Below are 55,357 nucleotides of genomic sequence, written 5' to 3'. Positions count from 1 at the left end.
AAGATCCGGCTGCGCGGCCGCGGGCGTCCCTCGCCCGACGGTGGCGAATCGGGCGACATCGTGGTCTCGGTGACGGTTCGTCCGCACCCGGTGTTCACCCGCGAGGGGCTCAACCTGCGCGTCGTGGTTCCGATCACGTTCACCGAGGCGGCCCTCGGCGCGACGATCGAGGTGCCCACCCTGGGTGGCGACCCCGTCAAGCTGCGCGTCGCCCCCGGCACCCCGTCGGGCCGGGTGCTCCGCGTCAAGGGGCGAGGCGTCAGCACCGCCAAGGGCACCGGCGACCTGCTCGCCGAGGTCCAGGTCGCCGTCCCCGCACACCTCGACGAAGACGCCCGGGCCGCGCTCGAGCGCTTCGCCGAGCTCGAGCCCAAGGAGAACCCCCGCGCCGACCTCATGGGCAAGGCGCGAAGCTGACCCCCCACCGGCCGGCAGGCGGCATCCGGTCCACGGAGCCCCGCCCGCCGGCCGGCAGGATCGACCCACCCGGAGGTGAGCCCAGATGTCCGACGACGACGACATCGACGAGGAGGCGCCGATCTTCGCGATCGCCGCTGCCGCCGAACTCGCCGGCATGCACGCGCAGACCCTGCGCCAGTACGACCGGCTCGGGCTCGTGGTCCCCGGCCGCACGCAGGGCGGTTCGCGACGGTATTCGCTGCGACACATCCGACAGCTGCGCGAAGTCGCTCGGATGTCTGCCGACGGCATCAGCCTGCCGGCCATCACCCGCATCCTCGAGCTCGAGAACGAGGTCGCGTCGCTGCGGCGCGAGGTGCGCGAGCTCGATCAGCGGTTGCGGGACGAGCGGCAGCAGCGCCCCGGAGCGCGGGTCTTCGCGGCGGGGGCGACCGGCGCGGTCGTCACGCTGCGACACGGCGCCCGCGTCCGCCGCGCCACCGAGATCGTGCTCTACACCCGTCCCCCCACTGCCTGACCCCGCGCTGCGGGGCGCGCGTGAGCGACGTGTGCTCCGGATCAGGCCGGCGGGAGGCGGAGCGTGGTGGCCGCCTCGCCGACGGTGAGGTCATCGACGATGCGGAGCGACCGGGCGAGGTGATCGAGCTCGTCGAGCACGGTGCCCACACGTTCGCGGTCGCTGCAGACGGCCGAGAGGGTCACGATGTGGCTGCCGGTGTCCCACGTGTACGAGACGAAGGGCGGAGTGCGCGGGTCGGGCGGCAGCGTCATCACGAGCTTCTCGCCCATGCCCAGGTACGGCGAACGGAAGTCCTCGGTGTCGTCGTACTCCATCGGCATCATCGCCCGCGCGGTGCGCAGCTGCGCCGTCGCCTCCTGCAGCTGCGCCAGGACCACCAGCAGTTCGGGGTCGGCACGCCACATCCACGCGCGCACCCGACCGCCCGCGCGGCGCATGAGCGCCGGGACCGCCTGACTCGCCGCCCAGGCGGCGAACCGGCCGCCGGGACGGGGCGCCCCGCCCAGGGCGGAGTTCGCCTGACCCAGCAGCATCCCGATGGCGCGCTTGCGGGCGCGTCGTCCCGAGAACCCGAAGGATTCGGTCACAGCCACCCAGCGGGCGGGATCGGCATCGGCATCGAGTCGGGCCATGACCCCAGCCTAGGGATGCCGGAGGCCGGTTTCCCCAACCTCGCGGCGCCTCCAGGAACGGGATGGACCGCTCGGGTAAGCTCGGGGCCGCCGCGTCGGCGCCAGCCGGCGGCGCACCGCCGTACAGATTGGGCCTGACCCGTGACCGAATCCACGACGACCGAGGGTGTTCCCGCCGCCAGCTCGCGCGCACCCCTGACCATCGTGATGGGTGCCGACACGTTCGCGCCCGACGTCAACGGGGCCGCCCGCTTCGCCGAGCGGCTGTCGGCCGGCCTCGCCGCCCGAGGGCACGACGTCCACGTCGTCACCCCCAGCGTCAAGCACTCTCGGGCGGGCGTCTTCACCGAGAACATCGAAGGCGCCGACCTCACCGTGCACCGCCTTCCCGGATGGCGGTGGTACCCGCACGACTGGCTGCGGTTCGTGCTGCCCTGGCGGTCGAAGCACTACGCGCGGCGGGTGCTCGACTCGGTCAAGCCCGACGTGGTGCACAGCCAGTCGCACATCGTCATCGGGCGCGGACTGACCCGCGAGGCGAGGAAGCGCGGGATCCCGGTCATCGCGACCAATCACGTGATGGCCGAGAACGTCATCGACTTCACCACCCTGCCGCCGTTCCTCGACAAGATCATCATCAAGCTCTGCTGGGACGACGCCAAGCGCACGTTCGACATGTCGCGCGCGGTCACGACACCGACGCGCAAGGCCGCCGAGTTCCTGCAGGACACCATCGACATCTCGGGTGTCATCCCGATCAGCTGCGGCATCGACAAGCGCAACTACACCCCCGACCTGACCCCGCGCGAGCACCGCCGCATCCTGTTCGTGGGGCGCCTGACGACCGAGAAGCACGTCGAGGTCACCCTCGGCGCCGTCGCCAAGCTCGCTCCCGAGCTCGACGTGCACTTCGACATCGTGGGCGGCGGCGACCAGCGCCGCAACCTCGAGCAGGCCGCGCAGCAGCTCGGCATCATCGACCGGGTGACCTTCTACGGCCGCACCGACGAGGCGCAGCTGCGTGCTGCCTACACGCGCGCCGACGTGTTCGCGATCGCCTCGATCGCCGAGCTGCAGTCGATCGCGACGATGGAGGCCATGGCCTCGGGGTTGCCGGTCGTGGCCGCGAACGCGGTCGCGCTGCCGCACCTGGTGCAGTCCGGTGTCAACGGCTACCTCTTCGAGCCGGGTGACGTCGACGACCTCGCCGACAAGCTGCGCCGGGTGCTGACGGCCTCGCCCGAGGAGTACCTGAGGATGCAGCAGGCCTCGCTCGACGGCGTCGAGATCCACGACATCGAGCGCACGCTCGACACCTTCGAGAAGCTCTACCGCGGCGAGCCGCTCGGCGCGTGACGATGCGCCTCTTCTTCGATGCCCGGTACATCCGGACGGACTTCCACGACGGCATCAGTCGGTTCTCGCACGAGCTCGCCCACGCGGTGTTCGCCGCAGCGCCCGATGCCGGTGTCGAGGTGACCTTCATCGTGCACGACCCCGGTCAGGTCGCGCTGCTGCCCGCGGGCGCCCCGACCGTGTCGCTGCACGCGCCGACCTCCGTGCTCGAGCCGCTCGCCGCGTTGCGGTTGAACCGGTACCGGCCGGATGTCGTGTACTCGCCGATGCAGACCATCGGCGCGCTCGGACGCCGCTTCGGACTCATCCTCACGCTGCACGACACCATCTACTACCGCCACCGCACGCCGCCGCGCGATCTGCCGTGGTTCGTGCGGCTGGGATGGCGGCTGTTCCACCTGACCTACGCGCCGCAGCGGGCCACCTTGAACGCCGCCGACGCCGTGGCCACGGTGAGCGAGACCAGCAAGCGTCAGTTCGCCGCGGTGCGGCTGACCAAGCGCGAGGTCGTCGTGCTGCCCAACGCGCCGCAGCGGTTGGCGGAGCTCGCTCCGGCGGGCGCGATGCCGGGGGCTGCCGCTGCGCTGAACATCGTCTACATGGGCTCGTTCATGCCCTACAAGAACGTCGAGACCCTCGTGCGCGCGATGGCCCACCTGCCCGGGCGCACCCTGCACCTCCTCAGCCGCATCTCGCCCGCCCGCCAGGAGGAGCTCGAGAAGCTCGCTCCCGCCGATGCCCGCATCGTGTTCCACGGCGGGGTCACCGACACCGAGTACGCAGCGCTCCTCTCGGACGCTGCGCTGCTGGCGACCCTCAGCCTCGACGAGGGCTACGGCCTCCCGATCGCCGAAGCGCTCGAGCTCGGCGTTCCCGCCGTCGTGAGCGACATGGAGATCTTCCACGAGGTCGGTGGGCCCGGCGCCCGTTACGTACCGGCTCGCGACGCCCGGGCCTTCGCGGACGCGGTGATCGGCCTCGACGACGAGGGCGCCCGCGCGGCGCTGGTCGCCGCGGGGCGCGAGCACATCGCCCGCTTCACGTGGCCCGAGTCCGCGGCGCGCCTGCTGGCGGCATCCCGTCGCGTCGTCGCGCAGCGCGCTCGCTGACCGCCGCACCGGGCGAGCCCGGCACGCCGGCCACCCGAGTGGTGCGTGCGCCGGGTATCGCGTCGGCCTTCCCGCCGCCTGCGCCGCCGTCGCCCCGCCCCGGGTGCGGGCGCGTGGGGACGGCGCGATAGCCGTCGCGCGAGACCAGCACGAGCGTCCCCAGGATGCCGGTGACGGCCAGTGCCGAGAGGAGCAGAAAGAGCAGTGTCGTACCCATGGCAGAAACGCTACGATGAGAGCATTCCTGCCCGCGATGGCAGGACAGTCACTACTCGGAGGAAAACTGCCATGCACTCCGTCGCCTGCATCGTCCAGCCGGGTTTCGCCCCGTTCGAGTTCGGACTCGCGTGCGAGGCCTTCGGTCTCGACCGATCCGACGACGGCATCCCGAACTTCGACTTCCGCATCGTCGCTCCGGACCCGGGGGTTGTGCCGGCCAACATGGGCTTCTCGATCAACGTCGAGAGCGATCTCGGGTTCGCCGACGAGGCCGATCTCGTCGTGATCACCCCGATCCCGCGGAGTGCGTGGAACCACGTCGACGAACGGGTGAGCGCGGTCGTCCGCCGTGCGGTCGAGCGCGGCGCCTGGGTGCTGACGGTCTGCAGCGGATCGTTCGTCGTCGCGGCCGCGGGCGTGCTCGACGGCAAGCGCGCGACGACCCACTGGCGCTACGCCGAGACGATGGCGCAGATGTATCCGCAGATCGAAGTCGACCCGGCGGTCCTCTATGTCCAATCGGATCGCATCATCACGAGTGCCGGCACGGCTGCGGGCCTCGACGCGTGCCTGCACCTGCTGCGCATCGAACTCGGCGCCGAGGCTGCCAACACGATCGCGCGGCGCATGGTCGTCGCACCGCAGCGCGACGGTGGGCAGGCCCAGTTCATCGCCAAGCCGCTGCCCGACGCGTCCTCGCTCTCGCTCACCCCGATCGCCGACTGGATGGTGGAGAACCTCGACCTCGACCTCTCCGTCGACCTGCTCGCCGCCCGGGCGCACATGTCGCCGCGCACGTTCGCGCGGCGGTTCAAGGCGGACTACGGAACGACGCCCGCGGCCTGGCTCGGGCGTCAGCGCATCCTCCGGGCTCAGCGTCTGCTCGAGCAGACCGATCTCGCGCTCGACCAGGTCGCCGCCGACAGCGGCTTCGGTTCGGCATCGGTGCTGCGCCAGAACTTCGCCCGAGCCCTGGGTCTCAGCCCGTCGGCGTATCGGGCGCGATTCGCCTGCACCGACGAGGCGGTCGCGGCGTCCGGCGGCGGAGACCATCGTCTGGCCGAGCTGCACGCGGCACCCGTGGCATCCTGATCCGCGCGATGCTAAACTTGAGTCATTCAGGCTCAAGTTTGAGCCGAGAGAATTCAGGAGACTCATGAACGCGACGCAGCAGCCGGGGCAGGAGGACGCGCGCAGCGCCCTCGAGCAGTTCGGCATCAACCTCACCGACCGTGCCCGCCAGGGCAAGCTCGACCCCGTCATCGGGCGCGACGGCGAGATCCGCCGGGTCAGCCAGGTGCTCACCCGCCGAACCAAGAACAACCCCGTCCTCATCGGCGAGCCCGGCGTCGGCAAGACCGCCGTCGTCGAGGGCCTCGCCCAGCGCATCGTCGCCGGCGACGTCGCCGAGAGCCTGAAGAACAAGGAGCTCGTCTCGCTCGACATCTCCGCCCTCGTCGCCGGTGCCATGTACCGCGGCCAGTTCGAGGAGCGCCTGAAGAGCGTGCTCAAGGAGATCACCGAGTCGGACGGCCGGATCATCACCTTCATCGACGAGCTGCACGTGCTCATGGGTGCCGGGGGCGGTGAGGGGTCCGTCGCGGCGTCGAACATGCTCAAGCCCATGCTCGCCCGCGGCGAGCTGCGCCTCATCGGCGCGACGACCCTCGACGAGTACCGCGAGTTCATCGAGAAGGATGCCGCTCTCGAGCGGCGCTTCCAGCAGGTCTACGTCGGCGAACCGAGCGTCGAGGACACGATCGCGATCCTCCGCGGGCTCAAGGAGCGCTACGAGGCGCACCACAAGGTGGCGATCGCCGACGGCGCGCTCGTGGCCGCGGCATCCCTCTCGAACCGGTACATCCCGGCCCGGCAGCTGCCCGACAAGGCGATCGACCTCATCGACGAGGCCGCGTCGCGGCTGCGCATGGAGATCGACTCGGCGCCACTCGAGATCGATGAGCTGCGCCGTCACGTCGATCGGCTGAAGCTCGAGGAGCTCGCGCTGAAGAAGGAGAAGGATGCCGCGTCGCGCGAGCGTCTGGAGACCCTGCGTGCGTCGCTGAAGGACGAACAGCACAAGCTCGACGACCTGCAGGCGCGATGGGAGCGCGAGCGTGCGTCGCTCAACCGCGTCGGCGATCTGAAGACCCGCCTGGATGCCGCACGCGTCGAGGCCGAGCGCGCGCAGCGCGAGGGGAACCTCGAGATGGCCTCGCGGCTGCTGTACGCCGAGATCCCGGCGCTCGAGCGCGAGGTGGTCGAGGCCGAACGTGCCGAGACGGCCGTCGACGGTCCGGAGCGGATGGTGAACGACCAGGTCACCGATGAGGACATCGCCTCGGTCATCGCGGCGTGGACGGGCATCCCCGTCGGCCGGTTGCTGCAGGGCGAGACCGAGAAGCTCGTGCGGCTGGAGTCGGAGCTCGGCAAGCGCCTCATCGGGCAGAAGGTCGCCGTGAAGGCCGTCGCGGACGCCGTGCGGCGCTCGCGCGCGGGGATCAGCGACCCGAACCGGCCGACCGGATCGTTCCTGTTCCTGGGCCCCACCGGCGTCGGCAAGACCGAACTGGCCAAGGCGCTGGCGGAGTTCCTGTTCGACGACGAGCACGCGATGATCCGGATCGACATGTCGGAGTACGGCGAGAAGCACTCCGTGTCGCGGCTCGTCGGCGCCCCTCCCGGGTACATCGGGTACGAGCAGGGCGGTCAGCTGACCGAGGCGGTCCGGCGACGCCCGTACTCGGTCGTGCTGCTCGACGAGGTCGAGAAGGCCCATCCCGAGGTCTTCGACGTGCTGCTGCAGGTCATGGACGACGGCCGGCTCACCGATGGCCAGGGCCGGACGGTCGACTTCCGCAACGTCATCCTGATTCTCACCTCCAACCTCGGATCGCCGATCCTCATCGACCCGACGCTGAGCCTGGAGCAGAAGCGGGAACAGGTGCAGATCCTGCTGCGCCAGGCGTTCCGGCCGGAGTTCCTCAACCGGCTCGACGACACCGTCATGTTCGAGGCGCTCAGCCAGGACGACCTCGCGCAGATCGTCGAGCTCTCGGTCGATGTCCTCCAGCGCCGCCTCAAGGACCGCCGTCTCGCGTTGGCGGTGACCCCCGACGCTCGTGCCTGGCTCGCCGAGCGGGGCTACGACCCGGTGTACGGGGCCCGCCCGCTGCGCCGGCTCATCCAGTCCGAGATCCAGGATCGCCTCGCCATGGCGATCCTCTCGGGTGGTGTGCACGACGGCGACGTCGTGCGGGTGGATGTCGCGGCCGACGGCTCGTCGCTCGTGCTGACGAGTGCGGGCGCGCCCGCCGGCGGGAGCCGCGGCGACGACCCCGACGACGATGTGATCGAGGCCGAGCTGCTCGACGACTGACCCGTCGGTCACCGGGCGGGTACGGGCGCAAGCCCCGCGGGCTGCTTGCGCACGGCGTGAGAGCATCGGGGCATGCGTACCGTGCGGGCCCTGTGGGGCGCCTCCCATCCCGGGCCCGCCCTCGTCGTCACGGCGCTGTCGCTCGCGCTCGGCCTCGCCGCGGGGCTCGAGTTCTGGCGGGTCGCCGTGCTCGTGGCATCCGTCTTCTTCGGGCAGCTCTCCATCGGCATCTCCAACGACACCATCGACCGCGAGCGCGACCGGGCGGTCGGGCGTCGCGACAAGCCGCTCGTGCGAGGCGAGGTGTCGAATCGCACGGCGTGGTTCGCTGCGATCGGCTCCGTCGTGATCGCTCTGGCGCTGTCGTCGGTGCTCGGCTGGGGGATGCTGCTCGCCCACGCCGTCACCATCGTGTCGGCGTGGGCGTACAACCTCGGTCTCAAGGCGACCGCGGTGTCGGTGGTCCCGTTCCTCGTCAGCTTCGGACTCTTCCCCTCGCTCGCCACGCTGTCGGCTCCGGAGCCCGTGCTCGCCGCGCCGTTCGCGGCGGTCGCCGGTGCCGCCCTCGGCGCCGCCGTGCACCTCACGAACGTGCTGCCCGATCTCGACGACGACCGCCGCACCGGCGTCCGCGGCCTGCCGCACCGCCTCGGCGCCACCGCCTCGGTCTTCGCCGCCGTCGCCGGGATCGTCGTCGCAGCCGTCTCCGTCATGGTCGGCGGTGGTGCCGGAGGCCCGCTGGCCTGGATCTTCTTCGTCGCGGTGCTGCTGCTGGCCGCGGCGGTGATCGTGCGGATGCGGCGGCGCGGGCCCGATCGGACGGGATTCCGCCTCGTCATGGCCTCGGCCCTGCTGCTGGCCGCGCAACTGGTCGCAACCGCGGGAGCCCTCGCCGCGTAGCCCGCGCGCGGACACCCGGCGGCGGGGTCAGCGCGCGGCGGTGTCGAGCCCCATGGCGTAGGCGCGGGGGACGAGCGAGCCGGTGGCTGCGAGAGCCGCGCCCAGCGTGCGCGTTCGCAGCGCGTGTGTCGCGGCGCTCACCGGTCGTCCGAGCCGCATGTTGACCGCCGCCATGCGACCGGCGATGCGGGCCGAGCGGAGGCGGTCGCGCTCCCACCGCGCGAGGGCCGCCGCGGGCTCCCGCCCCGTCCGGACCCAGGCGGCGAGCAGGGGAGCGAGCGTCGCGGCATCCAGGAGGCCCAGGTTCATGCCCTGCCCGCCGATCGGGCTGATCTCGTGGGCGCTGTCGCCGATGACGGCGAGCCGGCCCCGCCGCATCGCGGGCGCCAGCACCCGCCGGACGCGGAAGCCGGTCGCCGCCGTCACCGTGTCGGCCGCCGCGGCTTCGCCCCGTTCCCGGAGCGCCGCACGCAGGCGCTCGAGCCGCGCCGCGGGCTCGTCGATCCCCGTCGCGCCGCCCGCGCCGCCGGCGGCGGTGGTGCGCGGGTCGCCGGCGTCCCAGGCCACGAACCTCCGGCGTCCGCCCGGCAGCGGGAACGACTCCAGCACGCCCCCCGCGGCCAGGTGCACCACGGCGGTCTCGGCGTCCTCGCGAGGCGCGACGTCGGTGTCGCTCATCAGGTAGCGGTCGGGGTAGCTCGTGCGTCCGAGCGCGTCCGGACGGAAGACCAGGTCGCGCGCGCCGACGCCTGCGGCGACGACCACGATGGGGGCGGAGAGCTCGCGCTCGCCGCGGGGATCGGACGCGTCGAGGCGCACCGCGTCCATGCCCACACGCACCCGACTCACCGTCGTGCCGCGCTGGGGTTCGGGAGCTCCGACGGCGAGAGCCGACTCGGTGAGCGCCTGCGGCAGCGTCGCGACGTAGGGATGCCGCACCGACAGGCGGTCGAACCGCACGACGCCGAGCAGGCGGCCGTCGCTGCGAGCCTCGCCGCGCGACACCCGCACCGCCCGCGCGAGGATGCGGTCGGTCGCGCCGCCCTCCTCGAGCGCCGCGAGGACGGGGGCGTGAAGACCGATCGCCCGCGATCCGCCGCCGCCCTGCGCGCGGCGCTCGACCACCTCCACGTCCACGTCGCGGCGTGCCAGCTCGGCGGCCAGCAGCATTCCCACGGGTCCCGCTCCGACGACGATGACCTCAGGCACGACCCGACCCCACCGCGAGCACGCGAAACGGTGCCGGACGCAGCACATGCCACGGGCCCTGGGAGGCCAGCTCAGCCCGCAGCTCGGGAGCCCGATAGCTGCGGCGGATCGAGCGCAGTCCGTCGGTGCGGAGGAACGTCCCGTGTTGCAGGGGCAGGATGCCCGCCGCGTACAGCGCGTACGCCGTCCGACTCCGCTCGATGTCGGCGTGCAGCACGATGCCGTCGGTGAGGGCCCGCGAGTCGTCGAGGAAGCTCGGCAGCTCGGTATCGCCGAGGTGGTGGAGCACGTGGTTGGAGATCACGGCGTCGAAGCGCTCTCCGCTCGCCCGCAGCGTCGTGGAGTCGGCGCTGCGGAACTCCAGACCGGGTCGGCTGCGCGCGTTCGCGACCGCCAGCGCCCGCGGGTCGGGGTCGATGCCGACCCAGTCCACGCGGAGACCGTCGCGGTCGGCCGCGCGCGCCAGCCGCGCCGTCACGTCACCGCCGCCGGAGCCGATGTCGAGCACGCGGGCGGGGCGGTCGAGCCGCGCGAGCGCGGGACGCAGGTGGCGCCGCCACACCGCGCCCCAGCCGCTCACGACCCGATTGACGGCGTCGAAGCGGCGCAGGGTCCGGGCCAGGGCCTCCGCGTCGCAGTCGGGGTCGTCCATCAGCTCCCGCAGCTCGGTGTCGCGGCGCCTCAGGTCCACGAGGCGACGGGCTCGGCGAGGCGGGCGGCGGGCTCGGCGGCATCCTGTTCCTCGGCGGAGCCGGCCCCGGGCGTGACGCCGGTCGAGACTCCGGCGGTCAGCAGGGCCGCCTCCAGGGTCAGGCCCGGACCGAACGCGAGGGTCGCGATCGTCTCACCGTCGCGCAGACCCTCGCCGGCCAGCAGCGATCGCAGGATGAACAGGATCGTCGCGCTCGACATGTTGCCGTGATCGCGCAGGACCGCGCGCGAGGCGGACAGGGCATCGGGGGCGAGCCCGAGCCCGGCCTCGACACGGTCGACGACGCTGCGGCCGCCGGGATGGACGGCCCAGGTGTCGACCGAGGCGTCACCGACGAACCCGTCGACGGCGTCGCGGATCTCGCGTCCGATGATGCGGGGGACCTCGGCCGAGAGCACCATCTCGAAACCGGCGTCACCGACGGTCCAGGTCATGTCGCGCTCGCCCTCGTCGGTGACGACGGTGGCGAAGCGGTCGAGGTCGAGCCAGCGCTCGCCGCGTCGTGCCGGGTCGGCGCTCACGACGGCCGCCGCGGCGCCGTCGGCGAACAACGAGGCCGCGAGGATCTGGTCGGGGTCGTCGGCGACCCGGAAGTGGAGCGTGCACAGCTCGGCGCAGACGACGAGGACGACGGCATCCGGATCGGCCGCACACATCCGCGCCGCGGCGCGCAGCGCCGGAACGGCCGCGGCGCACCCGATGAAGCCCAGGTGGTAGCGCTCCACCCCGGTGGAAAGGCCGAGGTCGCGGACGAGTCGATAATCCGGTCCCGGCGCGAACATGCCCGTGCACGAGACCGTGACGACGTGCGTCACCTGGGACGGGGCGACGGATGCTGCGGCGAGCGCTTCCCGCGCCGCCCGGGCGAACAGGTCCGGGGCCAGCGCGATGTAGGCGTCATTGCGGGCGCCGGTCGTGGGCGACAGCAGCGCACCCGCATCCGAGAGCACCGGCAGCGACTCGGGCGCGGTCTCGTCGCCGTTCGCCGCATCGCCGGTCGCCGCATCGGCCGTGGCGGCGTCGCGGGAGCGCCGGTCGAGAGCGTCCGCCAGCTCCGTCAGCACGGTGTGGCGTGTCTCGATGGCCGAGGCGTCGAACACCGCGCGGACGAGGCGCTGCGACAGGCGGCCGATCCCGGGCTGTGAGCCGAAGAGATCGCGCACGGCGTCTTGGCGGAGCACGGCCGGCGGCACGGCGGTGCCGATCGACAGGATTCGAGCGGTCATGCTTGACGATAACCGTCGCGGGAGGTCGACGGCGCGGGGGTGTCGCACCACGCGGGCCTCGTCTATGGTGCCCTTCGCCGAAACGACGCAGCGCCCCGGCCACGGGGGCGAGGCGCTGCGTGTCGGACGCGACGGCGACGGTCAGTCGTCGACGACGACCGATTCGGTCACCGGGCGGCGGGTGCGCGGCGAGAGCTCGCGTTCGCGCACGGCGGCGGGGGCGCCGTCGACGTCGCCGAGGTCGCCGACGGCCATGACGGTCAGCGGCACGAGCGGCGATTCGATGCCGAGCACGTCGGCGAGGGCCGACGCGTCGAAGCCTGTCATCTGGTGCGTGTAGAGGCCGTCGGCGTGAGCCTGCACGGTGAAGTGCGCGGCGGCCTGGCCGAGGTCGTACAGAGCGGTGGGCACGGGCTTGCCGTCGTTCTCGGTCTGCGCGACGAACACGATGAGGGCGCCGGCGGGACCGGCCCAGGCCTTGTTGAAGTCGACGAGCGTCGAGACGACCTTCTCGTGCGTCGCGGAGCCGCGGCGGGCGACGACGAAGCGCCAGGGCTGGAGGTTGAACGCCGACGGCGCCCACCGGGCGGCCTCGAGGGCACTGGCGAGGGCGGCCTCGTCGATGGGGGCGACATCGTCGTACAGGCGCGTGCTCCAGCGGGCGGCGAGGACGTCGAGGACGGGGGCATCCGTGTCGGCGACGCGGTCTTCGATGAGGGACATGGGATTCTCCCGGGGTGGTGGACGGACAACGACGGACTCCATCGTCCCGACAACATCGAACCGCGCCGAGCGCCCCGTCATTCCCACGTGCTCCTCTTGCGCACGCGGTCCGGCGGGGCGACCCTGGGGGAATGACCGCTTTCGGAGTCGACGGGGCCTTCAGCGGGTTCAGCGTCGACGACATCGACGCCGCCCGCGCCTTCTACGCCGACACGCTCGGTCTCGACGTCGAGACCAACGCCATGGGCTTCCTCGAGATCCGCCTCGCATCGGGAGGCGGCATCCTCGTGTACGCCAAACCCGACCACGTTCCGGCCGGTTTCACGATCCTGAACTTCCCCGTCGACGACATCGACGCCGCCGTCGACGACCTTCGCGGGCGGGGCGTCGAGACCAAGATCTACTCCGACGACGAGTTCCCCTCCGACGAGCGCGGGATCGTGCGCGGGGAGGGCCGCGGCCCCGACATCGCCTGGTTCCGCGATCCCGCCGGCAACGTCATCGCCGTGCTCGAGGCCTGATCCGCGCAGACGTCGGCGCCCGGCGAGGTCATCCGCGAGGGATGCCGCACCGGGCGCCGTCGTTGCAGCGGCGGTGTCGCTCAGCGCTTGAGCGCCTCGCCGAGCTTGACTCTGGCGCCCATGCGCAGCAGCGAGTTCTCGTAGATCTTCGCGCCCACCAGGATCGCGCCGACGCAGGTCACGAGCAGGATCGCCAGCGAGAGCAACGGCTCCCACCACATCGCATCGCCGAGGAACAGGCGCATCGGCATCCCGACCGGGGCCGAGAACGGCACGTACGACATGATCGCGAGGATCAGCGGATTGTTCCACGCGAAGATGACCAGGAAGTACGGCGCCATCACGAGCAGGATGAGCGGCGTCGTCGTGGCGCCGATGTCCTCCTGACGCGAGACCATCGCGGCCGCTGCGGCGAACAGCGCCGCCAGCAGGATGAACCCGAAGAGGAAGAACACCGCGAACCAGGCGATCGGGGCGCCGATGCCCGTCAGCAGCGCGGTCTGGTCGGTGACCGTGAGCCCGATCACCGCCACCGCCGCCAGGATGAGGATCTGCCCCATCGCCAGCACGGTGTTGCCGATCACCTTGCCGGCCAGCAACGCGCGCACCGGCACGGCGGAGATGAGCAGCTCGACGACGCGGGTCTGCTTCTCCTCGACGACGGACTGGGCGATCGTCGCACCGAACGTCTGGGCCGAGATGAAGAAGATCGCGCCGAAGCCGATCGCGACGATGTAGCCGAGGAAGCCGGCGTCGCCGGTCGGATCGAGCAGCTCGACCTTCGGCAGCTGGGCCAGCGCCATCAGGATGGTGTTCGACACCGACGAGTCGCCGATCACGACGAAGCCCGTCGGCGACGTGGTGTCGGCCACGATCGCCGCCTCGACGTCGCCATCGCGGACCGCCGTCTCGGCAGCGCTGCGGTCGGCCACATCCCGCACCTCGAGACCGGCGGCGTTCTGCACGTACGAGGTGGCGTCGGGGGTGACGGCGACGGGGGATCCGCTGTCGTCACCCGCCGAGAAGCCGCCCCACACGATGAGCGCGAGCGCCCCGAGGAAGAGGATGAGGAAGGAGATGACGAACGACTTGCTGCGCAGCTTCGAGCCGATCTCGCGCTCGGCGACGAGCCACGTGCTCTGGGCGAACGAAGGGGATGCGGTGCTCACGGTGCGACCTCCGGGGTGCGCTCTTCTTGGATGACTTCGGTGAAGATCTGGGCGAGCGAGGGATGCCGCGGCGTGAAGCTCGCGACATCGCCCTGGGCGACGGCACGACGCAGGACGCGCTGAGCGGTCTCGTCGGCGTCGACGTCGAAGAGGGCGTAGCCGCCGTCGAACTCGACGACCTCCACGCCCGGCTCGGCGCGCAGCCACCCGGCGTCGCCCGTGGAGACGAGCTCGAACCGGTGGCCCTGGTGCTGCCGTCGCAGTCCCTCGCGGGTGCCGGCGGCGCGGATGGTGCCTCCGGCGATGATCACGAGGTCGTCGCACAGGCGCTCGACGACGTCGAGCTGGTGCGACGAGAAGAGCACGCCCACCCCCTGCGCCGCGCGGGACTGCAGCACCTCGGCGACGACGTCGACGGCGAGCGGGTCGAGGCCGGAGAACGGCTCGTCGAGGATCAGCACCTGGGGGTCGTGAACGAGCGCTGCGGCGATCTGAGCGCGCTGCTGGTTGCCGAGCGAGAGCGTCTCGATGTTGTCGTTCAGGCGCTCGCCGAGTCCGAGCTCCTCGAGCAGCGACTGCGCCCGCGTCGCGGCGTCGGCCTTCGAGAAGCCGTGCAGCCGCGCGAGGTAGACGATCTGCTCGAGGACCTTCATCTTCGGGTAGAGGCCGCGCTCCTCAGGCATGTAGCCGAAGCGGCGGCGGTCGGCGGCCGTCAGCGGCGTGCCGTCGATCGTGACCTCGCCCCGGTCGCGCGACAGCACGCCCAGCATGATGCGCATGGTCGTGGTCTTGCCCGCGCCGTTGCCCCCGACGAAGCCCGTCAGGCGTCCGTCGGGAACCCGGAACCCCACGTCGTCGAGCACGCGGTGCGTGCCGTAGCTCTTGGTGATGCCGCTCAGTTCGAGCATTCCGCCTCCTTGTCCGATGACTCCACGCTAGGGAGCGCACCGGGGGTCGCGGATCCCCCGTACGGCGGATCGTGAGCCGGCGGCGCCCGCCGGGAGGCGGAGCTGCGCAGGAGAGGCGCGGGGCGCCGAGGGCGGGCTCAGCGCGCCGGCCACCCCGCCGGTGACGAGACACCGGCCGGGTACTCGTCCATCGGGACGGCGCCGGCGTGCCAGGCGTCGAGCACGGGCTGCACGATGCGCCAGCAGTCGACCGCGGCATCGCCGCGGACAGAGAGCATGGCGTCGCCGTCGAGGATGCCCGAGAGCACCTCGGCGTACGCCTTCAGCGCCCCTTCGCCGAGCTCGGCCAGCAGCGTGGCCCGCTCGAGTTCGAGCGGGTCGGCGCCGCTGTTGACGTTGAGCTCGAGAGCCATCGTGTCGGGCCCGAGCGCGAAGCGCAGCACCGAGGGGTGCGGGTCGCCGGTGAAACCCGCAGGCAGGTGCCGCACCGGGTGGAACCGCACGACGACCTCGGCATCGACGTGTCCGAGGGCCTTGCCCGAGCGCAGCGTGATCGGCACCCCTTGCCACCGGGCGTTGCGCACCTCGACGACGACCTCGGCGAGCGTCTCGGTTTCGCGTGCGGGATCGACGCCGGGCTCGTCGGCGTACGAGGGATAGTGCCGGCCCGCCACGGTGCCGGCGGTGTAGCGGGCGCGGCGCGAGGAACCCGCGGGGTCGTCGTTCCAGATCGCCGTGGCTCGCAGCACCGCGCCGGTGGCGTCGCGCAGATCCCGCTCGTCGAGGGATGCCGGCGGCTCCATCGTCACGAACGCCATGACCTGCAGCAGGTGGCTCTGGATCATGTCGGTGAGGGCGCCGGCGCGGTCGTAGTAGCCCGCCCGTCCCTCCAGGCCCAAGGACTCGTCGTATCGGATCTCGATCGAGGCGATGTCGTCGGCCGACCAGACCGGCTCGATGATGCGGTTCGCGAAGCGCACGCCCAGCAGATTCAGCACCGTCGAGCGCCCCAGGAAGTGGTCCACACGGAAGATCTGCTCCTCGGGGACGAGGCCCGCCAGGATGTCGTTGAGCCGGCGTGCGCCATCGGCGTCCGAACCGAACGGCTTCTCGAGGGCGAGCACGGTGCCTGTGGGCAGGCGCACGTCGGCGAGGGCGGCGCAGGCCGCGGCGGCGACCGCCGGCGGGACGGCGAAGTACAGTGCCGCGCGACCCTCGGCGGCATCCAGGATCGCCTGCAGCTCGTCGGCGCGGGTGATGTCGGCCTGCGTGTAGGTGGTGTCTGCGATGCACGAGAACGCCGCATCGGCGTCGGTCTCGCGGAACGACGCCCGCACCGTGTCGCGCCACTGATCGTCGGACCAGTCGTCCATGCCGGCGCCGTGGAGCCGCACGCGGCGCTCGGGCTCGCGGGCGAGCAGCTGCCCGAGCGCGGGCAGCAGGAGCCGCGAGGTCAGATCTCCCGAGGCGCCGAGGATGATGAGCGTCGTTTCGGCGGTCATGGCCGTCAGGCTACCGAGCGTCGGCGCAGCGCGCCTGCCGCGGACCCGCGCTTGCCCGCGCGCGTCGCGACAGCAACAATGTCGTCGGTGCCCGTGCCGATCGAGAGCTACGCCCTGCTGAGCAACTGCCGCAGCGCGGCCCTGGTGTCGGACGAGGGCAGTATCGACTGGCTCTGCCTGCCGCGTTACGACTCGGGTTCGATCTTCGCCGCCCTGCTCGGCGACCGGACGCACGGTCGCTGGAGCCTGCGACCGACCGACCCGGCCGCGACGGCCACGCGGCGATACGACGGCGACACCTTCGTCCTCGTCACCCGGTGGGAGTGCGCGACCGGCGTCGCCGAGGTGCACGAGTTCATGCCGGTCGACGACGGCGTCGAAGCGGTCGTGCGCCGCGTGGTGGGGGTCTCGGGAGAGGTCGGGTTCGCGAGCGAACTCCGGCTGCGGTTCGACTACGCGCGGGCGGTGCCGTGGGTGCGCCAGCTCGCTCCGCTCGCGACCGCCTCCGACGGGGAGCTGCCGACCGGCGTGCTGCTGGCGGTGGCCGGTCCCGACGCGGTGACCATCCGCGGCCCGCGGATGACGGCCGCCGACACGCGGCATCGCGCCGAGTGGAGCGTGACCGCGGGCCGCATCGTGGACTCGGTGCTCCGGTGGGAGCCGTCGTACCGCGACATCCCCCGGCCGTTCGACGTCGACGTCGCGATCGAGCGTGCGCGGACGTGGTGGTCGTCGTGGGCGCGGCGCATCGATCGCGCGGGTCGTTGGGGTGATCGCGTGCTGCGCTCCCTGCTCGTGCTGCGGGCGCTCACCCACGCCGAGACCGGCGGCATCGTCGCGGCCGCGACGACGTCGCTTCCCGAGGAGCTGGGGGGCACGCGCAACTGGGACTACCGGTACGTCTGGCTCCGCGACGCAGCTCTCACGCTCGAGGCCTACATCGCGCACGGCTATCTCGAGGCGGCCGTTCGCTGGCGCGACTGGCTGCTGCGTGCCGTCGCCGGAGACCCGGCCGACGTGCAGATCATGTACGGGATCGCCGGCGAGCGCGACCTGCCCGAACGCGAGCTGGCGAACCTTCCCGGGTATGCCGGATCGGCGCCGGTGCGCATCGGCAACGGCGCGGTCGACCAGTACCAGGCGGACGTGATCGGCGAGGTCATGGTCGCCCTCGAGGCGGCCCGCCTGGGCGGGGTCGCCGAGACCGGCTTCTCGTGGGCGTTGCAGCGCGCCCTCCTCGATCAGGTGGTCGCCGAGATCGACCGGCCCGACCACGGCATCTGGGAGATGCGCGGCGAGCCGCAGCGCTTCACGCACTCGCGCGTCATGGTGTGGGCGGCCCTCGATCGCGGGGTCCGAGCGGTCGAGGAGCACGGGCTCGACGGCGACGTCGAGACGTGGCGGCGTCTCCGCGAGGGCGTGCGGGCCGAGATCGACGAGCACGGGGTGGATGCCGCCGGCGGCCACTTCACGCAGTACGCCGGCACCGACGAGGTCGACGCCTCGCTGCTGCTGCTGCCCGCCGTGGGATTCTGCCGGGCCGACGACCCGCGCATGCTCGCGACCGTCGCGCGCATCGAGCAGACGCTGCTCCGGGACGGCCTCGTGCTGCGATACCGCACCGAGGCGGGCGCGGACGGACTCCCCGGCGGCGAGCATCCCTTCCTGGCCTGCTCGTTCTGGCTCGTCGAGCAGTACGCCGCGACCGGCCGCACCGCTGACGCGACCGACCTCATGGACCGCCTCTGCGCCATCGCGAACGACGTCGGGCTGCTGTCGGAGGAGTACGACGTCACGGCCGGGAGCCATCGGGGGAACACCCCGCAGGCGCTGTCGCACCTCGCACTCGTCGGGGCGGCCGACGCCCTCGCCGGTCACGCCGGACGTGCCGCACACCGCCACTGAGACCGGCCGGAATCGCGATTCATCGGGCCGCTATGTCGGAGGCCTATGATGCGCGGGTGACCTCTCACCCGGGTGCCCCTTTCCCCGCCACGCGCCGGCGACGTCTGGTGGCATTCGGCCACACGCGACGCGGCCTGGTGACGGGGTTCGCCGCCTTCCACATCGCTTACATCCTGGCTCTGTCGCCGCTGATCATCGCCGGCGGCACCGAGGGCGATCTGCCGCTGTACCGGCAGTGGGCGCAGGATGCGGTGCAGGGCACGTGGCCGATCATCGACTTCACCTGGGTGTATCCCGCCGGCGCGCTCCTGCCGGTCGTCGCCCCCATCGCGTTCGGCCCCTACCTCTACCAGCTCGTGTGGCTGCTGATGTTGACCGCGGCGAACTGGCTCGCGATCGTCTCGATCGCGGGGGGCAGGCTGCAGCGCATCTCGGCCTATCCGGCGGCCTGGTACTGGCTGCTCAGCGTGCTCCTGCTCGCGCCGGTGTCGATGCTGCGTCTCGAGGGGGTGGCGGCACCGCTGGCGATCGCCGGGCTCGTGTGGGTGGCGCGCCGACCCGTCGTCGCGGGGGCGCTGATCGCGCTCGCCACCTGGATCAAGGTGTGGCCCGCCGCGATCGCCGCCGCCGTCGTCGCGGTGTGCCGTGGACGCCGGCGGGTCGCGCTCGGCGGCTTGGGCGCCAGTGCCGTGATCGTGGCCGGGATCGTCGCCGCGGGCGGCGCGTCGAACCTGCTCAGCTTCCTGACGATCCAGGGCCAGCGCGCGCCGCAGCTCGAGGCGCCGATCGCCACGCCGTGGGTGTGGGCGACCATCTGGAACATGCCGGGAGCCCGCATCCGGCAGAACTACGAGCTCGCCACGCGCGAGGTCATCGGCCACGGCGCGACGGCAGCGGGCGAGGTCGTCGGATGGTTGATGATCGCCGCGTTCGTCGCCATCGCCGTGCTGCTCCTGCGGGCGCGCGCGACCTGGGTGGCGCGCGCGGTGCGCACCGATCTGGCCGAGAGCCGCCTCGTCGTGCTCGGCGCGTTCGCGATGACGGCCGCTCTCATCGTCTTCAACAAGGTCGGCTCGCCGCAGTACATGCTGTGGCTCGCCCCGATCGTCGTGGTGGGCCTCCTCGTCGAGCCCGAGCGCTGGCGCACCCCCGCCCGGTGGATGGCGGTGACGAGCCTGCTGACCACCCTCGTCTTCCCGATCTTCTACATGCCGCTCGTGGGCGGCGACGCGTTCGCGGCGAGCCTGCTGCTGGCACGCAACGTGCTGCTCGTGGCGCTGTTCGTCTGGAGCGTGCAGGCGCTGTGGCGGGTGGCGATGACGCGGCCCGCGACTGCGGTCCTCGCGCGTCCCGCGCCCCATCCCGCCCTCTCGCCGGTGTCCGACCCCGCGTGACCCCCCCGGCCCGGGGCGGCGCCTCGGCTCAGACCAGACCGTTGCGGTGAGCGAACACGACGGCCGCAACGCGGTCACGTGCGCCCAGCTTGATGAGGATGTTCGACACGTGCGTCTTCACCGTCGCGTCGCCGATGAAGAGCTCGCGCGCGATCTCGGCGTTGCTCAGCGCCCGCGCCAGCAGGCGCAGCACCTCGGCCTCGCGGTCGGTGAGACCGTGATCGGCCGCCGTCGCCGGGCGCGGCGCCGACGCGGGCGATGGGGCCGGTGAGTCGACGGCTTCCGCGCCCGCTGTCGCGAAGCGCTCGATGACCCGCCGGGTCACCTCCGGCGCGAGCAGCGCGTCGCCGGCCGCAGCGACGCGCACGGCGGATGTCAGCTCCTCGGGGCCGGCGTTCTTCAGCAGGAACCCGCTCGCCCCGGCCTGAAGGGCTTGGAACAGGTAGTCGTCGCGATCGAACGTCGTCACCACGACGACGGCGGCGGTGTTCTCGGGCTCGGCGACGATGCGCCGGGTGGCCTCGAGACCGTCGAGCACGGGCATCTGCACGTCCATGAACACCACGTCGGGGCGGAGCCGAGCGACGGTCTCGATCGCCTGCGCGCCGTCGCCGGCCTCGCCGACCACGGCGATGTCGCCCGCCGCCTCGAGGATCATCCGGAAGCCCGCCCGCATCACGGCGTGGTCGTCCACCAGCACGACGGTGGTGGGCGACGGGCCCGGGGCGGCCGCGGTGCCGGTCACGCGAGGACTCCGTGTTCGCTGCCGTCGGCGACCGTCTCGGCGGTCCCGGCGGCACGGCTCGCCCCGGCGGGCACGCGGGCACGGACGAGGAAGCCGCCGCGCGGCCGCGGCGCGGCCTCGAGCCATCCGCCCGATGCCGCCGCGCGTTCGCGCATCCCGACCAGCCCGAGCCCCGGCGTGCCGCCGTAACGCACCCGCCCGTCGTTGGCCACGTCGAGTTCGATCTCGTCGCCGTCGAAGCGCAGCCGGACGTCGGCGCGCGCGTCGGGGCCGCCGTGTCGCCGAGCGTTGGTGAGCGCCTCCTGTGCGATCCGGTAGAGGTTCACCTGCGCCACCTCGGATGCGGCCACCGGAGCCCCGACCACACTGAACGTCGTGGGCATCCCGTTCTCGGTCGCGTAACGGACGAGCTCGCCGATCGCCTCGAGCCGGAGCGTCGAGTCACCGGGCGAGACCGCATCGGGTGTCCGCAGCGTCTCCAGCAGCTGCCGCAACTCCACCAGCGAGGCGCGCGCCGACTCCTCGACGACGGTCAGCGCCCGACGGGCGGCGTCCGGGTCGTGCTCGAGCACCGTGCGTGCGGCGCCCGCCTGGACCCCCATCGCCGAGACGTGGTGGGCGACGACGTCGTGCAGCTCGCGCGCGATGCGCACCCGGTCCAGGGCCACGGCCTGTGCCGCGGTGATCTCGCGCTCGCGCTCGAGCTCGCGCGTGCGCTGCTCGAGCGTCTCGCGGCTGAGGGCCTCGGCATAGGCGCGCTCGCCGAAGGCGAAGGCGCCGGCGAAGAAGACGACGTTGAACAGGAACTGCAGCATCATCAGCGCGGCGACGGGAGAGAAGAGCGAGAACTCCGCCGCCGTCTCGCCGCCCGGATCACTGGCCGCCTGGAACATCGCCGCTATGAGCCAGAAGAACATCCCGACGATCACGACGACCCGCACGATCATCGCGCGGCGGCGATCGATGACCCACGCCCCCACGGAGTACATCGCGATGAACAGCGCGATGCTGCCGACGTACATCTCCGGGATGTGCACCGACATCCCGACGAAGTAGACGGCCGCGACGACGATCAACGCCGCCTCGGGCACGCGGCGACGCAACGCGAGCGGGGCGGTCAGCGCGAGGCAGTAGAGCAGACCCCAGCCCAGGTGGGGCGGATCGGCGCCCCACACCTGGGCGACGTGACCGAGCCAGGTGCTGAGGATGGCGCTGACCAGCATCGCTCCCGCGAGCCAGAGGTCGTTGCGCAGCTGCTCGCGGGTCGGCGCCCGGCGCTCGGTGGGAACGGTGGAGGCCACGGACATGCCTCCCACGCTACGGGTGGGTCCACCGGCGGGCATCCCCCGTGTGGGGGACGCGAGCGGCATCCGGCGTCAGAAGATCATCGGGCGATCGTCGTCCTCCCCGGCGTCGAGGTCGAGGTCGACCACGACGGGGACGTGATCGCTCGGCGCCTCGCCCTTGCGCTGGTCGCGGTGGATGGCGGCGCCCGTGACGGCGTCGGCGAAGGCCGACGAACCCAGGATGAAGTCGATCCGCAGCCCCTCGTTGCGCGGGAAGCGGAGCTGCTTGTAGTCCCAGTAGGTGTAGCCGGTCGGCACGAGCGGGCGCACGGTGTCGGACAGCCCCGCGTCCAGGAGCGCCCGGAACGCGGCCCGTTCGGGCGGCGACACGTGGGTCGTGACGCCTTCGACGAGGGTGGGATCGCCCACATCCTCGGGCGTCGGGCAGATGTTGAAGTCGCCGGTGAGCGCGAGCGGAAGAGCGGGGTCGGAGGCCACCGTGTCACGCGTGTACTGCTCGAGCGCCTGCAGCCAGTGCAGCTTGTAGACGTAGTGGGGGTCATCGAGAGACCGCCCGTTGGGCACGTACAGGCTCCACACCCGCACGCCGCCGACCGTCGCGGCGATCGCGCGGGCTTCGAGCGGCGCGTCGGGACCCTCGTGCCCCTTGAGGAAGCCGGGCATGCCGGGGAAGCCGATCTGCACGTCGGTCATCGGCTCGCGGCTCGCGATCGCGACGCCGTTCCACTGGTTCAGCCCGTGGAGCTCGACATGGTAGCCGGCGGCCTCGAACTGCTCCATCGGGAACTGCTCGGGCTTGCACTTGATCTCCTGCATCGCGAGGACGTCGACATCCTGGTCGACGGCGAAACCGACGATGCGGTCCACGCGAGCGCGGATGGAGTTCACGTTCCAGGTGGCAAGACGCATACCGGAAGCCTATTCCGGGCCGCGGACGCCGCCGTCGCGGCATCCGTCCGGGCCGGGACCGTCCGTGCCTCGTCCGTGATCGGTAGCGTCGGAGCATGGCCACGCGACTGCTGCTCATCGCCGACACCCACATCCCGGGGCGCGCGCGGGCCGTGCCCGATGCCGTGCTCGCGGCAGCCGACGCCGCCGACCTCATCGTGCACGCCGGCGACTGGGTCTCGACGGGCGTGCTCGACGAGCTCGAGCAGCACGGCGAGGTGGTGGGCGTCTGGGGCAACAACGACGGCGACGACCTCCGCGCGCGACTGCCCGAGGTGGCGCGCCGCAGCATCGAGGGCGTGCGGCTGGCGGTCGTGCACGAGACCGGACCGGCGACCGGACGCGAGAAGCGGATGGATGCCGCCTACCCGGACGACGACGTCCTGGTGTTCGGTCACAGCCACATCCCGTGGGACACCACCACGCCCCGCGGGCTGCGCCTGCTCAATCCCGGATCGCCGACCGATCGGCGCCGCCAGCCGCACAAGACCTTCGTGACCCTCACGATCGACGCCGGCGACCTGCGCGACGTCGACCTCGTCGTGGTCTGAGCGGCACGGCCCGGCACCGAGGCGCTCGTAGAATCGGGGCATGACCGTCGCAGGCACGCCCGAGCTCGAAGCCGACCGCCAGGATCTCATCCGGCTCATCCAGGACGAGGCGGTGTTCCACGGGGACTTCACCCTCTCGAGCGGCAAGAAGGCGACGTACTACGTCGACATGCGGCGCCTGACCCTCGACCACCGCGCGGCTCCCGCGATCGGTCGCATCATGCTCGACCTCATCGCGGATGTCGACGGCGTCGTGGCCGTCGGCGGTCTGACCCTCGGCGCCGACCCCATCGCCAACGCCGTGATGCACGAGTCGGTGCACGCCGGACGGCCCCTCGACGCCTTCGTGGTGCGCAAAGAGCCGAAGGACCACGGTCGTGGCCGTCAGGTCGAGGGTGCGGATCTCGCGGGCAAGCGCGTCGTCGTCGTCGAAGACACCTCGACCACCGGCCAGTCGGCTCTGAAGGCCGTCGAAGCGCTGCGGCGCGAGGGCGCCGAGCCGGTCGCCGTCGCGGTGATCGTCGACCGCAAGACCGGCGCCCAGGCGGCGGTCGAGGAGGCCGGCCTGCAGTGGCTGGCCGCGATCGACCTCGACGACCTCGGCCTCGCTCCGCAGTAGTCCGCGCCGCCGTGCGCGGGCCGGCCCCGCCGCGCCTGGGTTGGCAGCATCCGCCGCATCCGCATGAGGGAACGGGCATGAACTGCCAGGCGAACCGCCTCGCAAGGAATAGTGCGTCGTGCGCGGGCTGTTGCGCTGAGGTATGAGCCTGTACGAGCCCGCCGTCTTCGGCACCCTGAACCTCTCGAACCGCGTCGTCATGGCGCCGCTGACCCGCACCCGTGCGGGAGAGGACGGCGTTCCCACCGACGTCATGGTCGAGTACTACCGCCAGCGCGCGGGGCAGGGGCTCATCATCACCGAGGGCACGTGGCCCGTGGTCGAGGGCAAGTCGTACCCGGGGCAGCCCGGCATCGAGACCGACGCGCAGATCGCGGGCTGGCGCCGCATCGCCGACGCGGTCCACGAGGCCGGCGGCACGATCGTCATGCAGCTGATGCACGGCGGGCGCGTCTCGCACCCCGACATCACCGGCGCGGACCGCGTCGTCGGGCCGAGCGCGCTCGCCGCCCCCGGACAGACCCGCACCCCGAAGGGCAAGGCCGATCTGCCCGTGGCACACGCGCTGACCGCAGACGAGATCCCGGTTGTCGCCCTGCAGTTCGCGCAGGCGGCACGCAACGCCATCGCCGCCGGCCTCGACGGCGTCGAGGTGCACGGCGCGAACGGCTACCTCGTGCACGAGTTCCTCTCGCCCGAGTCGAACGTCCGCGACGACGGATACGGCGCATCGCCCGAGAACCGGGCGCGCTTCGCGATCGAGGTCACGCGGGCCGTCGCCGCAGCGGTGGGCGCCGACCGCACCGGCATCCGGTTGTCGCCCCAGCACAACATCCAGGGCGTGCTCGAGACCGACGACGCCGACGCGCGAGCGACCTACACCGCCGTCGCCGAGGGACTCGCTCCGCTGGAGCTCGCCTTCGTCGACGTGCTGAGCGCCGACCCGACCGGCGAACTCGTGCAGCACATTCGACGCACGGCCGGCGCGCCCTTCATCCTGAACTCCGGCTTCGGGTCGCCGACGACGCGCGACGAGGCCGAGACGCTCGTGACGGCCGACTGGGCGGATGCCGTCGCCGTCGGGCGCCCCGTCATCGCGAACCCCGACCTCGCGGTGCGGTGGGAGCAGCGCGCCGAGCTGAACGATGCCCGCCCCGAGCTGTTCTACGGCTCGACCGCCGAGGGCTACGTCGACTACCCGTTCCTCGACGAGGTCCGCGCCGGAGTCTGACGGACGGCGGCGCGGCCGGAGCCGCGGGTTCCGGCCGCGCTCAGCCCTGGAAGACCGGCAGCTGCGAGGCGAGGCCCAGGACGAGCCCGAAGAACATCAGCAGGATGATGCCCCGGCGCGTCGAGCCGCGGTTGGACCCGTCGTCGCCGATGCGCTGATTGCGCACGAAGATCACCAGGGCGACGACGAGGACGGCCAGGCCGGTCAGGGCGAGGACGGCGGCCATCAGTCGTCGCCTCCGCGCCGGCGCCGCACCAGCTGGACCACGACGATCACCAGGCTCGTCGTGAGCATGAGCGCGACGCTGATGAGCAGCAGGTTCTGCTCGAGCTCGTTCATGCCGCGATCCGGTCGATGCGGCGGTTGCGCCGCGCCCGGTCGTTCACAGGATCCCCGGGTCTTCGGTCTCGTACGGCTCGCCGTCGAGGAGGTCGGCGACCGAGTCGAGGATCTCGTCGGGGCGGAACGGGTAGCGCTCGATCTCGGCGTCGTCGGCGATGCCCGTGCGGACGAGCACGGTGTGCAGTCCGGCTTCGATGCCGGCCACGACGTCGGTGTCCATCCGGTCGCCGATCATCCCGGTGTTCTCCGAGTGGGCGCCGATGCGGTTCATCGCCGATCGGAACATCATCGGGTTCGGCTTGCCCACGACGTAGGGCGTCTTGCCGGTGGCGTGCGAGATGAGCGCGGCGAACGACCCCGTCGCCGGTACGACACCCTCGGGCGTGGGCCCCGTGGCATCCGGGTTCGTGATGATGAAGCGCGCACCGGCGTTGATGAACCGGATGGCCTTGGTGATCGCGTCGAACGAGTAGTTGCGGGTCTCGCCGACCACGACGTAGTCGGGATCGGTCTCGGTCATGATGTAGCCGGCCTCGTGCAGCGCCGTCGTGAGCCCCGCCTCGCCGATGACGAAGGCGGAGCCGCCGGGATGCTGCGAGCGCAGGAAGTCCGCGGTCGCCAGGGCGGACGTCCAGATGCGTTCCTCGGGGACCTCGAGGCCCGAACGCGCGAGGCGCGCGCTGAGATCGCGGGGCGTGAAGAAGGGGTTGTTCGTCAGCACCAGGAAGGGGGTGCCCGTCTCGCGCCATTGCGCGAGCAGTTCGGCCGCTCCCGGGATGGGGTGGTTCTCGTGGACGAGAACGCCGTCCATGTCGGTGAGCCAGCACTCGATATCGGCGCGTGTCCGCATGGCCCCAGCCTAGCCGTGGCGATCCGGCCGTAGTCTTCACTCGTGGCCCGCGACGACTGGAATCCCCGCAAGCTCCCCGACCTGTCGGGCAAGCGGTACCTCGTCACGGGATCCAACGCCGGGCTCGGCTACTTCGCCTCGCTGCAGCTGGCGTCGGCCGGGGGACACGTCATCATGACGGGTCGCAGTCCCCAGCGCCTCGCGACCGCTCGCGCCGCGGTGCAGCGGGAGCTGCCCGAGGGGGTCGGATCCGTCGAGACGCTGCTGCTCGACACCAGCAACCTCGGCTCGGTGCGGGCCGCCGCCGCCACCGCGCGCGGCCGCAAGCCGCTCCACGGACTGTTGCTCAACGCCGGCGTCGTGCACCCGCCCCGGCAGCGCAAGACGACGTACGACGGGCACGAGGTCGTGTTCGCCACGAACGTGCTCGGCCACTACGCCCTGGCCGGTGAGCTGCTCATCGCCCTCGCGGCGGGCCGTGGCCGGATGGTGTGGGTGGGGTCGGTCTCGACCTCGATCTGGAAGTACGACCCGACCGACATCGAGCTCGAGGACGACTACTCCCCGTGGCGTGCCTACGTGCAGTCCAAGGTGGCCACGACCTCGCTCGGGCTCGAGGCCGATGACCGGCTGCGGGCGGCGAACGTGCCCGTGGCGAGCCTCGTCGCCCACCCGGGCTACTCGACGAGCGGCCGCACGCGCGGCATCGTCGGGATCAACGAGCCCTCGCGTCTCACGCGTTTCACCGACAACCTGCAGGTCGCCGTCACCCAGTCCAAGGAGCACGGCGCCTGGGCTCTCGTGCGCGCCATGACCGACCCCGAGGCATCCGGCGGCGAGTTCTACGGTCCGTCGGGCGTGCTGCGGGGAGAGCCGCGCCGCGGCACGGCAGCCGCGATCACCCGCGACCCCGAGATCGCCGCACGGCTGTGGACCCACTGCGAGCAGGCCACCCGTGCCCCGTGGCCGTACCTCAAGGCCAGCCGCACCCGCGCCAGGGCCTGACCCCGAGCGTCAGCTCGGCGTCAGGCGGTGATCCAGATCGCGCGGGTCGCCCCGGGCGGCAGCGCGATCGACCCGCCGCCGTCGAGCTGGACGCCGTCGCGGGTGTCGACGGTCAGGGTGTGGCCCACGTCGACGCCGCGCTCCTCCAGCGCTCGCAGCAGCGTCGGATCGCGATCGCTCACGCGCAGGATGCGCCCGGTGTGCCCGGGCGCCGCCTCGGCGAGCAGGACGAACGGCTCGCGGTGCACCTCTCCGGCGGCATCGGGGATGGCGTCGCCGTGCGGATCGAACCGGGGATCGCCGAGGCGCTCGGCGATGCCGGCGAGCAGCCGGTCGCTGATGGTGTGCTCGAGCACCTCGGCCTCGTCGTGGACCTCGTCCCAGGCGTAGCCGAACTCGCGCACGAGCCACGTCTCGATGAGGCGGTGCCGGCGGATGATGGATGCCGCGCGCAGCCGCCCGGCCTCGGTCAGGGCGACCGGTCCGTAGGGGCGGTGCGACACCAGATCCTGGGCGGCGAGCTTGCGCACCATCTCGGTCACCGTCGACGGCGCCAGTCCGAGCGTCGCGGCCAGCTGCGACGGGGTGATCGGCGCCGGCTGCCATTCGGTGTGGTGGTAGATCGTCTTCAGGTAGTCGTCGACGGCGGGGGAGGGCACACTCCACAGTACCCAGCCCCCCACCCCCACCCAGCCCCTGCCGGCCCACTGAGTGCACGGCATCCCGTCGAAGGCACGGCGTGCGGACGTCTGGATGCCGTGCACTCGGAGCCCGGCCGTGCACTCGGCGTGCGGACGCGCCGATGCCGTGCACTCGGGCGCCGGATAGCCTGGCTCGGTGGATGGAACAGACCCGGCGGGCGAGCCGGAGGCGCAGCTGGCGGTGGGGGTCGGCCCCTGGCCGGGCGGTCCCGACGCATGGCCCGACGACCCCCGGCTCGACCCGCAGCTGCTCGCCGAGGGCGATCGCCGGAACGTCGTCGACGGCTACCGGTACTGGCGTCTCGAGGCGATCGTGGCCGACCTCGACGAGCGTCGGCACGCGTTCCACGTCGCGATCGAGAACTGGCAGCACGACATGAACATCGGCTCCATCGTGCGCAGTGCCAACGCCTTCGGTGCGGCCGAGGTGCACATCGTCGGTCGGCGACGCTGGAACCGGCGCGGCGCGATGGTCACCGACCGCTATCAGCACGTACGTCATCACGAGGACGTGGCGGCGTTCGCGGCGTGGGCGGCGGCCGAGGGCCTCCCGATCGTCGCGGTCGACAACGTCGAGGGGTCGGTCCCGGTCGACCGCGCCGACCTCCCCGAGCGCTGCGTGCTCGTGTTCGGGCAAGAGGGACCGGGCCTGTCGCCCGAGGCGGTGGCCGCGGCATCCGTCGTCGTCGAGATCACGCAGTACGGGTCGACGCGGTCGATCAACGCCTCCGCCGCGGGTGCCGTCGTGATGTACGAGTGGTGCCGCCGGTGGGCCCGCTGAGGTGCCCGGCCCCCGCGGTCAGCGCGCGGGGTCGGCGTCGGGGCTGACGGCGTAGACGAACAGGCCGCTGGCGCCGGCGTCGAGCTCGACCGTCGCCTCGGCGGGGACGTCGTGGAGGGTGTGCGCGGACGCGATCTCGTCGACGGCGGCGCAGGGGATGTCGCCGCGGTCGATGTCGTCGCCCGCGACGGTCACGGTGTACGAGAGCGTGCTGTCTGCGCCGGTCACGCAGGCGATGCTCACGAGCGCGGGTGCCTCGTCGGCGGCGACGAAGATGAGCGGCTCGCGGCCCGGGTCGAGCACGCCCGACGCGCGTTGCGTCCACGACGCGCCGCCGAGGGCGTTCTCGGGGATGACGCCGTCGGCCCATGCCGCGGCATCCTCGGCGGTGGGACGGGGCAGGGACTGCGGATCGTCGGACCGGGTCGGGATCTCCACGGGCGCGGTCCGCTGGCTGCAGCCGGAAGTGAGCAACCCCAGTGCGAGCACCGCGATGCACGCGGCGGCTGCGGGGGTGGGCTTCGGCATGGCGCCACCGTAGGCGCGCAGCCTGTGGTTCGGGCGAGAATACGGTTTCGACCTCATCACAGTCCCCCGTCAGGGCGGGCGACGGCGCTCGGGATCAGACCGCGATCGACAGCCAGGTGCCCCGCCGCACCCGCCACCCGAGGGTGAGCAGCCGGGCGAGCATGTAGACGCCGAAGAACGCCACGGCCAACCAGGCCAGACCGCCGGCCCCTGCCGGGCGGAGCGCGGCGATGAGCACGAGCGCCGGGACGAAGGGCACGAGGTTCAGGCCGCCGGCGACGGCCAGGTAGCGGACGTCACCGGCCCCCATCAGCACGCCGTCGAGGACGAACACGACGCCGCAGACGGGTTGGGTGATCGCGAGTATCAGGAGAGCCGGCTGGATCAGGGCGGCGACGACGGGGTCGCCGGTGAAGACCAGCCCGATGACGCCCGACGCCGCCGCGATGACGATGCCGACGATCACGCCGAACCACGCACCCCAGGCGACGGTGCGCCCGAGCACGCGCCGCACGAACGTCTCGTCGCCGGCCCCGAGCCCGCGCCCGATGAGGGCCTGGGCGGCGATCGCGAGGGCGTCGAGGGCGAATGCCGCGGTCGAGAAGATCGTGAAGGCCACCTGCCAGCCCGCGAGCTCGCTCGTGCCGAGGCCGGTGGCCACCGCGACGGTGGCCAGCAGCGCCGCGCGCAGCGACACGGTGCGCAGGAAGAGCCAGCCCCCCGAACGCGCCGAGCCCCGCATCCCGTCGGCCCGCGGACGCACGGATGCCGCGTGGCGGCGCGCCAGCCTTCCGATCACGACGACGTACGCCCCGACCATGCCCCATTGGGCCACGACCGTGCCGAGTGCCGAGCCGCCGATGCCCCAGCCGAACCCGTAGACGAACAGGACGTTGAGCAGCGCGTTCGCGCCGAATCCGAGCCCGGCGATCCAGAGCGGAGTGACGGTGTCCTGCATTCCGCGCAGGAGGCCGGTGGCGGCGAACACGATGAGCATCGCCGGCAGCCCCCACATCGACAGTCGCAGGTAGGTCTCCGCGTCGACCGAGACGGCCTCGCCGGCGCCGAACGCGCCCACCAGCAACGGCGTCGCCGCCGAACCCGCCACGGCGAGCACCGCCCCGAGCCCCAGCGCGAGCCAGAGCCCGTCGATGCCGGCGCTCACCGCGCTCGTCGAGTCTCCGGCGCCGAAGCGACGCGCGACGGCGGGTGTCGTCGCGTAGGCGAGGAAGACCATGAGGCCGACGATCGTCTGCAGCACGGCGCCGGCGATCCCCAGCGCCGCCAGGGGCACGACACCGAGGTGGCCGATGAGGGCGGCGTCGACGATGAGGAACATGGGCTCGGCGATCAGTGCGCCGAGCGCCGGAACGGCCAGCCGCAGGATCTCGCGATTGAGCGTGCGGGCCATGCCACGAGCCTAGGGCCGTCACCTTGCCTTGCACGCCCGCGTCCCCGGTGTCGAGCGGCCCGGGCAGGCGCTCGCGACCGGTTACCGTTGATGCTCCGGAGCGGAGGGAGGACTCGGATGCGGCTGCTCGAGCGCTTGGCCATCGCGCGCCTGCACGCGCGCCTCCCGGCCTGGGTCCGCATCGTCGTCGCCGTCGTCGCGGTGGTGCTGGGCGTGGTGATCGTCATCCGACCGACGACCGCGCTCGACGTGCTCGCCTGGCTCCTCGGGGGCGGCATGGCGCTCACCGGCCTGCTCGAGCTCACCGGGCGCGAGGGCGAGACGCACCGGCCCCGGTGGCGGACGGCCACCGGGGTGGCGTGGCTCCTCGGCGGCGCCGTGGTCCTCCTCGCCCCCGGGCTCACGGTGCGTGTGGTCGCGATCGTCGTCGGCGTGCTGCTGCTGCTCGGCGGCATCCTGGGCGTCGTGGCGGCGTTCGGACGCGGCCGCTCGTGGGATGCCCGGATCGCCGACGTCGCGTTCGGCGTCTCGGGGGTCATCTTCGGCGCGCTCGCCCTGTTCTGGCCCGACATCACCCTCCTCGTCGTCGCCGTCGTCTTCGGGGCGCGCCTGATCATGAGCGGCACGGTCGACCTGTGGACCCGGCTGCGTCGTCGCCACGACGACCGCGCCGCGCAGCGCGGCGGCGAGAGCGGCCGGCCCCGTCGCCGCTGGGGTCGCACGGTGATCGCGATCGCGTCGGTCGCGCTCGCGGTGACCACCACGATCGTCACGACGCCGCTGCGCGAAGGATCCACGGTCGTCGACGACTTCTACGCCGCACCCCGCGACCTGCCCGACGAACCGGGGCGCCTCGTGCGGGCCGAACCGTTCACCGGCGGCATCCCGGCCAGCGCCGAGGGCTGGCGCATCCTCTACACGACCACCGGTGTCGACGGCGAGGTGCGCGTGGCGAGCGCGATCGTCGCGGTGCCCCGCGAGGGTGAGGGTCGATGGCCGGTGATCGACTGGAACCACGGCACCACCGGGTTCGCCGCGCACTGCGCACCGTCGCTGCAGCCGCGCGGACTCTGGGCGGGTGCGTTCTACATGCTGCCGCGGGCGATCAAGCAGGGCTGGGCGGTCGTCGGCACCGACTACATCGGACTGGGGACCGAGGGTCCTCATCCCTACCTCGTCGGGCCGCCGAGCGCGCACGCGTCGCTGGATGCCGTGCGCGCCGCGCGCGAGCTCGACGAGGCGGACCTCGGCGCGCGCACCGTCGTCTGGGGTCACTCGCAGGGGGGAGCGGCGGCGCTGTGGACCGGTGCGATCGCGCGCGAGTACGCCCCGGACGTCTGGGTGCAGGGCGTCGCGGCACTCGCCCCCGCGAGCGACCCCGCCGCGCTCGTACAGGGGATCTCGGGGGTGACCGGCGGCAGCATCTTCGCCTCCTACGCGTTCGCGTCGTTCTCGGAGATCTATCCCGAGATCGAGTACCGCGACTACGTCAGACCCGGCGCCGAGACGGCGCTGCGGCAGATGTCCGAGCGATGCCTCTCGGATCCCACCATCGTCCTGTCGGTGGCGGCCGCGCTGGGGATGAGCCGCGATCCGGCGCTGTTCTCGCGCTCGCCGGCATCCGGCGCGCTCGGGCGGCACCTGCGCGAGAACACCGCGCCGCTGCATTCGACCGCACCGCTGCTCCTGGCGCACGGGGGCGCCGACAGCATCATCCCCGTCGGCACGCAGGCCGCCTTCGTCGACCGCATGTGCGCAGCCGGCCAGGACGTCGACTTCCGCACGTACGCGGGCTTCGAGCACGCCGGTGTCGTCGAGCGGCCCTCGCCGCTGATCGACGAGCTCTTCGCGTGGACGGCCGACCGCTTCGCGGGCGTCCCGGTGGCCGAGGGGTGTACCACGACGGAACGCTGAACGCGCTCCGAAGTTGGCGTCGCCGGGTCGGCCTAGCATGGGTCACATGACCACCCCCGCTCTTCCCTCCGGCATCGACACCGCCGAGCTCAGCCCCGAGATCCGGCCCCAGGACGACCTGTTCCGCCACGTCAACGGCAGCTGGCTCGAGCGCACCGAGATCCCCGACGACAAGGCCCGCTGGGGGTCGTTCCACCTCATCGCCGAGCAGGCCGAGAGCGACGTGCGGGCCATCATCGACGAGGCCACGACGGCCGAGCCGGGAACCGTCCGCCGCAAGATCGGCGACCTGTTCACGAGCTTCATGGACACCGACCGCATCGACGAGCTGGGAGCCGATCCGCTGCGCCCGCAGCTGGCGCGTGTGGATGCCGTCGACTCGATCCCCGCGCTGCTGCGCACCGTCGGCGAGCTCGAGCGCGAGGGCATCGGCGGGATGATCGGCACGTTCATCGAGCCCGATCCGGGCAACCCCGAACGGTACGTCGTCTTCTTCGTGCAGGGCGGGCTGTCGCTGCCCGACGAGAGCTACTACCGTCTCGAGAACTTCGAGGAGACGCGCACGGCTTTCCGCGGCTACGCGCAGCGCATGCTCGACCTCGCCGGCGTCGACGGTGGCGAGGAGCAGGCCGACCGTATCGCCCGGCTCGAGACCGAGCTCGCCACGCACCACTGGGACAACGTGCGCAATCGCGACGCGGTGGCCACCTACAACCTGCAGACCTGGGACGAGGTCCGGGCCCAGGCCGGCGTCGACCTCGACCCGTGGCTCGAGGCGCTCGCCCCGGGGCATCTCAGCGGCTTCGCCGAGATCAACGTCAACCAGCCGAGCTTCCTCAGCGGGCTCGGCTCGCTGCTGGTGCAGGACCGACTCGACGACTGGAAGGCCTGGCTGCGGCTGCAGGTCGTCCGCGCGTCGGCGCCGTTCCTGCCCGCTGCCTTCGTCGCCGAGAACTTCGCCTTCTACGGCACGCAGCTCACCGGGGTGCCGGTGAACCGCGAGCGCTGGAAGCGCGGCGTGAGCATCGTGCAGGCCGCCCTCGGCGAGGCGGTGGGGCGCATCTACGTCGAGCGGCACTTCCCGCCGCAGGCGAAGACCGAGATGGACGCCCTCGTCCAGAACCTCATCGAGGCGTACCGGCAGTCCATCACCGGGCTCGCGTGGATGACCCCGGCCACGCGCGAGCGTGCCCTCGAGAAGCTCGCCGCCTTCACCCCCAAGATCGGCTACCCCGAGCGCTGGAAGGACTACTCGGCGCTCGAGATCGACCCCGCCGATCTCCTGGGGAACGTGCTGCGGTCCACCGAGTGGGAGTACGAGCGGCAGCTCGCCAAGCTCGGGCAGCCGATCGACCGCGACGAGTGGCTCATGACGCCGCAGACGGTCAACGCCTACTACAACCCGCTCATGAACGAGATCGTGTTCCCCGCGGCCATCCTGCAGCTGCCGTTCTTCTCGTCCGACCGCGACGCCGCGGCGAACTACGGCGGGATCGGCGCGGTCATCGGGCACGAGATCGGACACGGGTTCGATGATCAGGGCAGTGCCTACGACGGCACCGGCGCCCTCAACGACTGGTGGACCGACGACGACCGCGCGGCCTTCGAGCAGCGCACGGGTGCCCTCATCGAGCAGTACAACGCGCTCGTCCCGCAGGGCCTGGCCGCCGAGCACACCGTCAACGGCGCGCTCACGATCGGCGAGAACATCGGCGATCTCGGCGGGCTCGGCATCGCCCTCAAGGCGTACCGCCTCCACCTCGCCGAGACGATGTCCGAGGCCGACCTCGCGGAGTCGCCCGACGGCCCGGTCATCGACGGGTTCACGGGCGTGCAGCGGCTCCTGCTCAGCTGGGGCCAGATCTGGCAGCAGAAGGGGCGGGACGCCGAGACGATCCGCCTGCTGACGATCGACCCGCACGCGCCGAACGAGTTCCGCTGTAACCAGATCGTCCGTAATATCGACGCGTTCTACGAGGCGTTCGACGTCGCTCCGAGCGACGCCCTGTGGCTCGATCCCGAGCGCCGCGTCACCATCTGGTGACCGTCCGACGCGAACCGGCGAAACTGACTCCGACGGAGACGACAAGATGACGGTGGATGGATCCGAGTCCTCCTCCGAGACCGCCCGATCGCGGGCGGAGCGACGCGCGCAGCCGCGTCCCCGGCGTCGTTCGGCCGCGCCGCGCCGCGGTTTCGGCTCCACCGAGAAGGCCCTCGACGCCCTGGCGGCCTCGGGTGCCCGGGTGTCGGTACGGGTGAGCGACCTCGATCGGGGCACGCCGGTGCTCGCGGGGGACGACTTCGTGACGCTGCCTGTCGCCGGCCTGGGCATCGTCCCGCTGCTCATCGAGGTCGCGGCGCGTTTCGAGGTCGGCGCGCTCGATCCGCTCGAGATCGTCGAGCGGGGCGCGGTCGACGACGTCGCCGTCGCCGGAGTGTGGCGGCATCTGCTCGCACCGGCGCTGCCGCTCGGTGACCTCGCGGTGCTCGCCGCCTCGATCGGCGACGCGCGCGCCGCCAACGCGCTGCTCGACCGGGTCGGCCTGGAGGCGGTGCGCGCGCGGCTCGGAAGCCTCGGCATGCCCCGCACCGCGCTGCTCGATCGCTTCCGCGACGACCGCGGTCCGGACGACGCACCGCACTACGCGCTCGGAACGGCTCGCGAGTTCGCGGCGCTGTTCGCGTCGCTGGTCAACACCGACGTGGTCTCGCCCGGGGTGAGCGCGCAGGTCTCGGAATGGCTGAGCCTGAACCACGACCTCTCGCTCGTCGGTTCCGTCACGGGGCTCGACCCGTTCGCGCACGACGACGACAAGCACGATCTGCTGTTCGTGAACAAGACGGGCCGAGCCGACGGCATCCGAGCGGAGGCGGGGGTGCTCGCCGGACCGCGCGCCGGCGTCGCCTACGCCCTCGTCGTCGGATTCGACGACCTGTCGCTCGCCGACCGGCTGCGCGCCCACGAGGCGTTCCGCGCCTTCGGCCTCGACCTCATGGAGTACGTCTTCTGATCCGATCCCGACATGCGCTTGACCCTCACACCGTGTCAGGCTGTCGGCTGGAATCACCATGTTGAGTATCGGAGAGTTCGCCCCCGAGATCAGCGTCGTGTTCCAGAGCGTGAACGATCGCATCGAGGCCGCGGGCGCGGCATCCGGCCGCGCCCACGAACCTCGGAGATCATCGCCGAACTCGGAGTGAACCCGCGGATGGGTCCGCGGTTGGCGCGATCCTCCGAGGTTCGTGGGGGTGCGCATCGGCATGCTCGAGGCGCGGCCTCCCGCGCGGGGTCAGAAGACGATGGTGTGGTTGCCGTGGCGGATGACGCGGTCCTGGGCATGCCACAGCACGGCCCGCGAGAGCACCTGGCGCTCGACGTCGGCGCCGCGGCGGGCGAGCTCGGCCGTGGTGTCGGCGTGCGTGACACGGATGGTGTCCTGCTCGATGATCGGCCCCTCGTCGAGGTCGGTCGTGACGTAGTGGCTCGTCGCTCCGATGAGCTTGACGCCCCGCTCCTTCGCCTTCTTGTAGGGCTCGGCACCGATGAAGGCCGGCAGGAACGAGTGGTGGATGTTGATGACCGGGACGCCGAGCTTCTCGAGGAAGTCGGACGAGAGGATCTGCATGTACCGGGCGAGCACGACGAAGTCGACGTTGCCGACCAGCAGCTTGAGGATCTCGGCCTCGGACGCCGACTTGTCGGGTCCCGGGGTCGACGGCACGTGGAAGAACGGCACGTTGAACGAGCGGACGTCCTCGGCCGAGGTGGTGTGGTTCGACACGACCATCGGCACCGAGACCGGCAGGTCGCCGCGGCGGTGGCGCCAGAGCAGGTCGAGCAGGCAGTGGTCCTGCTTGGACGAGAGGATGGCCATGCGCTTGGGCACCGACTGATCGGTAAGTGACCACTGCAGCTCGAAGCCGCCGAGGGTCTCGGCGATCTCGGCCTCGATCGCGGGGCGGTCGACGGCGAAGTTCGGCCGGTGGAACACGACGCGGCAGAAGTAGGCACCGCCGGTGGGGTCGTCGGAGTACTGGTCGAACGCCACGATGTTGCCGCCCACGCGGGTGACCATCGCCGACAGCGCCGCGATGATGCCCGGCTGGTCCTGCCCGTGGACGATCAGGCAGGCGTGGGCGGGATGGAGCGCGGTGGACGATTCGGTCATCCCTCGATTCTGCCCTGTCCGCCGGGTGTGCTCGGCACGGGCGTCAGTCGACGTCGAGGTAGTCCTCGATGACGAAGGCCGCCTCGCCGGCGTGCGTCGCGGGGAACAGGTGCCCGCCGCCCTCGAGCGTCACGAGGCTGACCAGCCCGGGTGCCGCGGCCTGCAGCCGCTCGCCGTTGGCCGGGGGGAGCACCTCGTCGGCGCCGCCCTGGATGAGCATCACGGGAACCGTGGGGGCGAGCGCGCGCCACTCCTCGGGCGAGACGGATGCCGCGGCTGCGGCCTGCAGCGGCTCGAGGTCGGCGCGGGGCTCCTCGCCCTCCGCGCCGAGCAGCAGCACGCCGTCGACCCGGTCGGTGTGGTGGATCGAGACGGTGCGCGCCACGGCGCCGCCGAAGGCGTGGCCGCCGACCCAGGCGTCGCCGAGGCCGACGTGGTCCATGACGTCGACGACATCCTGCGCCAGGTCGTGCAGCGTGACGCCGTCGGTCTGCGCCGTCCGGTAGCCGACGCGCAGGATGCGGAAGTCCTCCTCGGCCAGGACGTGCGCGAGCGTGCCGAGCGCGGCGACGTTGCTGTAACCCGGGATCAGCACCAGCACGGGCTCGCTGCCGGCATCCTCCACGTAGGGGATGGCGCGGCCCTCGGGCTCGAAGATCTGCGGCTGTGTCTCGGTCATGGCTTCCTCTCGCGCTGTCGTGCGACCTTTCACGGTAGTCGAAAGCGCCTGCGCGTCAGGCGCGGGCGGCGGCGATGCGTGCGCCCTGGCCGAGCGTGGCGAGCTTCGCCCACGCCAGGTCCGGGTGGATGCGTCCGCCGAGGCCGCAATCGGTCGACGCGACGACCCGGTCCGTGCCGACGATCGAGGCGAACCGCTCGATGCGCTGGGCGACGAGCTCGGGGTGCTCGACGACGTTGGTCGCGTGGCTGACCACGCCCGGCACGAGGACGAGGTCGTCCGGCACGGCGGCGTCCCCCCAGACGCCCGACTCGTGCTCGTGGCGGACGTTGCCTGCCTCGAACGAGATCGACCCCACGTTCGCGCCGAGGACGACCGGCAGGATGTCGGCGAGGGCGACGTCGGTCGTGTGCGGCCCGTGCCACGAGCCCCAGCACAGGTGCAGCCGCACCAGCTCCTTCGGCAAGCCGGCGATCGCGTGGTTGAGGGCCTCGACGCGCAGACGGATGAACGCCTGGTAGTCCGGGATCGAGGGCTCCGGGTTGATCTGGTCGAAGTTCTCGGCCAGCGAGGGGTCGTCGAGCTGCACGATGAGCCCGGCGTCGGTGATCGCGCGGTACTCCTCGCGCAGCGCGTCGGCCCAGGCGAAGAGATGCTCCTCGTCGGTGGCGTAGTACTCGTTGCGCACCCGCGACGCCGATCCGGGCGCGATCGCCGTCAGGAAGCCCTGCTCGCCTTCGCGGAGGGTGGCCTTCAGATGCGCGATGTCGGATGCCACGGCCTCCTGGCCGCGGTACGAGATCGGCCCGGTCGTGGTGGGGAACGCCGTGGCGGTCGCGCCCGCCTCGACCGCGTCGGCGTAGACGGCCGGGAACCGCTGCCGGTCGCGTCGGTCGAGGAACGAGGTGAGCCGGACGTTCCCGGGCTCGGAGCGCACCGGCGGCTCGTTGAACGCGTTCACCTCGGTCAGCGACAGGCCCGCCGCGCGCTGGAACGAGTAGGACCACCAGGCGCCGTAGTCGACGGGGTTCGACATCGCCTTGCCGAACTCCCCGTCCCCGACCTGGGTGATGCCCGCCTCGCGCTGACGGGCGACGACGTCGCTCACCGCCTGCCCGGTCAGCTCGTCGAATTCGGGTGCGGACTGCAGGGTGAAGCCGTCGTCGGCGAAGGATCGTGCCCGGTTGGCCTCGATGAGAGACGGCGTGCGGGGCAGGCTGCCGGCGGTGGTGGTGGAGATCTCGGTCATGCTCGTCGCTTCCTCGTCGGGGGGTCGGCGCGGCATCGGGGGCCGGCGTCGGATCCGCCGGCGACTCTATCGCCGCACGTGCGGCGGGCGGCATCGGTCCGTCATCATGTGACGGCACCCGAGCGCGTCACCAGATCGTGCCGCCACCGATCGAGATGCCGCCCCACGTGAGCAGCACGAAGATGCCGGCGAAGACGACGGGGGCGATGCCCGCGCCGCTGCGCGCGAGGCCCTTCAGCAGGGCGATCACCACGAGGACCGCGGCGACCAGCGAGAGGCCGCCGCCGAGGATCAGGCCGATGAACAGCGGGATCGGCATGAGGACGAGCCCGAGGAGCGCGACCCAGAAGGCGGCCCAGGCGGTCGGGTTGGAACGGCGCGCGACGGAGGAGGACATGCCTCCATCCTCTCGTGTGCGTCCCGCCCCTGACGAGGGGTTGCGCTCCGCCCTCAGCGGACGTCGCGCATGAGCGCCAGCACGGGTCGCCGTCCCACCGCGAGCGCGATCCCGAGCACGATAGCGATGGCGCCCAGGATCGAGAAGTAGGGCACCTCGTTCTCGGGGTCGTAGAAACGGGCCAGCACCCCGGAGATCGCGGTTCCGAGCGACACCGAGAGGAAGAACAGCGCGACCATCTGCGTCTGGAACACCGCCGGGGCGAGCTTCGTCGCCGCCGACAGCCCCACGGGCGAGATGAGCAGCTCGGCGACGGTGAACACGAACAGGATGCCGACGATCGCCAGCAGCGGCGTCGACATCGCCCCACCGCCGGCGAAAGGCAGGAACAGCAGGAAGGCCAGCCCCATGATCGCCACGCCGGCGGCGAACTTGACCGGCGTCGACGGCTGCCGCGCCCCGAGACGCGTCCACACCGCAGCGAACACCCCCGACAGGATGATGATGAACACGGGGTTGATCGACTGCACCCAGTCCGGCGGCATCTGCCAGCCGAAGATGTCGAGGTCGAGGCGCTTCTCGGCGTAGATGGGGATGACGGTGAACTGCTGCTGGTACAGCGACCAGAACGCCACGCTCGCGATGAACAGCGGGATGAAGCCGAGCACGCGTGAGCGCTCGGTCGAGGTGATGCGACCGCTCGCCAGGATGACGGCGAAGTAGGCGACCGCCGCGGCGACGACCACCACGACCACGACGAGCGAGAGGTTGTCCGCCCGGATGACCCCGATCGCGACCAGGAGCGCGACCGCGGCGACCGCGCCCAGCCCGATGCCGATCATCAGCGGGTACCGTGATCGCGGCAGCGGGTTGGGCACCCGCCGGGCCGCGTCGGGCAGCGAGCGCCGGCCGAGCGAGTACTGCAGCAGACCGAGCGCCATGCCGACGGCCGCCGCGCCGAAGGCCCAGTGGAACCCGAGGCTCGTGCGCAGGAACCCGGTGAGCAGCGGGCCTGCGAAGGCGCCGAGGTTGATGCCGAGGTAGAACAACGAGAAGCCGGCGTCGCGGCGCGGGTCGTGCTCGGAGTACAGCGTGCCGACGACCGCGGTGGCGTTGGCCTTCAGACCGCCCGAGCCGAGGGCCACCAGCACCAGGCCCACGCCGACCGACAGCAGGCCCGGCAGCACGGCGAGGGCGACGTGGCCCGCGACGATGACGATGGCGCTGAAGAAGAGCACGCGCTCCGAGCCGAGCAGGCGGTCGGCGACCCAGGCGCCGAGGATCGTCGAGAGGTAGACCGCGCCGCCGTATGCGCCGACGATCCCGACGGCCGTCGCCTGCGGCATCCCGGCTCCACCGTCGGAGACGGAGAAGTACAGGTAGTAGACCAGGACGATCTGCATGCCGTAGAAGCTGAAGCGCTCCCACAGCTCGACGCCGAAGATGTGGGTGAGGGCCCAGGGCTGCCCGAAGAACCGGGTGTCGGTCGGGGCCTCGGGCCCAGCGGCGCGGGCCGGACCGGGGTGGGATGCGGTGGAGGCTGCGTCCTCGTGGCTCATGGACGCCGACGTTACGCCGCTCAGGGCAAGGACGGGTGGATCTCGTGCGGATCCCGTCGCCCCGGTATGCACACCGCGACGGCGAGGGCGATGACCGCGGCGCCGAGGCCGAGCCCGAACGACACCTGGAACGCGGTCGGGGTCGGCACCGCGACGCCGCCGCGCTCGACCGAGAACGTCGCGAGGACCGCACCGACGAGTGCGGCCGCGGTGCTCGTTCCGAGCGACCGGAACAGCGCGTTCAGCCCGTTCGATGCTCCGGTCTCGGTGGGCGGGACCGACCGCATGATCAGCATGGGCATCCCGGCGTAGCCGAACCCGATGCCCACCCCGATCAGCAGGTTCGCCACGAGCAGGTGCCAGACCTCCGAGGCCCACAGCAGCGAGAACCCGTAGGCGAGGATCAGCGCGATCGCGCCGAGGACCAGCAGCAGTCTCGGGCCGACCGAGCGGGCCAGCCGGCCCGAGAACGGCGAGAGCACCATCATCACCAGGCCCGCGGGCATGATGATGAGGCTCGCCTGCAGCAACGTCAGCCCGAACCCGCCGGTCGAGACCGGCAGCTCGAGCATCTGCGGGTACGACACGTTCGAGGCGAACAGCGAGAACCCGATCGCCACGGATGCCAGGTTCGTCAGCAGGACGGCCGGTCGTGCGGCGACCCGGAGGTCGAGCAGCGGGTCGGTGATGCGCAGTTCGAACCAGCCCCACACCAGCAGGACCGCGATGCCGCCCACGCCGCACGCGAGGGTGGCGGGTGAGGTCCAGCCCCACTCGTTGCCGCGGGAGACCGCCAGGAGGGCGCCGGTCAGACCGATCGCCAGACCCACCGCCCCCACGACGTCGAATCGGCCGGGGGTGCGCAGCACGCTCGGCGGCACGATGAGAACCACCAGCACGAAGACGACGACGCCCAGGCCCGCCGACATCCAGAACAGCACGTGCCAGTCGCTCGTCTCGGTGATGAGGGCGCTCACCGGCATGCCCACCGCGCCGCCGACCCCGAGCGTGGCCGACATCAGTGCGATCGCGGCATCCACGCGGTCCTCGTGCAGCACGTCGCGCAGGATCGAGATGCCCAGTGGAACGACGCCCGTAACCGCGCCCTGCAGGGCGCGTCCCACGATCACGCCGACGATGCCGGTCGAGACGGCGGCCACGACCGAGCCGAGGACGAGGAGACCGAGGAGTACGAGCACGATGCGGCGCTTGCCGTACATGTCGCCCAGGCGCCCGGCGATCGGCGTGAACACGGCCGCGGCCAGGAGGGTCGCGGTGACCACCCACGCGGTATCTTCGCGGCTGGCGTTCAGCAGTTCGGGCAGCTTCGACTGGATCGGGACGACCAGCGTGAACATGAAGGACGACGCCAGGCCGGCGACGGCCAGCACGGCGACGATCGCACCCTGCCGGGGCATGCGCGAGAGCCGTCGTCGATCGTCGTGCGCGCCCGGTGCCATCCTTCGAGGCTATCGGCGGCGGCGTAGGGTGGGCTCATGAGCGAGAGCGTTCCACCGATCGAAGCCGATGTGCCCGCGGGGATCGACATCCGCCCCCTCGAGACCGTCGCCGACATCTTCGCCGGCGCCGCGGTGCTGCGCGAGGTGTGGGGCGGCGACCGTGATTCCGTGCCCACCAACCTCATGCGCGCGCTCGCGTACGCCGGCAACTACGTCGTCGGCCTCTACGACGGCGACCGCGTGGTGGGGGCCTCGGTGGCGTTCTTCGCCGAGCCCGGCGCGCGCTCGATGCACTCCCACGTCACGGGCGTGCTGCCCCAGTACCAGCATCAGGGCCTCGGACGGGTGCTCAAGCAGCACCAGCGGGCGTGGGCGTTCGCCCGCGACGTGGGCACCATCACCTGGACGTTCGATCCGCTGTTCGCCCGCAACGCCCACTTCAACCTGCAGGTGCTCGGCGCCCGCATCAGCGACTACCTCGTCGACCAGTACGGGCAGATGGACGACGGGCTCAACCGCGGCGAGGTCACCGACCGTCTGATGGTGACGTGGCCGCTGGCCGCGCCGCCGCAGCAGCGGCCCGCCGACGACCGGATCGTCGCGACGATCGCCGTCCCCGCCGACGTCCACGCTCTGCGCACCTCGTCGCCCGCCGAGGCCGATGCCTGGCGCGAGCAGGTGCGCCGCGAGTTCCTCGAGCATCTCGGCGCCGGGCTGACGGTCGGCGGCTTCGACGACGAGCGCGGCTACCTGCTCGTCCGCCCCTGAGGTCTACTCCGAGCCGGCGTCGCGCCAGGCGTCGGACTCCAGGTGCGAACCCGCCTGCGGCCCCATCTGCAGCATCCCGCCGTCGACCACCCAGGTCGCGCCGGTGACGTACGAGGAGGCCGGCGAGGCCAGGAACGCCACGACCGACGCGATCTCCTCGGGCTTTCCGGGGCGGGGGATCGGGATGCCGGGGCGGTGGGTCTTCTCGGCCTCGTCGCCCTCCATGTCGTTGATCGGCGTGGCGATCTCGCCGGGCGCGACGGAGTTGACCGTGATCTCGCGCGGACCGAGCTCCTGGGCCATGGTCTTCACGAGGCCCTCGAGCCCGTGCTTCGAGGCGACGTAGGCCGCCGAGCCGACCCGGGGCTGCGAGCCGTGCACGCTCGTGACGGCGATGATCCGGCCGCCGTCACCGGCATCCGCCATGAGCTTCGCCGCCGTCTGCATACCGAGGAACGCCCCGTCGAGGTTGAGGGCGACGACCGTGCGCCAGCCGTCGAGGTCGAGGTCGAGCACGGGCCCGCCGGTGCCGCCGCCGGCGTTGTTGACGAAGACGTCGAGTCCGCCGAGCTCGGACGCGAGGTGCTCGATCACACCCGGCACCTTCTCGAACTCCGTCGCATCGAACTGCGCGACGACGGCCGTGCGCCCGCGGGCGCGAACGGCTTCGGCCGTCTCGTTGGCCCCTTCTTCGTCGGAATGCCACGTGACGCCGACGTCCAGTCCGGCGTCGGCGAGGGCGATGGCGGTGGCGCGGCCGATCCCGGAGTCGGATGCGGTCACGATGGCACGGCGGGGAGTGAACGTCATGCCCCGACGCTACGAACCCGGGCCCGTCCGACGCACCCGGTTGACAATCCCTCGCGGAGGCCCGCTCCAACTCCTCGGATCCAGAAGCCCGCACACGGCGACGCCCCGCCATCACGCGGGAGGTGAGGCGGGGCGTCGTCGATCGTGAGGAGCTGGTTACTCCGTGGCAGCGCCGTCCGGAGCCGCAGCCGGAGCCGGGGCGCCGGCTGCGTCGTCGGCCCGCAGACCCTGTGCGACGCCGCGGCCGGTGGCCTGGCCCTGGATGATCTGTCGCAGGTCGATGCCCGTCGTCGCCTGCACGGCGTCGAAGGTGGCCCGCATGCTCGACGCGCTCTCCGAGGCGATGTGGCTCGATGCGCCGTCGCCGCCGAGCACCGTGATCGAACCGACCTTGTCGAAGCCGCGGGCGAACTCGGTCATCAGCGGCACGAGGGCCTCGACGGCGCGCTGGGCCAGCAGCGCCTCCTGGTTCTGCGCGATCGCGGCGGCCTCGGCCTTGATGGCCTCGGCGCGGGCCTCACCGGCCAGACGCACGGCATCGGCCTCGGCCTGGGCGCGCAGGCGCGTGGCCTCGGCCTCCTGGGCGGCGATCTGGGCGCGCGCCTCGGCCGCCTTGACCTCGGCGTAGGCGTCGGCGTCGGCCTTGCGCTGGCGCTCGTAGAGCGACGCGTCGGCGACCTTCTTGACGTCGGCGTCGAGCTGGGCCTGCCGGTTCTCGGCACCCTGGAGCAGCACGTCCTGTTCGCGCTGCGCACGGGCGAGGGCCTCGGCCTGCTCGGCCTCGGCGCGGGCGCGACCGACCTCCGCGGATGCGGCGGCGGAGTTCTTGTCGTAGGCCGTCTGCTCGATCAGGTTGGCCTCGTCGGTCGCGAGCTGGCGTGCGCGGACCTCGCGGGCGGCGTTGATGCGGGCGACGTCGGCCTCGCGGCGGACGCGCTCGACCTCGGTCGCGCCGAGGGCGTCGATGTAGCCGTTCTTGTCGGTGATGCCCTGGATCTGGAACGAGTCCAGGATCAGGCCCTGTGCGAGCAGGTCGCTCTTGATGCCCTCGGCGATCTGGTCCGACAGCTTCTGCCGGTCCTTCATCAGCTGCTCGACGGTCAGCGTCGCCACGACGCCGCGGAGCGCACCCTCGAGCTGCTCGGTGGTGAACTGCTCGATCGCGCCGTCCTGCGAGAGGAAGCGCTCGGCCGCGCGACGGACGAACTCGGGGTCGGAGCCGATCTTGACCAGCGCGACGCCGGCCACGATCACCGTGACGCCGTTGGACGCCTGCGCGGTCGGCTCCATCTTGATCTGACGCGCCCGCAGCGAGATCATCTCGGCCCGCTGCGTGAGCGGGTTCACCAGGGCGCCGCCGCCGGTGATGATCGAGATCCGCGACGAGTCGCCCGCCGCGTTCTTCTGATTGCGTCCGACGACGACCAGCGCCTGGTCGGCCTTGGCCACCTTGTACCAGGCCCGCACCATGACCAGCAGGAAGATGACGACGATGATGACCGCCACGACGGCGATTCCACCGATCACGAGCGCGCCTCCGGCGAATAGAGCTTCCATGCTGACCTTTCCCGTGCGTAACGATGTGTCCCTCGACCGTATCGGGGTCGGCCCACGGGGCGCGACTAGAATCGGGATGCCGTCGCCTGCGGCATCCCGCGCCGATCGGCGCCCATCCCCAACGACCATTTGGAGCCACCTGTGGCCGAGCAGTCCCGTCTCGACAAAGTCATCGCCCTCGCCCGCCATCGCGGGTTCGTCTTCCAGGCGGGCGAGATCTACGGCGGTTCGCGCTCCGCGTGGGATTACGGCCCCCTCGGCACGGAGCTGAAGGAGAACATCCGGCGGCAGTGGTGGCAGACCTTCGTGCGCGGCCGCGGCGACATGGTGGGCCTGGACTCCTCGATCATCCTGCCCAAGCGCGTGTGGGAGGCCTCGGGCCACGTCGCGACGTTCACCGACCCGCTCGTCGAGTGCCTGCAGTGCCACAAGCGGTTCCGCGAGGACACCCTCATCGAAGACTTCGAGGCGCGCAAGGGCCGCACGGCCGAGAACGGTCTCGGCGACGTGCCGTGCCCGAACTGCGGCACGAAGGGGCAGTACACCGAGCCCAAGTCGTTCTCGGGCCTCGTGAAGACCTACCTCGGCGTCGTCGACGACGAGTCGGGCCTGTACTTCCTGCGCCCCGAGACGGCCCAGGGCATCTTCGTGAACTTCTCGAACGTCCTCACCGCGAGCCGCAAGAAGCCGCCGTTCGGCATCGGCCAGGTGGGCAAGGCGTTCCGCAACGAGATCACGCCCGGGAACTTCATCTTCCGCACGCGCGAGTTCGAGCAGATGGAGATCGAGTTCTTCACCCCGCCCGCCGAGGCGCAGGAGTGGTTCGAGCACTGGGTCGAGGCCTGCTGGGACTGGTTCATCGAGCTCGGCATCGACGCCGACAACATGCGCCGGTTCGACGTGCCCGAGGACGACCGGGCGCACTACTCCGCCGGCACGATCGACGTCGAGTACCGCTTCGGGTTCCCGGGCAAGGAGTGGGGTGAGCTCATGGGCGTGGCGAACCGCACCGACTACGACCTGGGCAGCCACTCCGAGGCATCCGGTCAGTCGCTGACCTACTTCGATCAGGCATCCGGCGAGAAGTACACCCCGTACGTCATCGAGCCCTCGTTCGGCCTGACCCGCGCCATGATGGCGTTCCTCGTGGACGCGTACGACGAGGAGCAGGTGCCCAACGCGAAGGGCGGCGTCGACACCCGTACCGTGCTGCGCCTGGACCCGCGCCTGGCTCCCGTGAAGGTCGCCGTGCTGCCGCTGAGTCGCAACGAGCGCCTGTCGCCGCTGGCCCGCGAGGTCGCCGACACGCTCCGCGGCCGCGGCTGGAACATCGACTTCGACGACGCGGGTGCGATCGGTCGCCGCTACCGCCGACAGGACGAGGTCGGCACGCCGTTCTGCGTCACCGTCGACTTCGACTCGCTCGATGACCGCGCCGTCACTGTGCGTGATCGCGACACGATGGCGCAGGAGCGCATCGCGCTCGACGCCCTCGAGGGCTACCTGGCCGAGCGCCTGCGCGGCGCCTGACCCCGCCCGACGACCGAGCGGATGCCGCGCGGTCGGGCGCGCGGGCGCGGGCTAGGACTTCGCGGCGGCCTTGGCGGCCCGCTTGTGCTCGCGCACCTTGGTCAGCGACTCGGGCGAGACGATGTCGGCGACCGAGCGGAACGACCCCTCGTCGCCGTAGGAGCCGGCCGCCTCGCGCCACCCGTCGCCGGTGAAGCCGTACTGCTTGCCGAGCAGGGCGAGGAAGATCTTCGCCTTCTGCTCGCCGAAGCCCGGCAGCGCCTTCAGGCGCTTCAGGACCGTCGCGCCGTCGGGGTCTCCCGAGGTCCAGATCGCCGACGCGTCGCCGCCCCAGTCGTCGACGATGGTCTGGCAGAGGGTCTGCACCCGCCCCGCCATCGACCCGGGGAAGCGATGGACAGCCGGGGTGCGGCGGAACAGCTCCACGAACTCCTCGGGGTCGTAGCCCGCGATCGCGGACGCGTCGACCGAGCCCGCGCGCTCGCGGATCTTCAGCGGCCCCGTGAACGCGGTCTCCATGGCGATCTGCTGGTCCAGCAGCATCCCGATCAGCAGGGCGAGGGGGTTCTCGGTCAGCAGTTCGTCGGCGGCGGCGTCATCGGTGATGTGCAGGCTCATGCATCCATGCTCTCACCGGCGACGAGGCGGCAGGATGGGAGCATGACGGATCTGGTGAGCCACGCCCGCGACACCCGGGTCGTCGTGGTGGGCGGCGGTATGGCGGGCATCGTGGCGGCCCTCGAATGCGCCCGCCTGGGACTGCGCGTGACGCTCTTCGAGGCCGAGGAGCACCTCGGCGGATCGCTCGACCGCGTGACGCTCGGCGATCTCGACGTGGATGCCGCCGCCGACGGCTACCCGTCGTCGGCGAAGACCATCGCGCGCCTGGTCGACGAGGTCGGGTTGGCCGGCGACGCGGTGACCGCGCGGAACGACGCGCTCTGGCTCGCCGCAGGTCCGCACGGCGCCGCGCCGGCACCGGCCGAGACGGTGTTCGGCATCCCCGCCAACCCGTGGGCGCACGACGTGCGCCGGCACATCGAGACCCGCGGCGCGTGGCGCGCCTACCTCGACCGCCTCCGCCCGCCGCTGACGGTCGGGCGTCGGCGCAGTCTCGGTGAGCTCGTCGCGTCGCGCATGGGGGAGCGTGTCCGAGACCGGCTGGTGGCGCCCTACGCGCTGTCGGTGCACGGCGTCGCCCCCGAGTTCATCGACGTCGATGTCGCCGCGCCCGGGCTCAACCCCGCGCTGACACGCACCGGCTCGCTCAGCGGTGCCGTCGCCCAGACTCTCCGCGCGAGCAGCAGCGAACGGCTCGCGCCGCGGGGCGGTCTGTTCCGGCTGGTCGACGCGCTGGCCGCACGGCTCGAGGACTTCGACGTCGAGATCCGCACCGGCACCCCGGTGGCAGCGCTCCGCCGGGACGGCGCCGCGTGGCTCGTCGAGACGCCCGCGGGCGACGATCCCGCAGCCCCGTCCGTCACCGCCGATCTGCTGGTGCTCGCCGTCGACGAGGATGCCGCGCGGCGCCTGCTGTCGCCGCACGTCGAGCTGCCGCCGAGCGCCGAACCGCGGCCGGAGCCCCTCGATGTGGTGATGCTGCGCGTGGGCGGCGTGTCGCTGCCCGACCGCGGCTCGCTCGTGATCGGCGGCGGTGCCCGGCCGGCCTCGGTCCGGCCGGTCTCGCAGACGTGGGAGTGGCTGGAGGCGGCGCTGCCGGACGATGAGCACATCCTGCGCGTCACGCTCCCGTGGACCGACGCGTCCGATGCCACCGTCGTGGCGGCGGCTCGGGAGGCGGCATCCGACCTGCTCGGTGTCGGCATCGAGGCCGCCGCCGTCCGCTCGGCCGCGCGGGTCACGTATTCGCGCGCGGCGCCGGGGTCGCTCCTCGGCCACGCCGACGCCGTCGCCGCCATCCGAGAGCGCGCGCGAGCCGTGCCGGGGCTGGCCGTCGTAGGCGGCTGGCTGTCGGGCAACAGCCTCGACCGCGTCGCGGCCGATGCCGTCGCCGAGGCCGACGCGGCGCGCCATGCCGTGCTCTGGCGCGGGGTCGATCCGGCATGATAGCGGGGTCCGGGAGGTTTCGGGAGTGGATACCCGGCACGGCATACGGCGATAGCCTGGGACGACGCAGCAACGTCGAACGTGAGGAGACCCCATGAGGGGCAAGATTGGCATCGCCGTCGGACTCGCCGCGGGCTACGTGCTCGGGGCACGCGCCGGGCGTCAGCGATACGAGCAGATCAAAGACAAGGCTCAGCAGGTCTGGGAGCTCGAGCCGGTGCAGAAGCAGGTCGCGAAGGTCACCGAGCTCGGCAAGTCGGCCGCTCTCGCCGTCCCGAGCGTCGTCTGGGACAGCGCGAAGAAGGTCGTCAAGGCGGCGGGCAAGAAGGGGTCGCCGGGCGAGAAGCTCGACGCCACCCTCGCCCAGGGGGAGAAGGCCGCGAGCGATGTCCGCAAGGCCGCCGAGCGCGACGCCCGCAAGGTCGCCGACGCGAGCGCCGTGGCGGACAGCTGAGATGAGCACGCCCCGCGGATTCCGCGATCGCGCCGACGACAGCCTGCTCACCCTCATCGGCGAGATCCCCGAGCTCGTCCGCAACCTGGTCGTGGCCGAGATCGACTCGGCCAAGGCATGGGCGAAGAAGACGGGCAAGGATGCCGGCATGGGCGGCGTCTGGTTCATCGTCGCGCTGTTCTTCCTCTTCTGGACGATCCCCGCGATCGGCGCCTTCGCCATCATCGGACTGTCGTCGTGGCTGCCGGCCTGGGCCTCGTCGCTCATCGTGATCGGCATCCTGCTCGTCATCGCCATCGTGTTCGCGCTGCTCGGGCTGATGCGCTTCAAGCGCCTCAGCTCGCGCCAGAACCCCGCGCAGGCGGTCTCCGCCGACGCCAAGATCGTGAAGGAAGTGGCCGATGAGTTCTGATCTTCCCAACACAGCGGTGCCCCTCGGCATCAGCGACCCCGTCGAGAAGGCGCGAGCCGAGCTCAAGGCCGCCCTCGCGGCGATCGAGCACAAGGCCAATCTCCCCAAGCGGGCCATCGTCGCGACCGATCGGGCGACGCGTGAGGCGCAGGCCTACGCGCGCGACAATCCGGCCGGCGCCGCCGCGGCGGCCGTCGCGGTCGCCGTCACCGTCGGCGCCGTGGTCTGGGGGATCGCGCGGCTCATCGCCCGCTGACCCTGTCGCCGAGACCCGATCGATACGCGCGCGCGAGCGTGCCTCCGTGGACACGGGGGTATGCTCGGAAACGAGGCAGCGGCGATGGAGCGGGTGCTGCCGATGTTGCGTATCCGGGATGCATCGCCCGGGTGCATGATCGCGCGTCGGCCGCTCTCCTGAGAGCGGCGTCGCCTCATGAGAGCCACGAAATGGATCCCGAGTCCCATATCGCAGAGTCGCAGAAGCCGCTGCGCGGCTGGCGGGTGCTCGTGCCTCGCGGCGGGCCCTGGGGAGACCAGGTGGCCGCCCTGCTGCGGTCGCACGGTGCCACGCCCGTCATCGCACCGCTGGTGAACTTCGCCCCCACCACCGAGGTCGCCGAGCTCGACGCGGCGCTGGCCGATCTGGCCGCGGGGGCGTTCGACTGGATCACCCTGACGAGCGCGACGACGGTCGACGTCCTCTACGCCTACCGTGCCGAGATCCCCGCCCACACGCGCGTCGCCGCCGTGGGCGAGACGACCGCCGCCGCGCTGACGGCGATGGGGTACCGCGTCGACCTCGTGCCCGAGGAGGACGACTCCGCCGCCGGCTTGGCCGAGCAGATCATCGCGATCGAGTCCGCGCCGACCCGCGTGCTCGCCCTGCGGAGCGAAGTGGCCAAGCCGGTTCTCACCCGCATGCTGATCGAGGCCGGGCACGAGGTGCGCAGCGTCGTCGCCTACCGCACCGTCGGGGTTCCGGTCACCGAGCGCATCGCCGCCGACGTGGCGAGCGGGCGCATCAACGCGGTGCTCGTCACCAGCGGATCCGTCGCCGAGCAGGTCAGCGAGCAGTTCCCCGACCTGCCTGAGACGACGCTCGTGGCCGCGATCGGCCCGCGCACGGCCCGCGACGCCCGCAAACTGGGGCTCGCCGTCGACGTCGTCGCCGCCGAGACCACCATCCCCTCGCTGATCGAGGTGATCGGGCGCCAGCCGACCCCGGCTGCCGACGGCGCGGCATCCTGATCCGCCCCGAAGGGAACGCCGCGATCGTTGCCGGTCTGTGAGCATCCGCGGGCGAGCGGCCTGGCAGACTGGGAGCATGGTGACCCTGCTGCTCGATTCGGCGCAGCTCGAAGTCGTCCTCTCGGCGACCGAGCGTGCCGCGACATTCCGCAAGCGGAATGTCGCGGTCGCCCGCGAGCACATCACGAAGGTGCAGCTCACCGACGACGCGTGGTCGTGGTTGCGCGGCGTACCCCGCCCGGGCCTGCTGGTGCCCTCGGTCATCGCCTCCGGCTCGTTCGAGTCGGCCGGCGGAGTGGACTTCGTGCTGGTGCGCCGCCGCCGCCCGTCGGTCGTGATCGACCTGGACGGTGATGCGGAGTTCCAGCGGATGGTGCTGACCACCCGTCACGGACTCGCGCTCGTGCGCGCGCTGCGACTGGACGTCGAGGACGAGCCGGCTGACGTCGCCGATCTCGTCACCGGCTGACGAGCGGTCGCACGACGACGCGTCAGACGACGTCTCGTCGCCACGAGACGACGTAGCCGACGACGGCGAAGACGAGGGCGTACCCGGCGAGCACGAGGCCGCCGGCCCACCACTCCAGCGGCTGCGCGGGTCCGCCGCCCATGACGGCGTAGATGCTGTCTCCGGCGAGGGCGTCGGAGGCGGCGCCGGGGAGGAAGCGCACCACGTCGGCCAGTCCATCGACGAGCCCGGCGCCGACGCGCGCGATCGGCTCGACGAACTGCGTGAACGCGAGGATGCCGACGACCGCGGCGATCTGATTGCGGATCAGCGTGCCGAGCGCGATACCCACGAGCACCCACAGGACGAGCGCGAGGACCATACGGGCGATGAATGCCCACGTCTCGGCGCGCCCGAACTGGGGGTCGACGCCGAACACGGCCAGCATCCCGCCGCCGGCGGCGACGGAGGATCCGACCGCGGCGAGACCGAACACCAGGCCCATCACGACCCCGGCGAGCATCTTCGCCGTCAGCGCGACACCGCGGCGCGGGGTGGCCAGGAAGGTCGGGGTGAGGGTCTTGTGGCGGTACTCGCCGGTCACCAGCAGCGACCCGACCACGAGCGGGAAGACGTACCCCATCGCCGTCGCGAGGCCGTAGATGAGGCTGGGGACGCGCTCGCCCAGCCCGGCCGGCAGGTTCGCCCCCGCGAGCGCGCCGGACTCGCCGGCCGCGAGGAGGGCCCCCATGCCGCCGGCCGTGCCGCCGATGTACAGCACGAGCACGATGAGCAGGATCCACCACACCGAGGTCGAGAACTGCTTCGTCAGCTCGGACCGGGTCGCGTTCAGCAGGCTCACGACTCCGCCTCCTCGGCGCGGGTGTCCGCAGAAGGGGGAGTGGCGGTGGCGGACGGGTGCACCCGCGTCCCGCTGACCAGTTCGAGGAAGACCTCCTCGAATGCCGGTCCCTTCCGCTGCAGTGCGGTCAGCGCGATCCCGGACGCGGCGGCGATGCGCCCGACGGTCGCGGCGTCCGCGCCGCGGACGGCCAGCCCGGTGCGGCGCTCGTCGGTCTGGTAGCCGGCCGCGGCGAGGGCGGCGCGCAGGGCGGACCGGTCGTCGGCGTCGACGACGGTCGCGATCTCGTCGGGGGGAACGACCGTGTCGATGCCGCCCTGGTAGACGAGCCGTCCGCGCGTGATGATCATGAGCGCGTCCACCGATTGCTGCACCTCGGCGAGGAGGTGCGACGAGACGAGCACGGTGCGCCCCTCCTGGGCGAGATCGCGCAGGAAACGGCGGATCCAGCGGATGCCCTCGGGGTCGAGCCCGTTCGTGGGCTCGTCCAGGACGAGCACCCCGGGGTCGCCGAGCAGGGCGTAGGCCAGCCCGAGGCGCTGGCGCATCCCGAGCGAGAACCCGCCGACCTTGCGGCCCGCCACGTCACCGAGACCGACCAGGCCGAGAGTCTCATCGACGCGCGAGGTCCGGATGCCGGCGGCGTGGGCGTACACCCGCAGGTGCGCCGCGGCAGATCGCCCGGGGTGGAAGCTCGAGGCCTCGAGCACGGCGCCGACGGTCTGCAGCGGGTGTCGGAGTTCGCGATACCGCTGCCCGCCGATGGTCGCCGAGCCGGAGGTGGCCGAGACGAGCCCGAGCAGGATCCGCAGCGTCGTGGTCTTGCCCGCGCCGTTGGGGCCGAGGAAGCCGGTGACGGTGCCCGGTTCGACGCGGCCCGTCAATGCGTCGACGGCCGACACGGGGCCGAATCGCTTGGTCACCTCGGAGAATTCCACGACCTGTCCGCTTGTCATCGCACCCCCTCTGGCCGGATGGTATACGCCCCATCCTGCCCGACCCGTCGTGCCGATCGCGAACCGCGGTGCCCGGTCGCCCGTTTCGGGCCGGGCGTTCGCCGGCGGTAGCGTGACGATCGTGACCGCCCTCGCCGCATCCGATCCGCACGTCCGAGTCCGCGTCGATCGCGCGGTCGGGCACCTGACGCTCGACCGGCCCCGCGCCATCAATGCGCTGGATCTCGGCATGGTCAGAGCCCTCGCCGCGGCGCTGGACGCGTGGGAGCACGATCCGGGCGTCGACGCCGTGCTGCTGGACGGCGCGGGCGATCGCGGGCTGTGCGCGGGCGGGGATGTCCGCGGGCTCCACGACCAGGTCGTCGCCGGCGACGTCCGGGCGGCCGCGGAGTTCTTCCGGGCCGAGTACGCCCTCAACGCCCGCATCGGCTCGTACCCCAAGCCCGTCATCGTCTTCGCGGACGGGGTCACGATGGGCGGCGGGATCGGGCTGGCCGGCCACGCCGCCGTGCGGGTGGCGACCGAGCGGTCGCGCCTGGCGATGCCCGAGGTGCGCATCGGATTCACCCCCGACGTCGGCGGGAGCCTGCTCCTGGCCCGCGCCCCCGGGCGCGTCGGCGAGTATCTCGCGCTGACGGGCGAGTCGATGGATGCCGCGGACGCGGTGTACGCGGGCTTCGCCGACCACCTCGTCCCCGCCGAGCGCCTGGACGACCTCCGCGATGCGCTGGTCTCGCGCGCCGACCCGCACACCGCGACGGAGCTCGTGCTGCTGTTCGACGAGACGGCGGGCCCGTCGGCGCTGCAGGCCGCGCGTCCCTGGATCGACGACGCGTTCTCGGCGGCGACCGTCGACGAGATCCTCGAGCGGCTGCGCTCGCGGCCCGAGGAGGCGGCGCACGAGACCGCACGGGCGCTCGACGCGCTGCCGCCGACCGCGCTCGCCGTCACCCTGGCCGCCGTCCGCTCGGCGCGCAGCCTGGCCGACCTGCGCGCCGTCCTCGCGCAGGAGTACCGGCTGGTGATGTGGTTCGCCACCACGCAGCCCGACCTCGTCGAGGGGATCCGGGCGCGCCTGGTCGACAAGGACGGCGCGCCGCGCTGGTCGCCCGCATCCCGGGCCGACCTGCCCGCCGACACCGTCGAGCGGGCGTTCGCGTTCGAGCCCGACCTCGCCCTATGGACTGACTGAGTCCCCGCGGCCGGTCGGGCTGCGTGCCGACGGGACGTAATAGTCTCGGGATGCTGTGCGCCCGTATCCGAGCGAGCGCGTGCGGCGCGAGGGAGGTTCCGTGTTCGACAGCCCGCTGTCCGCGTCGGCGTACGACGTGCTCGGGGTCGCCCACGACGTCGACGACGACGAGCTGCGACGCGCCTACCGGCTGCGCCTGCGACAGACCCACCCCGACACCGGCGGCGACGCCGTGCAGTTCGTCCAGGTGCAGCGGGCCTGGGACCTGGTGGGCACGGCGGCCGCCCGGGCCTCGTACGACCGCGGTCACGGGTTCGGGGACGCTCCGTCGTTCTCGCCGGATGCCCCGACGTGGCGTCCCGCGCAGCGTCCGGCCGACACCCGGCCCCGCGCCCGTTCGTTCGGCCAGCCCGGCGGCTGGCGCCGCGAGCGCTACCTGACCCTGGTGCGCGAGTGGGTCGGCCGCGGTGCGCCGCTGGAGGATCCGTACGACCCGGCGCTGGTGCGCACGGCTCCCCACGAGATCCGGCGCCTGCTCGCCGACGCGCTGGCCGAGGAGGCCACCGCCCGCGTAGTGGCCGAGCTGGGGATGGGTTACACCGTGTGGCACGACGTCGCCGCCGACCCGCGCGATCCGGAGGTCAAGCTCGACCACGTCGTGCTCGGACCGTCGGGCCTGTACGCCGTGCTGTCGGAGGACTTCGGCACGCCCGTGCGCATGCGTCGCGGCGACCTCGTCGGCGAGGGCGTGGACGCCCCGGTCGCGACCCTCGTGCAGCGGGCGCGTGCCCTCGGCCGGG

57 protein-coding genes (2 of these 57 running past the window's edge) are annotated in these 55,357 nt (G+C 72.0%); 29 read left to right on the top strand and 28 right to left on the bottom strand.

Translation table 11 applies throughout. From position 1 onward, the window contains the following. Positions 1–417, top strand: the end of a protein-coding gene (locus tag HW566_RS07325) for a DnaJ C-terminal domain-containing protein (RefSeq protein WP_178011655.1). Its footprint begins 588 nt before the window's first position; only the last 417 of its 1,005 coding nucleotides appear in the window; the start codon falls outside the window, past its left edge; its stop codon occupies positions 415–417. 85 nt (positions 418–502) lie between these two features. After that, complete coding sequence (locus tag HW566_RS07320; protein WP_178011654.1) at positions 503–937, top strand: heat shock protein transcriptional repressor HspR; 435 nt, start codon at positions 503–505, stop codon at positions 935–937. Positions 938–978: 41 nt separating this feature from the next. Here the strand turns inward: HW566_RS07320 and HW566_RS07315 are convergent, their stop codons facing one another. Beyond that, positions 979–1,572 (bottom strand): hypothetical protein, encoded by a 594-nt coding sequence (locus HW566_RS07315; RefSeq protein ID WP_178011652.1) that lies wholly within the window; start codon positions 1,570–1,572, stop codon positions 979–981. Between the two features lie 207 nt (positions 1,573–1,779). On the opposite strand from HW566_RS07315, the gene HW566_RS07310 reads away from it, so the two are divergent. Then, entirely contained in the window at positions 1,780–2,928 is a 1,149-nt protein-coding gene (locus tag HW566_RS07310) for a glycosyltransferase (RefSeq protein WP_372955796.1), read from the top strand. 2 nt (positions 2,929–2,930) lie between these two features. Further along, positions 2,931–4,037 (top strand): glycosyltransferase, encoded by a 1,107-nt coding sequence (locus tag HW566_RS07305; RefSeq protein ID WP_178014770.1) that lies wholly within the window; start codon positions 2,931–2,933, stop codon positions 4,035–4,037. Here HW566_RS07305 and HW566_RS07300 read toward each other — a convergent pair. Further along, the gene (locus HW566_RS07300) at positions 3,967–4,254 is read right to left on the bottom strand and encodes a hypothetical protein (protein WP_178011648.1); all 288 of its coding nucleotides are present in this window, start codon (positions 4,252–4,254) and stop codon (positions 3,967–3,969) included. The two genes, HW566_RS07305 and HW566_RS07300, sit on opposite strands and share 71 nt — an antisense overlap. A 71-nt stretch (positions 4,255–4,325) precedes the next feature. On the opposite strand from HW566_RS07300, the gene HW566_RS07295 reads away from it, so the two are divergent. From HW566_RS07295 to HW566_RS07285, 3 genes are all read left to right on the top strand, one after another. After that, positions 4,326–5,348, top strand: coding sequence for a helix-turn-helix domain-containing protein (locus tag HW566_RS07295; RefSeq protein WP_178011646.1), 1,023 nt, complete (start codon positions 4,326–4,328; stop codon positions 5,346–5,348). A 64-nt stretch (positions 5,349–5,412) separates the two neighbouring features. Then, entirely contained in the window at positions 5,413–7,635 is a 2,223-nt protein-coding gene (locus tag HW566_RS07290) for an ATP-dependent Clp protease ATP-binding subunit (RefSeq protein ID WP_178011644.1), read from the top strand. Between the two features lie 72 nt (positions 7,636–7,707). After that, the gene (locus HW566_RS07285) at positions 7,708–8,535 is read left to right on the top strand and encodes a UbiA family prenyltransferase (RefSeq protein WP_178011642.1); all 828 of its coding nucleotides are present in this window, start codon (positions 7,708–7,710) and stop codon (positions 8,533–8,535) included. A gap of 27 nt (positions 8,536–8,562) precedes the next feature. Here the strand turns inward: HW566_RS07285 and HW566_RS07280 are convergent, their stop codons facing one another. The 4 genes from HW566_RS07280 to HW566_RS07265 all read right to left on the bottom strand — a co-directional run bounded on the left by HW566_RS07280 (position 8,563) and on the right by HW566_RS07265 (position 12,405). Beyond that, a complete protein-coding gene (locus HW566_RS07280) occupies positions 8,563–9,744 on the bottom strand; it encodes an FAD-dependent oxidoreductase (protein WP_178011640.1) in 1,182 nt (393 codons plus the stop codon). Further along, complete coding sequence (locus tag HW566_RS07275) at positions 9,737–10,435, bottom strand: methyltransferase domain-containing protein (RefSeq protein WP_178011639.1); 699 nt, start codon at positions 10,433–10,435, stop codon at positions 9,737–9,739. The genes HW566_RS07280 and HW566_RS07275 overlap by 8 nt, the downstream gene beginning before the upstream one ends. Beyond that, complete coding sequence (locus HW566_RS07270; RefSeq protein ID WP_178011637.1) at positions 10,426–11,682, bottom strand: type III polyketide synthase; 1,257 nt, start codon at positions 11,680–11,682, stop codon at positions 10,426–10,428. Before HW566_RS07270 ends, HW566_RS07275 begins: the two co-directional genes overlap by 10 nt. A 141-nt stretch (positions 11,683–11,823) precedes the next feature. Beyond that, a complete protein-coding gene (locus tag HW566_RS07265; RefSeq protein ID WP_178011635.1) occupies positions 11,824–12,405 on the bottom strand; it encodes a nitroreductase family protein in 582 nt (193 codons plus the stop codon). Between the two features lie 131 nt (positions 12,406–12,536). Here HW566_RS07265 and HW566_RS07260 point away from each other — a divergent pair, with 131 nt between their 5' ends. Next, positions 12,537–12,926 carry a VOC family protein gene (locus tag HW566_RS07260; protein WP_178011633.1) on the top strand — a complete coding sequence of 130 codons (390 nt, stop codon included), beginning with the start codon at positions 12,537–12,539 and terminating at the stop codon, positions 12,924–12,926. 80 nt (positions 12,927–13,006) lie between these two features. Here the strand turns inward: HW566_RS07260 and HW566_RS07255 are convergent, their stop codons facing one another. From HW566_RS07255 to HW566_RS07245, 3 genes are all read right to left on the bottom strand, one after another. Then, on the bottom strand, positions 13,007–14,095 hold the full coding sequence (locus tag HW566_RS07255) for an ABC transporter permease (RefSeq protein WP_178011631.1): 1,089 nt from the start codon (positions 14,093–14,095) through the stop codon (positions 13,007–13,009). After that, on the bottom strand, positions 14,092–15,003 hold the full coding sequence (locus tag HW566_RS07250; RefSeq protein WP_178011629.1) for an ABC transporter ATP-binding protein: 912 nt from the start codon (positions 15,001–15,003) through the stop codon (positions 14,092–14,094). The genes HW566_RS07255 and HW566_RS07250 overlap by 4 nt, the downstream gene beginning before the upstream one ends. Positions 15,004–15,140: 137 nt before the next feature. Further along, the gene (locus tag HW566_RS07245) at positions 15,141–16,505 is read right to left on the bottom strand and encodes a glucose-6-phosphate dehydrogenase (RefSeq protein ID WP_178011627.1); all 1,365 of its coding nucleotides are present in this window, start codon (positions 16,503–16,505) and stop codon (positions 15,141–15,143) included. A 78-nt stretch (positions 16,506–16,583) separates the two neighbouring features. Here HW566_RS07245 and HW566_RS07240 point away from each other — a divergent pair, with 78 nt between their 5' ends. Together HW566_RS07240 and HW566_RS07235 are read left to right on the top strand one after the other, a co-directional pair. Next, entirely contained in the window at positions 16,584–18,410 is a 1,827-nt protein-coding gene (locus HW566_RS07240) for a glycoside hydrolase family 15 protein (protein WP_178011625.1), read from the top strand. A 56-nt stretch (positions 18,411–18,466) separates the two neighbouring features. Next, the gene (locus HW566_RS07235) at positions 18,467–19,804 is read left to right on the top strand and encodes a DUF2029 domain-containing protein (RefSeq protein WP_256728916.1); all 1,338 of its coding nucleotides are present in this window, start codon (positions 18,467–18,469) and stop codon (positions 19,802–19,804) included. Positions 19,805–19,832: 28 nt separating this feature from the next. Here the strand turns inward: HW566_RS07235 and HW566_RS07230 are convergent, their stop codons facing one another. From HW566_RS07230 to HW566_RS07220, 3 genes are all read right to left on the bottom strand, one after another. Beyond that, entirely contained in the window at positions 19,833–20,480 is a 648-nt protein-coding gene (locus tag HW566_RS07230; protein ID WP_256728946.1) for a response regulator, read from the bottom strand. A gap of 65 nt (positions 20,481–20,545) precedes the next feature. Next, positions 20,546–21,856 carry a sensor histidine kinase gene (locus HW566_RS07225; protein ID WP_178011621.1) on the bottom strand — a complete coding sequence of 437 codons (1,311 nt, stop codon included), beginning with the start codon at positions 21,854–21,856 and terminating at the stop codon, positions 20,546–20,548. A gap of 69 nt (positions 21,857–21,925) precedes the next feature. After that, positions 21,926–22,765 carry an exodeoxyribonuclease III gene (locus HW566_RS07220; protein ID WP_178011619.1) on the bottom strand — a complete coding sequence of 280 codons (840 nt, stop codon included), beginning with the start codon at positions 22,763–22,765 and terminating at the stop codon, positions 21,926–21,928. Between the two features lie 95 nt (positions 22,766–22,860). Here HW566_RS07220 and HW566_RS07215 point away from each other — a divergent pair, with 95 nt between their 5' ends. The 3 genes from HW566_RS07215 (at position 22,861) to HW566_RS07205 (ending at position 25,205) form a co-directional block, all read left to right on the top strand. Further along, positions 22,861–23,355, top strand: a complete 495-nt coding sequence (locus HW566_RS07215) for a metallophosphoesterase family protein (RefSeq protein ID WP_178011617.1) — start codon at positions 22,861–22,863, stop codon at positions 23,353–23,355. Positions 23,356–23,395: 40 nt separating this feature from the next. Continuing rightward, positions 23,396–23,974: an orotate phosphoribosyltransferase gene (gene pyrE, locus HW566_RS07210; RefSeq protein WP_178011615.1), complete on the top strand. Its 579-nt coding sequence runs from the start codon at positions 23,396–23,398 to the stop codon at positions 23,972–23,974. Positions 23,975–24,116: 142 nt separating this feature from the next. Further along, a complete protein-coding gene (locus HW566_RS07205; protein ID WP_178011614.1) occupies positions 24,117–25,205 on the top strand; it encodes an alkene reductase in 1,089 nt (362 codons plus the stop codon). A 40-nt stretch (positions 25,206–25,245) separates the two neighbouring features. On the opposite strand, the gene HW566_RS07200 is transcribed toward HW566_RS07205, so the two are convergent. Both HW566_RS07200 and HW566_RS07195 read right to left on the bottom strand, forming a co-directional pair. Continuing rightward, a complete protein-coding gene (locus HW566_RS07200) occupies positions 25,246–25,431 on the bottom strand; it encodes a hypothetical protein (RefSeq protein ID WP_256728915.1) in 186 nt (61 codons plus the stop codon). Positions 25,432–25,587: 156 nt separating this feature from the next. Next, positions 25,588–26,397 carry an HAD-IIA family hydrolase gene (locus HW566_RS07195; RefSeq protein WP_178011612.1) on the bottom strand — a complete coding sequence of 270 codons (810 nt, stop codon included), beginning with the start codon at positions 26,395–26,397 and terminating at the stop codon, positions 25,588–25,590. Between the two features lie 42 nt (positions 26,398–26,439). On the opposite strand from HW566_RS07195, the gene HW566_RS07190 reads away from it, so the two are divergent. Next, positions 26,440–27,402: an SDR family NAD(P)-dependent oxidoreductase gene (locus tag HW566_RS07190; protein WP_178011610.1), complete on the top strand. Its 963-nt coding sequence runs from the start codon at positions 26,440–26,442 to the stop codon at positions 27,400–27,402. 20 nt (positions 27,403–27,422) lie between these two features. Here HW566_RS07190 and HW566_RS07185 read toward each other — a convergent pair whose 3' ends face one another. Further along, positions 27,423–28,061, bottom strand: a complete 639-nt coding sequence (locus HW566_RS07185) for a metal-dependent transcriptional regulator (protein WP_178011608.1) — start codon at positions 28,059–28,061, stop codon at positions 27,423–27,425. Positions 28,062–28,239: 178 nt separating this feature from the next. On the opposite strand from HW566_RS07185, the gene HW566_RS07180 reads away from it, so the two are divergent. Continuing rightward, positions 28,240–28,884: a TrmH family RNA methyltransferase gene (locus HW566_RS07180; protein ID WP_178011606.1), complete on the top strand. Its 645-nt coding sequence runs from the start codon at positions 28,240–28,242 to the stop codon at positions 28,882–28,884. Between the two features lie 18 nt (positions 28,885–28,902). Here the strand turns inward: HW566_RS07180 and HW566_RS07175 are convergent, their stop codons facing one another. Both HW566_RS07175 and HW566_RS07170 read right to left on the bottom strand, forming a co-directional pair. Beyond that, positions 28,903–29,412, bottom strand: coding sequence for a hypothetical protein (locus HW566_RS07175; RefSeq protein ID WP_178011604.1), 510 nt, complete (start codon positions 29,410–29,412; stop codon positions 28,903–28,905). 94 nt (positions 29,413–29,506) lie between these two features. Next, positions 29,507–30,823 carry an MATE family efflux transporter gene (locus HW566_RS07170; RefSeq protein ID WP_178011602.1) on the bottom strand — a complete coding sequence of 439 codons (1,317 nt, stop codon included), beginning with the start codon at positions 30,821–30,823 and terminating at the stop codon, positions 29,507–29,509. A 117-nt stretch (positions 30,824–30,940) separates the two neighbouring features. On the opposite strand from HW566_RS07170, the gene HW566_RS07165 reads away from it, so the two are divergent. From HW566_RS07165 to HW566_RS16045, 4 genes are all read left to right on the top strand, one after another. Beyond that, positions 30,941–32,737 carry a lipase family protein gene (locus HW566_RS07165; RefSeq protein WP_178011600.1) on the top strand — a complete coding sequence of 599 codons (1,797 nt, stop codon included), beginning with the start codon at positions 30,941–30,943 and terminating at the stop codon, positions 32,735–32,737. Positions 32,738–32,783: 46 nt separating this feature from the next. Further along, positions 32,784–34,781, top strand: a complete 1,998-nt coding sequence (locus HW566_RS07160) for a M13 family metallopeptidase (protein WP_178011598.1) — start codon at positions 32,784–32,786, stop codon at positions 34,779–34,781. A 181-nt stretch (positions 34,782–34,962) separates the two neighbouring features. Then, positions 34,963–35,751 carry a serine hydrolase gene (locus HW566_RS07155; protein ID WP_444860496.1) on the top strand — a complete coding sequence of 263 codons (789 nt, stop codon included), beginning with the start codon at positions 34,963–34,965 and terminating at the stop codon, positions 35,749–35,751. A gap of 58 nt (positions 35,752–35,809) precedes the next feature. After that, on the top strand, positions 35,810–35,941 hold the full coding sequence (locus HW566_RS16045) for a hypothetical protein (protein WP_256728914.1): 132 nt from the start codon (positions 35,810–35,812) through the stop codon (positions 35,939–35,941). An 89-nt stretch (positions 35,942–36,030) separates the two neighbouring features. Here the strand turns inward: HW566_RS16045 and purU are convergent, their stop codons facing one another. The 6 genes from purU to HW566_RS07125 form a co-directional block, all read right to left on the bottom strand. Beyond that, positions 36,031–36,909 (bottom strand): formyltetrahydrofolate deformylase, encoded by an 879-nt coding sequence (gene purU, locus HW566_RS07150; RefSeq protein WP_178011594.1) that lies wholly within the window; start codon positions 36,907–36,909, stop codon positions 36,031–36,033. Positions 36,910–36,952: 43 nt separating this feature from the next. Continuing rightward, entirely contained in the window at positions 36,953–37,588 is a 636-nt protein-coding gene (locus HW566_RS07145; protein WP_178011592.1) for an alpha/beta fold hydrolase, read from the bottom strand. Positions 37,589–37,643: 55 nt separating this feature from the next. Beyond that, positions 37,644–38,837, bottom strand: a complete 1,194-nt coding sequence (locus HW566_RS07140) for a cobalamin-independent methionine synthase II family protein (RefSeq protein WP_178011590.1) — start codon at positions 38,835–38,837, stop codon at positions 37,644–37,646. A gap of 127 nt (positions 38,838–38,964) precedes the next feature. Continuing rightward, a complete protein-coding gene (locus HW566_RS07135) occupies positions 38,965–39,234 on the bottom strand; it encodes a hypothetical protein (protein ID WP_178011587.1) in 270 nt (89 codons plus the stop codon). 53 nt (positions 39,235–39,287) lie between these two features. Continuing rightward, positions 39,288–40,793, bottom strand: coding sequence for a peptide MFS transporter (locus HW566_RS07130; RefSeq protein WP_178011585.1), 1,506 nt, complete (start codon positions 40,791–40,793; stop codon positions 39,288–39,290). Between the two features lie 20 nt (positions 40,794–40,813). Continuing rightward, the gene (locus tag HW566_RS07125) at positions 40,814–42,211 is read right to left on the bottom strand and encodes an MFS transporter (RefSeq protein ID WP_178014766.1); all 1,398 of its coding nucleotides are present in this window, start codon (positions 42,209–42,211) and stop codon (positions 40,814–40,816) included. A 78-nt stretch (positions 42,212–42,289) separates the two neighbouring features. On the opposite strand from HW566_RS07125, the gene HW566_RS07120 reads away from it, so the two are divergent. After that, positions 42,290–43,021 carry a GNAT family N-acetyltransferase gene (locus HW566_RS07120; RefSeq protein ID WP_178011583.1) on the top strand — a complete coding sequence of 244 codons (732 nt, stop codon included), beginning with the start codon at positions 42,290–42,292 and terminating at the stop codon, positions 43,019–43,021. A 3-nt stretch (positions 43,022–43,024) separates the two neighbouring features. Here HW566_RS07120 and HW566_RS07115 read toward each other — a convergent pair whose 3' ends face one another. Both HW566_RS07115 and HW566_RS07110 read right to left on the bottom strand, forming a co-directional pair. Then, positions 43,025–43,831 carry an SDR family oxidoreductase gene (locus tag HW566_RS07115; protein ID WP_178011581.1) on the bottom strand — a complete coding sequence of 269 codons (807 nt, stop codon included), beginning with the start codon at positions 43,829–43,831 and terminating at the stop codon, positions 43,025–43,027. Positions 43,832–43,987: 156 nt separating this feature from the next. After that, the gene (locus tag HW566_RS07110) at positions 43,988–45,388 is read right to left on the bottom strand and encodes an SPFH domain-containing protein (protein ID WP_178011579.1); all 1,401 of its coding nucleotides are present in this window, start codon (positions 45,386–45,388) and stop codon (positions 43,988–43,990) included. 141 nt (positions 45,389–45,529) lie between these two features. On the opposite strand from HW566_RS07110, the gene HW566_RS07105 reads away from it, so the two are divergent. Beyond that, positions 45,530–46,918 carry a glycine--tRNA ligase gene (locus HW566_RS07105; RefSeq protein WP_178011578.1) on the top strand — a complete coding sequence of 463 codons (1,389 nt, stop codon included), beginning with the start codon at positions 45,530–45,532 and terminating at the stop codon, positions 46,916–46,918. A gap of 51 nt (positions 46,919–46,969) precedes the next feature. Here HW566_RS07105 and HW566_RS07100 read toward each other — a convergent pair whose 3' ends face one another. Continuing rightward, complete coding sequence (locus HW566_RS07100; protein ID WP_178011576.1) at positions 46,970–47,536, bottom strand: HhH-GPD-type base excision DNA repair protein; 567 nt, start codon at positions 47,534–47,536, stop codon at positions 46,970–46,972. Positions 47,537–47,578: 42 nt separating this feature from the next. On the opposite strand from HW566_RS07100, the gene HW566_RS07095 reads away from it, so the two are divergent. The 6 genes from HW566_RS07095 to HW566_RS07070 all read left to right on the top strand — a co-directional run bounded on the left by HW566_RS07095 (position 47,579) and on the right by HW566_RS07070 (position 51,568). Beyond that, a complete protein-coding gene (locus tag HW566_RS07095) occupies positions 47,579–48,985 on the top strand; it encodes a protoporphyrinogen/coproporphyrinogen oxidase (RefSeq protein WP_178011574.1) in 1,407 nt (468 codons plus the stop codon). Positions 48,986–49,079: 94 nt separating this feature from the next. Beyond that, positions 49,080–49,439, top strand: a complete 360-nt coding sequence (locus HW566_RS07090; RefSeq protein ID WP_178011572.1) for a hypothetical protein — start codon at positions 49,080–49,082, stop codon at positions 49,437–49,439. Between the two features lies 1 nt (position 49,440). Beyond that, the gene (locus tag HW566_RS07085; RefSeq protein ID WP_178011571.1) at positions 49,441–49,851 is read left to right on the top strand and encodes a phage holin family protein; all 411 of its coding nucleotides are present in this window, start codon (positions 49,441–49,443) and stop codon (positions 49,849–49,851) included. Further along, positions 49,841–50,107, top strand: coding sequence for a hypothetical protein (locus HW566_RS07080; protein WP_178011570.1), 267 nt, complete (start codon positions 49,841–49,843; stop codon positions 50,105–50,107). Before HW566_RS07085 ends, HW566_RS07080 begins: the two co-directional genes overlap by 11 nt. Before the next feature lie 191 nt (positions 50,108–50,298). After that, on the top strand, positions 50,299–51,099 hold the full coding sequence (locus HW566_RS07075; protein ID WP_178011569.1) for a uroporphyrinogen-III synthase: 801 nt from the start codon (positions 50,299–50,301) through the stop codon (positions 51,097–51,099). Positions 51,100–51,175: 76 nt separating this feature from the next. Beyond that, the gene (locus HW566_RS07070) at positions 51,176–51,568 is read left to right on the top strand and encodes a hypothetical protein (protein ID WP_178011568.1); all 393 of its coding nucleotides are present in this window, start codon (positions 51,176–51,178) and stop codon (positions 51,566–51,568) included. A 22-nt stretch (positions 51,569–51,590) separates the two neighbouring features. On the opposite strand, the gene HW566_RS07065 is transcribed toward HW566_RS07070, so the two are convergent. Together HW566_RS07065 and HW566_RS07060 are read right to left on the bottom strand one after the other, a co-directional pair. After that, positions 51,591–52,409: an ABC transporter permease subunit gene (locus HW566_RS07065; protein WP_178011567.1), complete on the bottom strand. Its 819-nt coding sequence runs from the start codon at positions 52,407–52,409 to the stop codon at positions 51,591–51,593. Then, the gene (locus HW566_RS07060; RefSeq protein ID WP_178011566.1) at positions 52,406–53,365 is read right to left on the bottom strand and encodes an ATP-binding cassette domain-containing protein; all 960 of its coding nucleotides are present in this window, start codon (positions 53,363–53,365) and stop codon (positions 52,406–52,408) included. The genes HW566_RS07065 and HW566_RS07060 overlap by 4 nt, the downstream gene beginning before the upstream one ends. 121 nt (positions 53,366–53,486) lie before the next feature. On the opposite strand from HW566_RS07060, the gene HW566_RS07055 reads away from it, so the two are divergent. Together HW566_RS07055 and HW566_RS07050 are read left to right on the top strand one after the other, a co-directional pair. Further along, on the top strand, positions 53,487–54,557 hold the full coding sequence (locus tag HW566_RS07055) for an enoyl-CoA hydratase/isomerase family protein (RefSeq protein ID WP_178011565.1): 1,071 nt from the start codon (positions 53,487–53,489) through the stop codon (positions 54,555–54,557). A 100-nt stretch (positions 54,558–54,657) separates the two neighbouring features. After that, on the top strand, positions 54,658–55,357 hold the 5' portion of the coding sequence (locus HW566_RS07050; protein WP_178011564.1) for a nuclease-related domain-containing protein. It continues 224 nt past the right edge of the window; the window shows 700 of its 924 coding nt (coding positions 1–700); it begins with the start codon at positions 54,658–54,660; its stop codon lies beyond the right edge, outside the window.

It is taken from the genome of Microbacterium oleivorans, from assembly GCF_013389665.1.
In the GTDB taxonomy this organism is placed as follows: Bacteria; Actinomycetota; Actinomycetes; order Actinomycetales; family Microbacteriaceae; genus Microbacterium; species Microbacterium oleivorans_C.
This window is presented reverse-complemented; position numbering and strand designations above follow the sequence as displayed.

Bases quoted from the DNA above. Each gene is read 5' to 3' on its own strand.
- HW566_RS07320 (WP_178011654.1), top strand. From the start codon at position 503: ATGTCCGACGACGACGACATCGACGAGGAGGCGCCGATCTTCGCGATC.
- HW566_RS07315 (WP_178011652.1), bottom strand. From the start codon at position 1,572: ATGGCCCGACTCGATGCCGATGCCGATCCCGCCCGCTGGGTGGCTGTG.
- HW566_RS07310 (WP_372955796.1), top strand. From the start codon at position 1,780: ATGGGTGCCGACACGTTCGCGCCCGACGTCAACGGGGCCGCCCGCTTC.
- HW566_RS07305 (WP_178014770.1), top strand. From the start codon at position 2,931: ATGCGCCTCTTCTTCGATGCCCGGTACATCCGGACGGACTTCCACGAC.
- HW566_RS07300 (WP_178011648.1), bottom strand. From the start codon at position 4,254: ATGGGTACGACACTGCTCTTTCTGCTCCTCTCGGCACTGGCCGTCACC.
- HW566_RS07295 (WP_178011646.1), top strand. From the start codon at position 4,326: ATGCACTCCGTCGCCTGCATCGTCCAGCCGGGTTTCGCCCCGTTCGAG.
- HW566_RS07290 (WP_178011644.1), top strand. From the start codon at position 5,413: ATGAACGCGACGCAGCAGCCGGGGCAGGAGGACGCGCGCAGCGCCCTC.
- HW566_RS07285 (WP_178011642.1), top strand. From the start codon at position 7,708: ATGCGTACCGTGCGGGCCCTGTGGGGCGCCTCCCATCCCGGGCCCGCC.
- HW566_RS07270 (WP_178011637.1), bottom strand. From the start codon at position 11,682: ATGACCGCTCGAATCCTGTCGATCGGCACCGCCGTGCCGCCGGCCGTG.
- HW566_RS07265 (WP_178011635.1), bottom strand. From the start codon at position 12,405: ATGTCCCTCATCGAAGACCGCGTCGCCGACACGGATGCCCCCGTCCTC.
- HW566_RS07260 (WP_178011633.1), top strand. From the start codon at position 12,537: ATGACCGCTTTCGGAGTCGACGGGGCCTTCAGCGGGTTCAGCGTCGAC.
- HW566_RS07250 (WP_178011629.1), bottom strand. From the start codon at position 15,003: ATGCTCGAACTGAGCGGCATCACCAAGAGCTACGGCACGCACCGCGTG.
- HW566_RS07245 (WP_178011627.1), bottom strand. From the start codon at position 16,505: ATGACCGCCGAAACGACGCTCATCATCCTCGGCGCCTCGGGAGATCTG.
- HW566_RS07240 (WP_178011625.1), top strand. From the start codon at position 16,584: ATGTCGTCGGTGCCCGTGCCGATCGAGAGCTACGCCCTGCTGAGCAAC.
- HW566_RS07230 (WP_256728946.1), bottom strand. From the start codon at position 20,480: ATGCGGGCGGGCTTCCGGATGATCCTCGAGGCGGCGGGCGACATCGCC.
- HW566_RS07225 (WP_178011621.1), bottom strand. From the start codon at position 21,856: ATGTCCGTGGCCTCCACCGTTCCCACCGAGCGCCGGGCGCCGACCCGC.
- HW566_RS07220 (WP_178011619.1), bottom strand. From the start codon at position 22,765: ATGCGTCTTGCCACCTGGAACGTGAACTCCATCCGCGCTCGCGTGGAC.
- HW566_RS07215 (WP_178011617.1), top strand. From the start codon at position 22,861: ATGGCCACGCGACTGCTGCTCATCGCCGACACCCACATCCCGGGGCGC.
- pyrE (WP_178011615.1), top strand. From the start codon at position 23,396: ATGACCGTCGCAGGCACGCCCGAGCTCGAAGCCGACCGCCAGGATCTC.
- HW566_RS07205 (WP_178011614.1), top strand. From the start codon at position 24,117: ATGAGCCTGTACGAGCCCGCCGTCTTCGGCACCCTGAACCTCTCGAAC.
- HW566_RS07200 (WP_256728915.1), bottom strand. From the start codon at position 25,431: ATGGCCGCCGTCCTCGCCCTGACCGGCCTGGCCGTCCTCGTCGTCGCC.
- HW566_RS07195 (WP_178011612.1), bottom strand. From the start codon at position 26,397: ATGCGGACACGCGCCGATATCGAGTGCTGGCTCACCGACATGGACGGC.
- HW566_RS07175 (WP_178011604.1), bottom strand. From the start codon at position 29,412: ATGCCGAAGCCCACCCCCGCAGCCGCCGCGTGCATCGCGGTGCTCGCA.
- HW566_RS07170 (WP_178011602.1), bottom strand. From the start codon at position 30,823: ATGGCCCGCACGCTCAATCGCGAGATCCTGCGGCTGGCCGTTCCGGCG.
- HW566_RS07165 (WP_178011600.1), top strand. From the start codon at position 30,941: ATGCGGCTGCTCGAGCGCTTGGCCATCGCGCGCCTGCACGCGCGCCTC.
- HW566_RS07160 (WP_178011598.1), top strand. From the start codon at position 32,784: ATGACCACCCCCGCTCTTCCCTCCGGCATCGACACCGCCGAGCTCAGC.
- HW566_RS16045 (WP_256728914.1), top strand. From the start codon at position 35,810: ATGTTGAGTATCGGAGAGTTCGCCCCCGAGATCAGCGTCGTGTTCCAG.
- purU (WP_178011594.1), bottom strand. From the start codon at position 36,909: ATGACCGAATCGTCCACCGCGCTCCATCCCGCCCACGCCTGCCTGATC.
- HW566_RS07145 (WP_178011592.1), bottom strand. From the start codon at position 37,588: ATGACCGAGACACAGCCGCAGATCTTCGAGCCCGAGGGCCGCGCCATC.
- HW566_RS07140 (WP_178011590.1), bottom strand. From the start codon at position 38,837: ATGACCGAGATCTCCACCACCACCGCCGGCAGCCTGCCCCGCACGCCG.
- HW566_RS07135 (WP_178011587.1), bottom strand. From the start codon at position 39,234: ATGTCCTCCTCCGTCGCGCGCCGTTCCAACCCGACCGCCTGGGCCGCC.
- HW566_RS07130 (WP_178011585.1), bottom strand. From the start codon at position 40,793: ATGAGCCACGAGGACGCAGCCTCCACCGCATCCCACCCCGGTCCGGCC.
- HW566_RS07125 (WP_178014766.1), bottom strand. From the start codon at position 42,211: ATGCCCCGGCAGGGTGCGATCGTCGCCGTGCTGGCCGTCGCCGGCCTG.
- HW566_RS07120 (WP_178011583.1), top strand. From the start codon at position 42,290: ATGAGCGAGAGCGTTCCACCGATCGAAGCCGATGTGCCCGCGGGGATC.
- HW566_RS07115 (WP_178011581.1), bottom strand. From the start codon at position 43,831: ATGACGTTCACTCCCCGCCGTGCCATCGTGACCGCATCCGACTCCGGG.
- HW566_RS07110 (WP_178011579.1), bottom strand. From the start codon at position 45,388: ATGGAAGCTCTATTCGCCGGAGGCGCGCTCGTGATCGGTGGAATCGCC.
- HW566_RS07100 (WP_178011576.1), bottom strand. From the start codon at position 47,536: ATGAGCCTGCACATCACCGATGACGCCGCCGCCGACGAACTGCTGACC.
- HW566_RS07095 (WP_178011574.1), top strand. From the start codon at position 47,579: ATGACGGATCTGGTGAGCCACGCCCGCGACACCCGGGTCGTCGTGGTG.
- HW566_RS07090 (WP_178011572.1), top strand. From the start codon at position 49,080: ATGAGGGGCAAGATTGGCATCGCCGTCGGACTCGCCGCGGGCTACGTG.
- HW566_RS07085 (WP_178011571.1), top strand. From the start codon at position 49,441: ATGAGCACGCCCCGCGGATTCCGCGATCGCGCCGACGACAGCCTGCTC.
- HW566_RS07080 (WP_178011570.1), top strand. From the start codon at position 49,841: ATGAGTTCTGATCTTCCCAACACAGCGGTGCCCCTCGGCATCAGCGAC.
- HW566_RS07075 (WP_178011569.1), top strand. From the start codon at position 50,299: ATGGATCCCGAGTCCCATATCGCAGAGTCGCAGAAGCCGCTGCGCGGC.
- HW566_RS07070 (WP_178011568.1), top strand. From the start codon at position 51,176: ATGGTGACCCTGCTGCTCGATTCGGCGCAGCTCGAAGTCGTCCTCTCG.
- HW566_RS07060 (WP_178011566.1), bottom strand. From the start codon at position 53,365: ATGACAAGCGGACAGGTCGTGGAATTCTCCGAGGTGACCAAGCGATTC.